The sequence below is a fragment of the Streptosporangium sp. NPDC020145 genome (genome assembly GCF_040631275.1).
Taxonomy (GTDB): Bacteria; Actinomycetota; Actinomycetes; order Streptosporangiales; family Streptosporangiaceae; genus Streptosporangium.
Map to the genome: position 1 here is coordinate 1 of NZ_JBEXZT010000003.1, position 56,652 is coordinate 56,652.

The following is a 56,652-nucleotide window of genomic DNA, read 5'->3' on the forward strand; positions in this document are numbered from 1 at the left end:
GTACCCCGAAGGGCCTTTCCGCTCGACTTGCATGTGTTAAGCACGCCGCCAGCGTTCGTCCTGAGCCAGGATCAAACTCTCCAAACAATGCTTTTCGAGTCAACCCCGGCTGAAAGCACACCACCTCAACGCCGAAACGGCGGGAGGCGGGTGTATCAACCAAAGGAATCCATCCCCGCACGGACCATGTCGCCATGTCGTGCGTTAGGACGGGTTTGTGCTTCATGCACTGGCTTTTAGCACACTGTTGAGTTCTCAAGAAACGGACGCGTTCACCGTCCGCCGCCACACCATCCGGTGCGACCACTTCAGGGGCACAAACTTCCGTGTTCCCATCCTATCATTTCCGGCCGGTCCGTGTCAACCCGCTGCCTTCGCAGCCACTCGACACCAACCCGCCAGACCCGCTAGGATCTCGCTCACCCCGTCTCCGGAGCAACCCTTCCAACTTACTCTGACATCCGGCTTCTGTCCAATCCCTCAGACAGGCTAGATCTTCAGTGATCTTTTGGAGGGGTGTGTGGGATCTCGTCCCACTTGAAGAACTCTAGCAGTCCATTCGGGCTCTCAGGACCAACTTGCCGGTAACAACTAAGTCTTCCCTGGGTCACCATGTCTCAAACGTGTGCCCGAAGCCGACACGCGAGAGCCCGGGACCACCAACCGATCCCGGGCTCTGTAATGCGATCGAGTGTTCAGCCGACAGGCAGCGCGTCGAGCTGGGCCGTCAGTCTCGCGATGTCCTGATCCGCCTGGGCGGCACGGGCACGCACCTTGGCCACCACGTCATCAGGCGCCTTCGACATGAACTGCTCATTGCCAAGCTTGGCGGCCACCTGGGCGGCTTCCTTGCGTGCCACCGCGAGATCCTTCTCCAGACGCTTGCGCTCAGCCGCCACATCAATCGTCCCCGCGGTGTCGATCTCCACCTGGATTCCGCCGACGTCGAGGCGCGCGGTCGCGGCGAAGGAGTCGGACGGCTGGTCGAGGCGGAGCAGCGACCTGATCGCCCCCTCGTGCGGGGCCAGGGCCGTACCGGTGAGGGAGAGTCGTGCCGCGACTCGCTGGCCTGGCTTGAGACCCTGGTCGGAACGGAACCTGCGGATCTCGGTGACCAGCCCCTGGAGGGCGACGATCTCCTTCTCCGCGTCACCGTCGCGCAGCGACTCCTGAACCACGGGCCACGGGGCGACCGCGATGGAGGGGGCCGCGGTCACTGCTCGCCACAGTTCCTCGGTGACGAACGGCACCAGCGGATGGAGCAGACGGAGCAGCGCGTCGAAGACGTGCCCGAGCACCAGCCGGGTGTGTTCCTGTCTCGCGGCCAGTTGGATCTTCGCCAGCTCCAGGTACCAGTCGCAGACCTCGTCCCAGGCGAAGTGGTACAGCACATCGGAGACCCTGGCGAACTCGAACTCCTCGAAGGCCGCGTCGACCGTACCGACGACCTCCTGCAGCCGAGAGAGGATCCAGCGGTCGGCCGCGGTCAGCTCCTCGACAGGAAGCTCACCGACCGTCGCGCCGTTCATGAGCGCGAAGCGGGTGGCGTTCCAGATCTTGTTGCAGAAGTTGCGGGAGCCGCCTGCCCATTCCTCGCTGATCGCCACGTCGGATCCGGGGTTGGCACCGCGCAGGAGCGTAAAACGGGTGGCGTCCGCGCCGAAGCGCTCGACCCAGTCGAGCGGGTCCACCACGTTGCCGAACGACTTGGACATCTTCTTGCCGTACTGGTCTCGGACCATCCCGTGCAACGCGACGGTGTGGAACGGAGGACGACCCTCCATCGCGTAGATGCCGAACATCATCATCCTGGCCACCCAGAAGAACAGGATGTCGTAACCGGTGACCAGGACGGAGGTCGGGTAGAACTTGGCCAGTTCGGGGGTCTTCTCCGGCCAGCCCAGGGTCGAGAACGGCCACAGTCCCGAAGAGAACCAGGTGTCGAGGACGTCGGAGTCCTGGACGTAGCCGGCGGGCGGCTCCTCGTCGGGGCCGACGCAGACGACCTCACCCTCGGGGCCGTACCAGACCGGAATCCGATGTCCCCACCACAGCTGCCGTGAGATACACCAGTCGTGCATGTCGTCGACCCAGTCGAAGTAGCGCTTGGCCAGCTCCGGCGGGTGAATCCGGGTGCGTCCCTCACGGACCGCGTCGCCGGCGGCCTTCGCCAGGGGCGAGACGTTGACGAACCACTGCAGCGACAGTCTCGGCTCGACCACTGTCTTGCAGCGTGAGCAGTGACCGACCGAGTGGAGGTAGGGCCGCTTCTCCGCGACGATCCGGCCCTGCTCACGCAGGGCGGCCACGACCGCGGGCCTGGCCTCGAAGCGGTCGAGCCCCTCGAACGGACCGTGTGCGGTGATCACTCCGCGTTCGTCCATGACGATGAGGGAGGGCAGCGAGTGACGGCGGCCGATCTCGAAGTCGTTGGGGTCGTGCGCCGGAGTGACCTTGACCGCTCCGGTGCCGAAGGCGGGGTCGACGTGCTCGTCGGCCACGACCGGAATGCTGCGGCCGGTCAGCGGGAGCTCGACCTGCCTGCCGACCAGGTGCGCGTAGCGCTCGTCCTCGGGGTGCACGGCGACCGCGGTGTCGCCCAGCATGGTCTCGGCGCGGGTCGTGGCGACGATGATCTCGTCCTCGCCGGAGCCGTACCGGATCGAGACGAGTTCGCCCTCGTCCTCGCTGTGCTCGACCTCGATGTCGGACAACGCCGTCAGGCAGCGCGGGCACCAGTTGATGATGCGCTCGGCGCGGTAGATGAGCCCGTCGTCGAAGAGCTTCTTGAAGATGGTCTGGACCGCGCGGGAGAGACCGGGGTCCATGGTGAAGCGCTCGCGGGACCAGTCGACGCCGTCGCCGAGCTTCCGCATCTGCCCGAGAATCCGGCCACCGGACTCTTCCTTCCACTGCCAGACGCGCTCGACGAAGGCCTCCCGGCCAAGGTCGTGGCGAGAGAGGCCCTCCTTGGCGATCTCACGCTCGACGACGTTCTGGGTGGCGATGCCCGCGTGGTCCATACCCGGCAGCCAGAGCGTCTCCTGCCCGCGCATGCGGGCGCGGCGGGTCAGCGCGTCCTGGATCGAGTGGTCGAGGGCGTGGCCGATGTGCAGGACACCGGTTACGTTCGGCGGGGGCAGGACGATGCTGTACGGCTCGCGCTCACTGCTGGGGTCGGCGGTGAAGTACCCCTCGGACACCCAGCGCTCGTAGCTCCGGGTCTCCACGTCGGCGGGGGTGTACTGGGTAGGCAGCTCTGGCGTCGTCACGGTGTCCAATTCTAGAGACGTCCGGACGGTCGATGTCCCCGACTCGCGGCCGTCGTCAGGTGTCCGCACACCTTCCGCCCTGTCCAGACATGTCTCTCTTCGGATGGCGGCCGGACTCCAGCCACCGGAAAGACCCGGAAAGACCGTGGACACGGCGACGCCCCCGCGTAGAGGAACGCGGGGGCGTCGCCGCTTCGGATCGTCCGGCGCTGAGGTCAGGCGGACTTCTCGCGCGGCGTGCGCTGCTGCTTGTTCAGCTGGTCACGGGGCACGAGGGTCGGGTTGACGTGCTCGAGCACCGACTCTCGGGTGATGACGACGCGGGCCACGTCCTGTCGGGAGGGCACCTCGTACATCACCGAAAGCAGGACCTCCTCCAGGATGGCGCGCAGGCCTCTGGCACCGGTGCCCCGCAGGATCGCCTGGTCGGCGATGGCCTCCAGGGCGTCGTCGCTGAACTCCAGCTCGACGTTGTCCAGCTCGAACAGGCGGCGGTACTGCTTGACCAGGGCGTTGCGCGGCTCGGTGAGGATCTGGATGAGCGCGTCGCGGTCAAGGTTGTGCACGCTGGTGATGACCGGGAGGCGGCCGACGAACTCGGGGATCATGCCGAACTTCAGCAGGTCCTCGGGCATGACGTCTCCGAAGATGTCGGAGGTGTCGATGTCGTCCTTGGAACGGATGATGGCGTTGAAGCCGATGCCCTTCCTGCCGACCCGGGACTCGATGATCTTCTCAAGACCCGCGAAGGCGCCACCACAGATGAACAGCACGTTGGTGGTGTCGATCTGGATGAACTCCTGGTGGGGGTGCTTGCGCCCGCCCTGGGGCGGCACGCTCGCGGTGGTGCCCTCCAGGATCTTCAGCAGGGCCTGCTGCACGCCCTCGCCGGAGACGTCCCTGGTGATCGAGGGGTTCTCGCTCTTGCGAGCGATCTTGTCCACCTCGTCGATGTAGATGATGCCGGTCTCGGCCTTCTTGACGTCGTAGTCAGCGGCCTGGATCAGCTTGAGCAATATGTTCTCGACGTCCTCGCCCACATAGCCCGCCTCTGTCAGGGCGGTGGCGTCGGCGATGGCGAACGGCACGTTCAGCATCTTCGCCAACGTCTGGGCGAGCAGTGTCTTGCCGGAACCGGTCGGGCCCAACAGCAGAATGTTGGACTTGGACAGCTCGATGCCGTCGTCACGCCCGCGCTCGCCGGACTGCACCCGCTTGTAGTGGTTGTAGACCGCCACCGAGAGCGCCTTCTTCGCCTGGTCCTGACCGATGACGTAGGCGTCGAGGAACTCGTAGATCTCCCTCGGCTTGGGCAGACTGTCCCACTTGAGCTCGGAGGACTCGCTGAGCTCCTCTTCGATGATCTCGTTGCAGAGATCGATGCACTCATCGCAGATGTATACGCCGGGTCCGGCGATGAGCTTCTTGACTTGCTTCTGGCTCTTCCCGCAGAAAGAGCACTTCAGCAGGTCTCCCCCGTCGCCGATGCGTGCCACCCCAGATACTCCTTTGCGTGGGACCGCCCTGGCTTCGCGGTCCGTTTCTTCCGACCGGACCGATACCCGGTGCGAAAAGTCATCCCGCTCAGGTTTCGACGTTACCGTCTTCTGAGCCCTCAGTGAGCCCCCTAGCGGCGAGTCGCACCGGAAGGTGCCCAATTGGGCACCGTTCCGGTGCGATAGACCTCATTAGGAGGCTATGGCCTTGGCGAGCTTCTTGCGCGACGGGATGATGTCGTCGATCAGCCCATACGCCTTGGCTTCCTCGGCATCGAGGATCTTGTCCCGCTCGATGTCCTTGCGGACCTCTTCGGCGCTCCTGCCCGAGTGCCTGGACAGGATCGACTCCATCTGCGTGCGCATCCGCAGGATCTCACGCGCCTGGATCTCGATGTCGCTTCCCTGGCCGCCACCCTCGGTTGAGGGCTGGTGGATCAGCATGCGGGCGTTGGGCAGGGCGAACCGCTTGCCGGGCGTGCCGCCGGCCAGCAGAATCGCCGCCGCCGAGGCGGCCTGACCGAGACAGACCGTCTGGATCTCCGGCCGGACGAACTGCATCGTGTCGTAGATCGCCATCATGGCGGTGAACGAGCCGCCCGGCGAGTTGATGTAGATGCTGATGTCGCGGTCGGGGTCGATCGACTCCAGCGTCAGCAACTGCGCCATGACGTCGTTGGCCGAGGTGTCGTCAACCTGCACGCCGAGGAAGATGATGCGGTCCTCGAAGAGCTTGTTGTACGGGCTCATCTCCTTGACGCCGTACGACGTGCGCTCGACGAAGGTAGGGATAACGTAACGGCCGTTGATGTCTCCCGGCCGGATCAACTCACTCACCTTTTGCCCCTTCAGGAGACGGCGCCCGTTGAGGGCACCTGCCGGGCGCTGCGCACGACATTGTCGATGAAGCCGTAGTCCTTGGCCTCCTCGGCCGTGAACCAGCGGTCACGGTCGGAGTCGGCCTCGATCTGGTCGAGCGGCTGACCGGTGTGGAAGGCGATGCGCTCGGCAAGGGTCTTCTTGACGTAGAGCATCTGCTCCGCCTGGATGGCGATGTCGGCGGCGGTGCCACCGATGCCCCCGGACGGCTGGTGCATCATGATGCGTGCGTGCGGGAGCGCGTAACGCTTGCCCTTCTCACCGGCGCAGAGCAGGAACTGCCCCATGGAGGCGGCCAGTCCCATCGCGACCGTGCACACATCATTGGGCACGTATTCCATCATGTCGTAAATCGCCATACCGGCGGTCACCGATCCGCCCGGCGAGTTGATGTAGAGCCAGATGTCCCTGTCGGGATCGTCCGCGGCGAGCAGCAGCAGCTCGGCGCAGATTCGGTTGGCGATCTCGTCGTTGACCTGGGTGCCCAGCACGATGATGCGCTCACGCAGCAGCCGCTGATAGAGCTGGTCTTCGAGCCTGAACGAGCCGTTCTGCTGGCTCATCGACTCGGGCCCGGAGCCGGTCGGCTGGTAGAAGGTCGGCGGGCTGGTCACAGCGTCACCTTCCGATGCGTCGTAATCGATTGGCTTTGCTTGTGACCTTAACGCGCGGCGCCTACCGGACATGCCCCCTCCACGTGCTGTTCGCTGACGGCGCATGCTCCCCGCACCGTCCCACACCTCTTCGCCTGGTCCGAGCCCCTACGGCCCCGCCGCCGAATCCGCCGTGTAGGACGGCGTCCACGGCGCAGGAAGGCCCCTGGAGGACATTCGGGGCGGTCCCCCGGACAAGGACGGCGCGACACGCCGGGACACCTGTGCGGGCGCTCAGCCGTACCTGACTGCCCGATGGGGGTTTCCCGCGTGTGGGAAAGCGTGACGCCTCCCCGGTGCCCGGCACCGGGGAGGCGTCACGTAGGTCGTGGAACCGCCTTGTGGCCTACTCGGCGGCCTTGTCGGCGTCGCCCTCGGCGGCCTCGGCGCCCTCAGCGGGCTCCTCGACCACTTCCTGGCCGTTGATCTCGCTGTAGATGGCCTTGAGGTCGACCGTCTCGCCGGCCTCGTCGACCACCTTGGCCGCGTCACCGACGACGCTCTTGGCCTTGTCGCGGACGATCTCGACCATGGCCAGCGTGAGCTGGTCGTTGTCGGCCAGGTGCTTGGCGAGGGCGTTGGGGGCGACGTTCATCTGCATGGCGCGGCGCACCACGAAGTCGGTCAGCTCCTGCTCGCTGACGCCGAGCTCCTCGTTCTTGACGATCTTGTCGAGCACGAAGCCGGTCTTGATCGCCTTGGCGGAGCTCGTGTCGAACTCGGCGAAACGCTCTTCCTCGGTGGTCTGGTAGAGGCGGAAGTAAGCCTCCTTGCTCAGGCCACTCTCGGCGATCTGGTGCTCAAGGTTGTGCTTGCGGCTGTCGACCTCGGCCTTGAGCGCGCTCTCCGGGATCGGAATGTCGAGCTTGTCGAGGAGCGCGTCGAGGGCGTTCTCGCGCGCCTGGACGACCTGCTCGATCAGCTTGGTGCGGCGCACCTGCTCGCGGACGCTCTCCTTGAGCTCGTCGAGAGTGTCGAACTCGCTGGCCAGCTGGGCGAACTCGTCGTCGAGCTCGGGGAGGACCTTCTCCTTGACGCTCTTGATGGTGATGGTCACCACGGCCTCCTCGCCGGCGTTCTGCCCGCCGACCAGGTTGGTGGTGAACTCCTTGACGTCACCGGCGGACATGCCGACCAGCGCGTCGTCGAGGCCCTGCAGCACGGAGCCCGCGCCGACCTCGTAGGAGACGTCGCCCGCCTGCTGCTCCTCGATGTTCACACCATCGATCGCGGCGGCCAGGTCCATCACGACGTAGTCGCCGTTGGCCGCGGCGCGCTCGACGCCGGTCAGCGTGGCGAAGCGCTGGCGCAGGCCGTCCAGCTGGGCCTCGACGTCCTCGTCCGTCACCTGGGCGACCGGGACGGTGACCTCGATGCCCTCGTAGTCGGGAACGTCGAAGTTCGGGCGGACGTCCACCTCGGCGGTGAACTCGACCTGCTCGCCGTCATCGATCTTGGTGACCTCGATGCTCGGCTGACTGACCGGGAAGATGTCGCTCTCGTCGACGGCCTGGCCGTACAGCTTCGGCACCGCGTCGTTGAGGGTCTCCTCCAGAACCACCGCGCGGCCGAAGCGCTGCTCGATGATCCGGGCCGGGACCTTGCCGGGGCGGAAGCCGGGGACGCGCACCTGCTGCGCGACCTTCTTGTACGCCGCCTGCATGCTCTCGCCGAGCTCCTCGAACGGCACCTCGACAGTGAGCTTGACCCGGGTCGGGCTGAGCTCCTCGACAGCGGTCTTCACGGGGTGGTCTCCTTGATCAAGCTTCGAGTGATCGCGGGCGCGTCAAGTCGTACGGCTACCGCGGCAAGCTCGCGCGCCGCGCCCACATGAGCGGCACCGGACACAGCCGTTCAGACATGCGATATTAGGGCATGATCAACTGTGGCGGGTGTCCAACGCCGCTGGCCAGTCTAGGGCAGAGCCGCGCCTGGGAGCGACCGGCGCTCGTTCAGTTCTCCTTGATGATTCTCCGCAGGATGTCGGTCGTCTCCCCCGGAGTGGTGCTGACCGCGCACAGCCGTTCCATGACCTCGCTGTAGCGGTCGACCTCCTCACGCTTGTCCAGGTAGAGGGCGCTGGCGAGCTGTTCGACGTAGACCACGTCGGGAAGCTCACTGTCCTGGAAACGCAGCACGCTGAAGGCGCCGCCCTCGGCGCTGTGACCGCCGAAGCTGAACGGCATGACCTGAATCGTGATATTGGGCTGGCGCATGAGGTCGAGCAGGTGCTCCAGCTGTGCGCGGGACACCTCGGCGCCACCGATGGGGCGACGCAGCGCGGCCTCGTCGATGACGGCCCAGAAGAACGGGCCGTCCGGGCGTTCGAGCACCCGCTGGCGCTGCATCCGCAGGTCGACGCGGCGCGCGATCTCCTCGGGGGAGATGCCCGCGCTGCCCGCGGTGATGACCGCCCGGGCGTACTCCTTGGTCTGGAGCAGGCCCGGCACGAACTGCACCTCGTAGGTGCGGATGCGGGAGGCCGCCTCCTCAAGGCCGACGTAGGTCTGGAACCACGAGGGGAGCAGGTCGTTGAAGCGGTGCCACCAGCCGGGCTCGTTGGCCTTGAGCAGCAGCTCCATGACGGCCGCCCTGGCTTCCTCCTCCTCGACACCGTAGAAGGTGAGCAGGTCGGCGACGTCGCGTTCCCGCAGGCCGACCCTGCCGAGCTCCATCCTGCTGATCTTGGACTCCGACCCCCTGATGAGGTGCCCGGCCTCCTCACGCGACAGGCCCTTGGCCTCGCGCAGCCGGCGCAACTGGGAGCCCAGGAGAATCCGCAGAGCCGTGGGACCCGAGCCCGGTTGAACCTGCGTCACTTCGCCTCCCTATTCAGTTGGGCCAGCGCACACAGTGTCACCACTTCCAGGCGCAATGACAAGGTCCCAACTCCGTGTCCGGTCCGACAACCTCTTCTACTGTTCGCCCATGCGCCTGCACGATGCAACTGCACGTGCATTTGGGTCTTGCAGCGGGCGTTCCGGTGACCCATGATGGCCTAGTGCATATTGGGCTTATGGTGCACAAGCTCTGAAAACTCACAACCAGCGCGGAGACTCACGATGAGAGCGGGAGATACCGGCAGGATGGTGGAGGAGCCGAAATCGGCTGCCGGCTACCTGCAGGCGACTCGCGAGGTGAGCTTCGACGACCTGCTCGCGGCCAGGCACTCCGACGCCACGGCGTGCCCGCTTCCCCACCAGGCGGACTCGGTGAAGACCGCCCGCGAGGTGACGAGGTCGAAGCTGCGAGAGTGGGGCCTGTCGGAGCTGAGCGACGACGCGGCCCTGGTGGTCTCCGAGCTCGTGACGAACGCGGTGCGCTACGCGCTGCGTCCACCGAGCACGATGGAGGCCAACCCGATCACCCTCGTGCTGCTGCACCTGTCTCCCCACGTGCTGCTGGCCGTCGCCGATCCCAGTGACGAGGTCCCCACCCCCAAGGAGCCGGACTTCATCTCGGAGAACGGCCGCGGCCTCTACATCGTGGAGACCTACAGCAAGTGCTGGGGCTGGGACCACCTCAACCGCGGCGGCAAGGCCGTCTGGGCGCTCTTCAGCGGGACGCACTGACCCACCCGACAGAGTCGGATGAGCCAGGCGAACCAGATGAAAAGGCCGACCCAGATCGAATCCGATCGGATCGGCCCCCACCAGCGTCGGGGTGACAGGATTTGAACCTGCGGCCCCCTGCTCCCAAAGCAGGTGCGCTACCAAACTGCGCCACACCCCGTACGTCGGTGCGCGCTCGCTCCGGATCTCCGGTACGATTACGCCCTGACGACCGGATGAAGTCTAGACCAGACTGACACCGGCTCGCGCGGACGTAGCTCAATGGTAGAGCCCCAGTCTTCCAAACTGGCTACGCGGGTTCGATTCCCGTCGTCCGCTCAGATGGCGAAGGGCCAGGTCACCTCCATGGTGTCCTGGCCCTTCCGCTATCGGGAACCGTCCGATCCTCTGTGGCCGTTCTCACGCTTCCGATCTTTCGTCCGGCCGTGTCGCGAAGGATGACCATCCGTCCGGCGGGGAACGGTCCGCACTACGGGGGACGGCCTCGTACGGCACGGACGTCGCGCGAGGCCCGGGACCGGCCGCACCGGATTGGGGACTCGACGGCCATCGGGTTTACGCTGCGGAGAAATATCGGGAAATCTGCGCCAAATGCGGATACGGGATATAGATCGTTCTTTACGATTCTCCATGAGCGGCAGTCAAGTCACCGGAGGGAACGTGGCGGGGTTCGAGGGCGTCATGATCGGCCGCGCGGGCGGTCACCCCGGCGGACCGGGTCCGGTGACCCCTCGCTGCGGCGCCCGCGGGGCCGCCGGAGTCCCGGCGCACAGCGGGAGGCGGGGCACGGAGCTGCGGTGGAACGGGTGAACCGCCGTTTCGTCGCCAAGGATCCGGCGTCGTCGACCCCCAGGATGAGCAGCCCGGCGACCATGCACGAGCAGCTCTCCCTGCTCAACGCGGCCAGCAAGCGGATCGGCAGCACGCTGGACATGTTCGAGACCGGCAGGGAGCTGATGAACGTCGCCGTGCCGCGCTTCGCGGACGCGGCGGGCATCCTGGTCCAGGACAGACTGCTGACCGAGGGAGAGTTCGCCCAGCGCAGCATCGACGGCTCGGCGCTCGTACGGCGGATCGCCGTCGGGGTCTCCAGCACGACCCCGGACGAGTACGCCGAGGCCTTCCCGGTGGACGAGGTCACCAGCTACGCGGCGTGGACGCCGTACGCCAGGTGCATGGCCACCGGAAACCCGATCCTCTACCCCCGCCTCGGGCGCAGGACCTCGGAGGAGATCGGGCGCTCCTCCAAGCGTGACTCGGTCGCCCGGGTCCTGGAGGAGAGCTCCTTCCTGGCGGTGCCGCTGAAGGCGCGGGGCCGGGTGCTCGGCTTCGTCATCTTCACCCGCAGGCCGGACAGCGAGCCCTTCGACGAGCAGGACGTCAACCTCGCCGAGGAACTGGCCGCCAGGACCGCGGTCTGTCTCGACAACGCCCGGCTCTACAACCGCGAACGCCGTACCGCGCTGACCCTGCAGAGCAGTCTGCTGCCCGCCGACCTCTACCAGCCGCTCGGTCTGACGATCGCCTCCCGCTACCTGCCCGCCAGCGACCTGGTCGGGGTCGGCGGCGACTGGTACGACGTGATCCCGCTGCCCGGCTGCCGGGTCGCCCTCGTCGTCGGCGACGTGATGGGGCACGGCATCAGGGCCGCCGCGACGATGGGCCAGCTGCGCACCGCCGCCCGTACGCTCGCCAGTCTCGACCTGTGCCCCTCCGAAGTGCTCTTCCGGCTCAACCGGATGAGCCAGGACCTGGACACCACCCAGATCGCGACCTGCCTCTACGCCACCTACGACCCGGTCACCCGGGCCTGCGCGATCTCCTGCGCCGGCCACGTCCCACCCGTCCTCGTACGGCCGGGCGGCGAGACCGAGCTGCTCGAACTGCCCGCCGGTCTGCCCCTGGGCATCGGCAACGAGCCCTTCGAACGGCGTGAGCTGGTGCTGCCGCACGACTCGATCCTCGCCTTCTACACCGACGGCCTGGTCGAGAGCCGTGACCGGGACATCGACGAGGGCATCGGCATGCTGCGCGACCTGCTCACCGGCGGGCGTCACGATCTTGAGGAGCTCTGCGACCTCACGATCGGCGCGCAGCGTCCCGGGCACGAGCGCGACGACATCGCGCTCCTGCTCGCCAGGGTGCGCGAGCTGGACGAGGACGACGTCGTCGACCTCCTGTTGCCCCCCGACCCCCGCTCCGCGGGGCAGGCCCGTGCCTTCGTGCGCGCCACCCTCGCCGAGTGGCGGCTTGAGGCGATCGTCGACAACGTCGAGCTCATGGTCAGCGAGCTGGTCGCCAACGCCGTCGAGCACGGTTCGGGAAGCGTCGGACTGCGCATGCTGCGCGGCCCGACGCTGGTGTGCGAGGTGAGCGACCGCTCCACCGTGCTGCCGTCGATGCGGGACGCGGGCAGTGACGACGACACCGGCCGCGGCCTCCACCTCGTCAACTGGCTCGCCCACCGCTGGGGCTCCCGGACGACCGCCAAGGGGAAGGTCGTCTGGGTCGAGCAGCGCCTGCCGTAGGTCAGGACAGGGCGTTTCTCCTGAGGGAGGGCATGCGCCCGGCCAGCCTGAGCGCGCCCCTGAAGGCCACCCTGGCCAGGCGGCTGTCGTCGACGAACTGCCTGGCGGCCCTGAGCGACCTGCGCACGGCGGCGAAGCCGTACTCGCGCATCTCGGTCTCGTAGCCGGCGATGGCCGTGACGGGGTCCGTTCCGTCGCGCAGGGCGCGGGTGAGCAGACAGGCGTCACGCAGGGCGGCGTTCGCCCCGATCCCCCGCATCGGGGTCATGCTGTGCACCGCGTCGCCGAGCAGGGTGATGTTCGTCGCGGGCCAGGGATCGACGGGGACCGCGGTGCGGATCGGCAGCAGGGAGACGCTCTCGGGTGCCGAGGCGGTGACCAGCCTTCGCAGGTCGGGGTGCCAGGTGGCGACCAGCCCGGCGACGGTGTCCCTGAGTTCCTGACCGTTCATGCCGGACAGTCCGGTGGGGAGGCGTCCCGCCGAGGCGCCGAAGACCCACATGACGTAGTCGCCCGCTCCGTCGCCTCCGGCGTCCCGCTGTCCGAACTCCTGCGGCGCGGTGAACATGCCGCACCCCCTCGGCGGGATGATCATGTTGGGGCCCCGCCACAGCCGGGGGGCGACCTGGGCGCGTGTCTCGCCGGTGAGCGGGAACCTGCCCGCGACCGTGAGGATGCCGGTGTCGATCCGCCGGGCGTGCGGGAGGTACTGCTTTCTGACCCGGGAGTTGCCCCCGTCCGCGGCGACCACGACGTCCGCGTTCTCGGTGGTCCCGTCGGCGAAGTGCAGGGTCACGGTCCCGTCCGGTTCCCGGGTGTAGCGCTCGTAGGTCCTGTCGAACCGTACGACGTCGGACAGGCCGGTCAGCAGCAGCTCCCTGAGCGTGACCCGGCTGATGGAGTGGTGGTTGTCCAGCGGGTCCGGCCCGCGCGGGGTCTCCATCACCATCAGGGGGTTCATCCTCTCGGTGAGGAAGCCGAAGTCCCGCCCGCTCCCTGAGGCCGACGCCAGGAACGTCTCCCATAACTCCGGAGGCAGACACTCGTTGAGCGCGCGGGCCCCCGTCGGGTCGATGTGGATGCGGTAACCCTGGAGCCGGTCGCCGGGAGTGCGGTCACGCTCGTAGACCGTCACCTCCACGCCCGCCCGGCGCAGCCCCTGCGCCAGGCACAGCCCCCCGAGGCCGCCACCGATGATCGCCACTCGCGAGTTCGTCATACCTCACTATCGGCCATCGTGAGGCTCGTCGAGCGAGTCCGTCACACCCCGGTGTCATGCCCGACAAGCGCGATGACTACTGGCCTCCCAGGAGTTACGGTCGAAATGAGGAGCTGGGAGGGCATGATGATCACCGACGTACGCGAGGCCTACCGCCGCGCGCTGGACGACTTCGGCGCTCTCGTTCACAGGATCACCCCGGAGCAGTGGCACAACCGGACACCCTGTGTCGACTGGGACGTGCGGGATCTGGTCGAACATGTGGTGGGCGAGAACCTGTGGGCTCCGGAACTGCTCGGCGGGCGGACCGCCGCCGAGGTCGGGGACGACTTCGACGGCGATCTGCTCGGCGACGACCCGTTGAAGGCGTTCGACACCTCCGCCACCGCCGCCGTGCAGGCCGCCTACGGGGAGGGGGCGCTGACCCGCCTGGCCAGACTCTCCTTCGGGGACGTGCCCGGCGGGGAGTACGTCACCGAGTTGTTCGCCGACGTCCTGATCCACACCTGGGACCTGGCCAGGGCGATCGGCGCCGACGAACGGCTCGATCCCGAGCTGGTCGAGGCCTGCGCGGCGTGGGTCGCGGGCGCCGAGGCCGGTTACCGGCAGGCGGGGGTCATCGGGGCGCAGCAGCCGATCGCCTCCGGCACCGACGCCCAGACCCGGCTGCTCGCCTCCTGGGGACGACGCGGCTAACGCGACGTCGGGCGTCTTCCGTGGTTGGCCTTGTTCCGTTTGCGGGCCCGGTTCTTACGCGCTCGTTTGCCCACGCGGCCTCCTTCCGTGAACCCCGCCGGGTGCGGGATCCGCCTCTTACGTTCCTCCCGGGGCACCCGCCGTACAAGAGGGCGGATCTAGGCTGCCTCGCATGAGCGAGAAGCTGATGGAGCGCTGGCGCCTCCTGGCCGGAACCGAGGCCGACCGGCTCGGCGCGGACCTGCTGTCCCGGTACGGCGAGCCACACCGCAAATACCACACGACCGCACATCTGACGGCCGTGCTCGACCACGTCGACGCGCTCGCCGGCAGTGCCGCCGACCCGGACCTGGTACGGCTCGCGGCCTGGTTCCACGACGCCGTCTACGACCCCCGGCGCAGCGACAACGAGGAGCGCAGCGCCAGGCTCGCCGAGCGGGCGCTACCCGAGCTCGGGATGTCACCGGAGGCTGTCGGGACGGTCGCGCGGCTGGTCAGGCTCACGATCACACACGCCCCCGAGCCAGGGGACGCCGACGGGGCCGTGCTGTGCGACGCCGACCTGGCGATCCTCGCCTCCTCTCCCCAGGAGTACGCCGTCTACGCGGCGGCGGTGCGGGAGGAGTACTTCTTCGTCCCCGACGAGCTCTTCAGGCAGGGCAGGGCCGCGGTGCTGCGCTCGCTGCTCGACCTTCCCGTGATCTTCCACGTCGCGGACCTTGAGACGCGGGCGCGGGCCAACATCCATGCCGAGCTTGAGCGACTGTGAGCACTTAACCCCCATAATCCAACATTCACTCCTGTGAGTCTGTGGTAATTTGCTGGAGTCTGGTGGATTAAGGAGGGGATCGATGCTCGCCCAGCAGCGGCAGCAGGTGATTCTCGAACGGGTGCGCGGCAGTGGCGGGGTCAGGGTCGCCGACCTGGTCCGCGAGTTCGGTGTCTCCGACATGACGATCCGCAGGGATCTTGAGGCGCTGGCGGAGCGCGGTCTCGTGGAGAAGGTCCATGGTGGGGCGACGGCCACGGGACCCGGCTCGACCGAGGAGCCCGGGTTCACCGCCAAGTCCGCGCGTCAGCAGTCGGAGAAGGAGGCGATCGCCAGGCACGCCGCCGGGCTCGTCAAGCCGGGCACGGCGATAGCGCTCTCCGCGGGCACCACCACCTGGACGCTCGCCCACTTCGTGACCGACGTGCCAGAGCTGACGGTGATCACCAACTCGATCCGGATCGCCGAGGTCTTCCACCGCGCGCCGCGCGCCGACCGCACCGTGGTGCTGACCGGCGGGGTGCGCACCCCCTCGGACGCGCTGGTCGGCCCCGTGGCCGTCGCGGCCATCAGAGGGCTGCACGTGGACACCCTGTTCCTCGGCGTGCACGGGATGAGCGCCCGCGCCGGGTTCACCACCCCCAACCTGCTCGAAGCGGAGACGGACCGGGCGCTCGTGGCCTCGGCGCACCGCCTGGTCGTGCCCGCCGACCACACCAAGTGGGGGACGGTCGGGATCAGCACGATCGCCGAGCTGTCCGAGGCCCACGTCCTGATCACGGACTCCGGGCTCGGGCGGGAGGCCCGCGAGGAACTCGCCGCCAGGGTCGGTGAGCTGGTCGTCGCCGGTGACGGGACCCGCGACCGATGAGGCGCACCGCGACCCACCTGGCCGACGGCCGCGAGCTGTTCTACTTCGACCTGCGGGACGACGCGGAGCGCGGCGCGGTCGACACGCGCGACCTGCCGCCCAGGCCCGCCGCCTCCGAGCTGCGCTACGACCCGCTCACCGAGGAGTGGGTCGCGGTCGCCGGGCACCGGCAGGGCCGTACGTTCCTGCCGCCCGCCGACGAGTGCCCGCTGTGCCCGTCGGCGCCCGGCCGTCCGACCGAGATCCCCTCCCCCACCTACGACGTGGCCGTCTTCGAGAACCGCTTCCCGTCCTTCTCCACCAACCTGGGCGCCTACCCGCAGGTCGGCGGCCTGAGTGAGGTACGGCCCGGCGTCGGCAGGTGCGAGGTCGTCTGCTTCACCTCCGAGCACGACTCCTCCTTCTCCATGCTTTCTCCCGAGCGGGTCGAGCTGGTGATGGAGGCGTGGATCGACCGCACCGTCGCGCTCTCCGCGATGCCCGGGGTCGAGCAGGTGTTCTGCTTCGAGAACCGCGGCCCGGAGATCGGCATCACCCTGCCCCATCCGCACGGCCAGATCTACGCCTATCCCTACGTGACCCCGCGTACCCGGACCCTGCTCGGCGCGGCGCGGCGGCACAGGGAGCGCACCGGTGGCGACCTCTTCGCCGACGTGCTCGCGGCCGAACGGGAGGCCGCCGAGCGTGTGGTCGCGGCCAACGAGCACTGGACGGCGTTCGTGCCCGCCGCGGCCCGCTGGCCGGTCGAGGTCCATCTCTACCCGCACCGCGGGGTTCCCGGCCTTGACGGACTCGACCCCGCCGAGCGTGCGGCGTTCGGACCGCTCTACACCGAGGTGCTGCGCCGCCTGGACGGGCTGTTCGGGGTGCCCATGCCGTACGTCTCGGCCTGGCACCAGGCACCGGTGCGGGTGGACAGGGACCTGGCGTACACGCATCTTGAGCTGTTCAGCATCCGCCGGGCGCCGGACAAGCTCAAGTATCTCGCCGGGTCCGAGTCGGCCATGGGGGCCTTCGTGAACGACATTCCGCCTGAGGAGACAGCTCGGCGCCTGCGCGCCGTTATCACGGAATGATCACCGATCGGTCTCGACTCGGGGTCGCGCGGTCACCTTTTTACCATTACTATCCTCACGCATCGGACAAACAGCACGATATGCCTAATCTCAGGTGCCTCACCTGAGAGCCGGGGACCCATGCATCTGGGGTGAACCACTTCGGTGGAAGGGCTTCCTCCAGCCCGAACCCGTCAGCTAACCCGGTCGGCGTGAGGAGAGGAGAGCTGTGACGGCTCTGTCCCCCGCTTTCCATCGACGTACGGCCGCCGCCTGCCTGGCCTCGGCCCTCACCTTCGCCTTCGCCCTCGGCGGCACGGGAACGGCGGGCGCCGCGCCGAAGCCCGACGAGTCCCGGCTCCGCGCCGAACTGACCCAGCTCAACAAGAAAGTCGACCGGCTCATCGAGGCGTACGCCGCCAAACGGGAGTCGTTGAAGAAGGCGCAGGAGGCGGAGAAGGTCGCGCAGGCCGACCTGCGCCAGGCGGAAGCGGCCTACGCCGAGGCGGGCAGGGAGGTCGCCTCCATCGTCCAGATCCGTTACCAGAACGGCCCCCTCGACCTTCCCTCGATCCTGTCGGCCCCCGAGGTGGGCGGCGCGGCCGTCATGGAACAGCTGACCGCCCAGCAGATCGCCCAGTTGCAGGGCTTCGCCCGGAGCCGGGACCTCATGAAACAGGCCGCGGACAGGACGGCCCAGCTCTCCAGGCAGATCGAGCAGGAGGCCAAGACGGTGCAGGTTCAGCGTGAGGACGCGGAGAAGGTCATCCGCGTGATCGAGGACAAGCTCGAACAGCTCGTTCCCACAGGCTCGGGGCGCCGCTCCGACGGCAGCTGGGCACCCCAGCTGCCCACCGGGTCCGACAACATCACCGACCGCACGCGGATCATGCGCGAGGCCGTCGGACAGGCCTTCCAGCTGCCCCACGAGGTGGGCTGCTACCGATCGGCGAACGACGGGGGCGAGCACCCCCTCGGCCGGGCCTGCGACTTCATGATGAGCACCGGCGGGTCCATGCCCACCGCGGCCAACGTCAAGCTCGGCGACGAGCTCGCCGCCTGGGCGCTGAAGAACAGGGACAGGCTCGGCGTCAAATACGTCATCTGGCGTCAGCGCATCAACACCGGTTCCGGCTGGCGTGCCATGTCCAACCGGGGCGGTGTGACCGCCAACCACTACGACCACGTGCACATCTCGATGTACTAGAGAAGATCGGACCCCGCGGCGGTGCGCTCGATCGAGCCGGCCGCCCTGGACCTGGTCGAGTGGATCCGAGCCACCGGCTGGACCGCGCCCACAAACGTGGCTGGTTCCTGAGCCTCCGGCCGCCATCGTGCCCACGGTCTCGGCGCTCTGGGCGCGGCAACGCATCCGCCAACGGTTGAAGTGGTCACGAAGCTCCCGAGGCGATCTGGGGCCGACACCGGCACACTGGTCGTCGAGAGGCCGCCGGTCGACGGCGAGGTAAAGATCCACGTCCAGGAGGCCCCGGGGCGGCCTCAGGTTCTGCCCGCGCTCGTCTTCCCAGCACAGCCGGGCGCCCAGGTCGAGCGCCGCCCTTTATCGCCGGCCACTCCTCGACGACCCACGAGGTGATCACCCCCTCGCCGCGCTCAACAGCCCGCTGCGCAGGGATCTGCGGACTCCAGCCCAGGCGGTGCAGAAGACACGACACCCCACGCAAGGTGTGGCGGACGTGAAACAACACCGCGATCAGGTCGGCGATTCGGACCGGCGTCCAGCGCTGGTCCTCCACATATCCGTGCGCGGCCGGACCACGCTCCAACCCGGCCCGCAGCCGCTGCAGGCGCCGCTCGTCCAGCCGGCACCTCTCCCCACCCGGCCCCTTGGAGGCCAACGCCTCCATGCCACCTCCCTGCCAGGTGTGATTTCACCGACCAGCATTCACACAGTCAGAAAAAGACTTTCCGCCACTACCGATCGCGCTGCTCATCCGGGCTTCGATGAAGGCGCCGGCCTCGTGCTTCCCGTACGCCGGCCGGGTCCCGAGACGGCGGTGGGCGCAAAACCGTTTGCCTCGCGTGGCGGGCTCAGGGAACGTGGTGTTCATGGCGCCATGTCCATGACGCTCTGACGGACAGCGCCCCGCCACTCCGAGACGCCACGGCGTCAACGCGCCCCGCGGCGCTGTCAGCCTGCCCCTTTAAGGGAAGAGAGCCTTTTGTCGCAACAACGCCCCCCGCTGCCGTCCACGGCCGCAGGCCCGGCCACCGTCGCCGTGTTCGCCTCCCCCGAGAGCTGGATCGAGTCCGACGCCCTCACGCAGTGCCACCAGGTGGCCGCCCTCGACGGCATGACGCACGTCGCCGCCATGCCGGACCTGCACCCCGGCAAGGGCGCCCCCATCGGCGCCGCCATGGCGTCGACCGTGCTGTACCCGTTCCTGGTGGGCTCCGACATCGGCTGCGGCATCGCCGTGTTCCCCATGAAGCTCAAGCGCGCCGTGCCCGAGAAGCTCGCCGCCCGCTTCCCCGACCTCGATCGCGCACTGGACCCCGAGCACGACGCCGACGATCCGGCCTGGGCCGTCGTGGAGGGCGACATCCCCGCCGGTCACGTCGAGGGCCTCGGGACGGTCGGCCGGGGCAACCATTTCGTCGAGCTGGCCCGGATCGGGACCGTCTTCGACCCCGGCCACGCGAGCCGTCTCGGGCTCGCCGCAGGCGACCTCGTCCTCGTCGTCCACAGCGGTTCCCGGGGGCTGGGCGAACGGATCCTGCGGGAGCACACCGCGGTCCACGGCGCGGGCCCCGCCCCCGATCCCGGCGCCTACCTGGCGATGCACGACGACGCCGTACGCTGGGGATCGCTCAACCGGCGGTTGCTGGCGGCCCGGGTCGCCCACGCTCTGGGGGCCGAGCCCGCCGAGCCGTTCCTCGACCAGTGCCACAACCTGGTCGAGGTCCGCGACGGGGTCTACCTGCACCGCAAGGGGGCGGCACCGGGTGACGGCCGTGACGTGCTCATCGCCGGTACCCGAGGCACCCCCTCCTATCTCGTGGCCGCCCACGCCGGGCCGGACGCCAACCATTCCGTCGCGCACGGCGCGGGCCGCAAGATGTCGCGTGCGGACGCCCTGCGCCGGGGCCGGGCCAAGCACACGGTCGAGGAGCTGCGCCGCACGCCGGTGGGCTCGCTGGTGGTGTGCGGAGACCGTCAGCTCCTCTTCGAGGAGGCGCCGACGGCTTACAAGCGCATCGAGCAGGTGATCGCCGACCTCGTCGGCCACGGCCTGGCCACGCCCGTGGCCACCACGGTCCCCCTGGTCACCTACAAGACACCCGACCTCGGGTCCGCGCCCCAGCGGGACCAGCGCCGCAGACGAGGCCGGCGGTGAGGCCGAGGTGAGCGTCCACCTGCTCCTGTCGGCCGGACGTGGCCCGCAGGAATGCGCCTGGGCCCTGGCCCGGCTGCTGCGCCGCCTGGAAGTCGACGCCGCCCGGCAGAACCTGGAGACCCGCCGGGTCCAGGTCGTTCCCGGCGACCGGCCCGACACCTACCGATCGGTCCTGATCCAGATGTCGGGAGCCGGTGCCGAGACGTTCGCCGCCTCATGGACCGGAACCCTGTGCTGGCAGGCCGCCAGCCCGTACCGCACCGGCACGGGCCGGAAGAACTGGTACGTCATCGCCCAGCCGTGCCAGGTCGACGCCCCGCGCACGACGTTCACCGAGGCGGACGTCGACGTCGTCGCCTGCCGTACCGGCGGCCCCGGCGGTCAGCATCGGAACAAGGCAAGCACGGCGGTACGGGCGACCCACCGGCCCTCGGGGATCGTCGTCGTGGTCGACACCGAACGGCAGTTCAGCCTCAACCGCCGCATCGCCATACGGCTGTTGCGGCAGCGCATCGAGGACGGAGACGAGACGGCGGAGCGTGCCGTCACCACCGCCCGCTGGCACGTCCACGACGAGCTCGTACGCGGCGACCCCGTCCGTGTCGAACGTCCGGAGACGCCGGAGCGGAAACCGGCCCGCCAACGGCCGTGACGGCCTGCCCGAGGTCAGCCCACGGCCGTCTCCGCGATGGCCTCCGCGATGAGCCGGTCGAGATGTGTCAGGTCCGGCGGGTGGGCCACGCTCTCCTCCGCGAAACGGGTGAGCAGCCTGGCGAAGACCTCCCGGTCTCCCTCGTCCCAGTCGGCGATCAGGCTGTCCACGTAGGCTCGCCTGGAGGCGACGACCACCTCAAGCACCCGTCGGCCTCGCGGGCTCAGCCGCAGCCTGGCCCGTCTGGCGTCCACCTCGGACTCCTCACGCTCGACGAACCCGGCACCGACCGCGTCGTTGACCAGCCTGCTCGCGGTGGAGGGGTCGACGTCGAGCTGTTCGGCGACGGCCCCCACCGTCACCTCGGGAACGCTCAGGTTCAGTTTGTGCACGGCGTGCACGACCATCACGTTCGACATCTGCACCGCCCGGTGCTGATCTGCGGCCCGGCGCGGACGCAGCGGCCGCGCCCAGATCCTGCGCAGCCTGAACAGCGCCACGTCGATCGCCGCTCCCGGCGTTACGTCCCTCACGACGCAACCTTACCGGTGCGCACGACCGGGTTCCCGGAAGGATTCAGCCGGCCAGACGGACCGGGTTGACCAGGTCGGCGTACATCAGCAGACCGGCCATGATGACCATCACGAAGGCGATCGCGTAGGTCAGCGGAAGCGCCTTGGCGATGTCCACGTGCCCGGGCGTGGGACGGCGGGTCACCCGCGCGAAGGCCCGCTTGAGGCCCTCCCACAGACCGCCCGCGATGTGCCCGCCGTCGAGCGGGAGCAGCGGGATGAGGTTGAACAGGCCGATCGCCAGGTTGAAGCCCGCCAGCAGGTTGATGAAGGTGGCGACCTTGTTCTCCAGCGGGGCGGAGGAGGCGGCGATCTCACCGCCGATACGGCCCGCCCCGATGATGCCGATCGGGCCGTTCTTGTCGCGCTCCTCACCGGAGAAGGCGGCGTTCCACACACCGACCATCTTCTCGGGGAAGCGCATCAGCGAGCCCGCTGTCGCCGCGGTGAGGTTCCACATCTGGGTGGTCACCGAGCCGATGCCCTGCCGTTCGATGACCGTCGTGGGGCTGACACCGAGGTAGCCGACCCCCTTCTCGATCTTCCCCGGCACGTCCAGCGACTCGCGGTCCTGGGCGATGAGGGTGGCGTTCAGCGTGACCGCCTGCCCGCCCCGCGTGATGCCGATCGCGACCGGTCCTGCGCCGTGCCCCCGGATGGCCCGGGTCGCCTCCTCCCAGGTCGGGGTCGACTTGCCCGCCACGGAGACGATGACGTCACCGGGCCGCAACCCGGCCGCCGCGGCGGGACTCGCCGGGTCGGCGGAGGTGCACTTGGGGTTCTTGGTGTACTCGGCGGTGGTCTTGACGCACTCGGGGACCGCGTCGACCCGGTTCGTCAGGACGCCGACGCCGAAGCCCATCAGCACGACCGCGAACAGCACGAAGGCCAGCACGAAGTTCATCGCGGGACCACCCGCCATGACGATGACCTTCTGCCACCACGGTTTGCGGTAGAAGACCCGGTTCTCGTCGCCCGGCTTGACCTCTTCGAGAGCCACGTCACGGGCGTTCTCGATCAGGGCGCGCCACGGGCCGGTCGAGACCGCGCGCAGCTTGTTCGGGTCGTCGGCGGGCCTCGGCGGAAGCATGCCGATCATCCGGATGTAGCCACCGAGAGGGATCCACTTGACGCCGTACTCGGTCTCGCCCCTGCGCCGTGACCACATCGTCGGGCCGAAGCCGACCATGTACTGGGTGACCTTGACCCCGAACAGCTTGGCCGGGACCAGGTGGCCCACCTCGTGCAGCGCGATCGACGCCATCAGTCCGAAGAAGAAGACAGCGATCCCGAAGAGCCAGCTCACAGGTTCCTACCCCCCGGTCGCGGAGCCGCGGACAACGCCCCCTAAGAGATTAGCCGAATTATCGCGGTTCCAGGCGTCACGGGCGAACGTCCCCACGTTCCGCCCCTTGCGCGGGCCTTGCCGAGCGGAGAGACTTCGTTGACAGTGAGCGACCGCTCGGTGACCCAGCGAGAGAGCTGTCGAGGGGGCGAACGTGATCGGGATCCTGGTTGCCGAGCACCGGCCGGTGGTCCTCCGGGGCCTGGTGGCCTCGCTGGAGGGCGAGGCGGGCATGAGGGTCGTCGCGGCGGTCGGCACGGGAGACGCCGTTCTGCCCGCGGTCCTCGAACACCGCCCCGAGACCGCCGTCGTCGATCTCGACCTGCCCGGCGCCGACGCCTTCGCCGTCACGCTCGATCTGCACGCGCGGGCCCCTGGCTGCGGGGTTCTGCTGGTCTCGCACCGCCCCAGGCCCGGTCAGGTCCGCCGGGCCTTCGCCGCGCACGCGCTCGGGCTCATGAGCCTGGGTGTCAGCCCGGAGCAACTCGCCTCGGGGGTTCGCAGGGTCGCGGCCGGGCAGCGGGTCGTCGATCCCGAACTGGCCGTCGCCGCCCTGGAGATCGCGGAGAACCCGCTGACCCGCAGGGAGATGGACGTGCTCAGGCTGGCCGCTCTCGGAGCGCGGTCCAACGAGATCGCCGACCAGCTCTTCCTCTCCGTTGGAACGGTCCGCAACCATCTGTCGCGGATCATGTGCAAGACCCGGGCCCGCAGCAGGCTCGACGCCGTACGCATCGCCAGCGACTCAGGGTGGCTGTGAGCCCTCGCTCAGGGACGCCAGATGAGGATCAGCGCGCAGTCGTCGTTGTGCCCTGCCGACATGGAGGAGACCAGGCTGCGGGCCCCGCTGCGGAAGCCTGAGGGAAGCAGTCGTTCCGCCTCCCCGAGCAGGCGGTCCAGCCCCGCGTCGATGTCGCGCCCCGGCTGCTCGATCAGCCCGTCGGTGTAGAGCATGAGGGCGTCACCCTTGCGGAGCATCCCCCGGTCGGGCTCGCAGTGCAGATCGGGGACGATGCCGAGGACCACGCCCTTGGCCGGGGAGACCCGCCAGGCGCCCGCCCCCGAGTCGAACTTGACCACCGGAGGGTGACCCGCCGAGGTGATGACGTACTCGCCGGTGGCGAGGTTGAGCCGTACGTGCACGGCCGTGACGAAGCCCTCGGCCTCGCGTTGACGGTGCAGGTAGGTGTTGCACGAGCCCAGGAAGTCGGAGACGGAGCCGAGCAGACCGCCGAAGGTCCCGGAGAGCATCAGCGCCCTGGTCCCGGCGTCGACCCCCTTGCCCGAGACGTCCACCAGGGCGAGTTCGACCGTGTCGCCCTCACGCATGGAGACCAGGAAGTCACCTCCGAAGGAGGAGCCACCCGCCTGGGTGAGCACGACCCGTGAGTCCCATCCCTTGGGCAGCCTGGGCAGCTCACTCTGGCGTTTGAGCCGGTCGCGTAGTTCGAGCAGCATCGCGTCACCGCGCAGCCCCTGCACGCCGAGCTTGCCCCTGGTGCGGGCCATCAGCGTGGCCAGCACACCGGTGAAGCCGAAGGTGGCCATCAGACCGGGGCCGATGTGCCTGAAGCCGAGGGCGATCCCCACGTAGAGCAGGCAGGCGGCGACCGCGCACAGCAGCTTGACCAGGCTGCGGAGCCTGAGCTGCAGGCCGCCGACGAGGGTGATCGGGATCATGAGCGCGGGTGAGAACCACTCCGCGGAGACCCTGGCCGCCAGGCCACCGAGCACCAGGGTGAGCACGGTCAGCGTGACGAGCAGGTTACGGTCACGGGCCAGCGGCCCGCGGCGCAGAAGCCGTACGAGAGGGACCAGAAAGGGCACCCTCACCAGGAACGCACGGAGCGCCGGAGGTATCAGCGGCACCGGACGGGAACTCATGATGCGCTCGACTGTATCGGCCCGCACCCCGTTTGGGCAGCCCACTTGACCAATGCCTTGATCATTAAGGACGGATATTGAATGGCCGGGAGGGTTTGTCCGCCATACCGTAGGACAAATGAGCCTTAACCTGCGTCCCCTGACCGAAAACGATTACCCGGCGTGGATCCGGACCGACGAAGAGGCCTTCGGCAATCCCATCCCTCCGCACCGGCGTGAGCTGTTCAAGGAACTGATCGACTTCGACCGGTCGCTCGGCGCCTTCGACGGCGAGGAGCTCGTCGGCGCCACCTGCATCTGCGGTTTCACGATGACGGTGCCCGGCGGGCCGGTCCCGGTCGCGGGTATCACCGCTGTCGCCGTACTGCCCTCGCACCGCCGCAGGGGCGTCCTGTCCGGCCTGATGACCCGCCAGCTCGGCGCGCTCCGCGAGCAGGGCGAGGCGATCGCCGCCCTGTACGCCTCCGAGGCCGCGATCTACGGACGTTTCGGGTACGGCCGGGCCTCGGACAACCTCGCCTTCGACATCCCCACCCACAGCTCGGCCTTCGTCAGGCACGCCCCGGTCGATCCCTCGCTGCGGCTGCGCGTCGTCGACCCCGTGGCGGCCAGGAGCGTCTTCGAGAAGGTCTTCGAGGCCCAGCTCGACAGCCGTCCCGGGCTCTACGCCCGCACACCGGCCCGCTGGGACACGTTCCTGTCGGACCAGGAGAGCGATCAGGGCGGCGCCGGCCCGCTGCGCGCCGTGGTCGTCGAGGACGACGAGGGTCCCCGTGGCTACGCGATCTTCCGGATCAAGCTGGCCTTCACCACCCATGACGTGCCGGACGGCGAGTTGCGGCTCAAGGAACTGGTCGGCCTCGACCCGGCCGCCTACGCCCTGCTCTGGCGGCACGTTCTCGACCGTGACCTGGTCTCCCGGGTCAGGACGGCCCAGCGTCCCCCGGACGACCCGCTGATCCACCTGCTGGCCGAGCCCCGCCACCTCAACGCGGCGTGGATGGACGAGCTGTGGGTCCGTCTCGTGGACGTCGAGCGGGCGCTCCCCCTGCGGCGTTACTCGGCGCCCGTGGACGTGGTGATCGAGGTCGAGGACACGGTCTGCCCGTGGAACGCGCGCCGCTGGCGGCTGTCGGCCGACACTCGGCAGGCCCGATGCGTTCCCGCTGACGACGCCGAGGCCGACGTGGTCCTGCCGGTCTCCGTACTGGGCGCGGCCTATCTGGGCGGGCGTCCGCTGGCGGCGGTGCAGGCCGCCGGGGTGGTGCGCGAGCTGCGGGAGGGAGCGGTCAGGCAGCTGTCGGCCGCGATGTCGTGGGACCCGGCTCCCTGGTGCGGACTGATCTTCTGAGCCTCCCCCTGCGTCGCGACGCGGGTTAGGGTGAGGCATGGCACTGCAGAGCTTGCAGATCAACGCGACCGTCGCCATGCGGGCCAGGGACGTCTCCCGGCCGACGCGTGAGCAGCAGGAGGCCGCCGACAGACGGCCCCTGCGGGATGAGACACAGCGCGGACAGGCTTCCGCACGCCGCCGGGCCTCCACGTCGAGGCCCGGGGAGGAACGTCAGGGCAGCGGCGGAAGCTGACCGATCGTCTCGTAGGACGTCAGCTGGGCGATCCTGCGGTTGTGCCGCTCCTGACCCGAGTAGGGGGTGGTGAGGAACAGCTCGACGAAGCCGACCGCCTCCTCCTGCGTGTGCATCCGGGCGCCGACGCTGATCACGTTGGCGTTGTTGTGCTCGCGGGCGAGCTTGGCCGTGTCCTCGCTCCAGGCCAGGGCCGCGCGGATGCCGCGCACCTTGTTCGCCGCGATCTGCTCGCCGTTGCCCGAGCCGCCGATGACGATTCCCAGGCTGCCCGAGTCGTCGGCGACGCCCTGCGCCGCGCGCAGCACGAACACGGGATAGTCGTCCTCGGCGTCGTAGACGAACGGCCCGCAGTCCGTCACGTCGTGGCCGTGCTCCTTGAGCCAGGAGACGAGATGGTTCTTGAGGTCATAGCCGGCATGGTCGGCACCGATGTAGACACGCACAGGCCCAGTTTCGCAGGTACGGCTGGCCGCCTCGACCCCCACCCCGGATAAGGTAACGGTCGGCATACCGCTTCAGCCCTTACAAGAGAGAGTCCTCATGCGTGACATCCGAGTGGTCGGCGACCCGGTCCTGCGTACGCCGGCCGAGCCGGTCACCGAGTTCGACCGTGATCTGCGCCGTCTGATCGACGAGATGTTCGACACGATGTACGCCGCGCAGGGCGTCGGGCTCGCCGGTCCTCAGATCGGCGTCTCGAAGCGGATCTTCGTCTACGACTGCAGCAAGCGCAAGGGGCACGTGATCAACCCCGTGCTGACCGTCGACGACGACGCCGAGGTCCTCGAAGAGGAGGGCTGCCTGTCGATCCCCGGCAAGGACAGCGGCACCCCGATCTACGCCGGGACCCCCCGCGCCGCCGGAGTCACGGTGCGCGGCCTCGACCGGCTCGGCCGCCCGGTCCAGATCAAGGCCAGGGGCATGCTCGCGCGCTGCTTCCAGCACGAGACCGACCACCTCGACGGCATGCTGTACGTCGACCGCCTCGCCAAGGACGCCGCCCGCAAGGTCCTTCTCCAGGCTCGCTGAGCGCGCCCGCCCCTCAGGGGGAAGGCTCAGCGGAGGGGCGGCGGCGAAGGCGAAGGAGGGGCCAGGACATCAGGCCGAGCCCCGCGGCCAGCAGCAGGACGACCACGATCCACTCGTTGGAGCCGCCTTCGCCGTACACGTGGCCCTGGCGGCCTGTGTCGAACGCCCTGACGGTCTGGCCGGGGGTGAAGGTGTCGCGGTCACCTCCGTAGAAACCGACCTCCGGCCGGACGACCCGGCCGCCTCTGAACTCCCCCGTCCAGGTGCACTGCTCGTGGCCGGGGTGGGAGACACACTCGACCCGCCTGGCGGTGAAGGTGCCCCAGGTGCCCACCCCGCGCAGCGCCGCCAGGGCGGGACCGAGGTTCTGCGCGGCCAGCACCACCAGCAGCAGTCCTCCGGCGACGATCACCAGGTCGAAGGCGGTCAGACGTGTGGTGCCCAGTCTCATGCGGCGCCCTCCGGCAGAGGCGATGCCTTACGTGCAGGTCCTTACGAATCCTTCCGGAGGGTTTTACCCAGGATGTCCCTTGCTGACCGTCCGATACCGGACATCGGCCTACAGTTGGATCGCCTTGGTCTCCAGGAACTCCTCAAGCCCGGACTGGCCCAGTTCCCTGCCGATACCTGACTGCTTGTATCCCCCGAAGGGTGCGAGCGGGTTGAACCTGCCCCCGTTGACCGTCACCTGGCCCGCGCGCAGCCTGCGCGCGACCGAGAGCGCGTGCTTCTCCTCCCCCGCCCACACCGCGCCCGCCAGGCCGTACGGCGTGCCGTTGGCGATGGCGACGGCCTCGTCCTCGCCCCGGCTGTAGGGGACGATCACCAGGACCGGGCCGAAGATCTCCTCCTGCTCGATGACCATCCCGGGCTCGACACCGGCGAAGACCGTCGGCTCGACGTAGAAGCCCTGCTCACAGGGGTTGTCGGTGCCGCCCGTGACCAGCCTGGCACCCTCCTCCTCACCCCGGTTGATGTAGCGCACGACCCGCTCACGCTGCGCGGCCGAGACCAGGGGACCGAGCCGGGTGCCCTCGTCGAAGGGGTCGCCCACGGTGTGGGCCTTGGCGATCTCGGCCGCCAGCCAGACGGCCTGGTCGTACTGGTCGCGGTGGACGATCATGCGGGTCCAGGCCGAGCAGGTCTGGCCGGAGTTGAGGAAGGCGTTGGCCACGGTCGCCTTGACCGCGGTCTCCAGGTCGGCGTCCGGCAGCACGACACTGGCCGACTTGCCGCCGAGTTCGAGGGTCACGCGCTTGACGGTCTCCGCGGCCAGGGCCGCGACCCTTCTGCCCGCCCTGGTCGAGCCGGTGAAGGAGACCATGTCCACGTCGGGATGGGTGACCAGTGCCTCACCGACGACCGGGCCCCGGCCGCTGAGCATGTTGAAGACCCCGCGCGGCAGCCCGACCTCGTCGAGGATCTCGGCCAGCGCGAACACGGCCAGCGGCGCGACCTCGCTGGGTTTGAGCACCACCGTGCATCCGGCGGCCAGGGCGGGGGCGACCTTGGCCACGGCCTGGTGCAGCGGGTAGTTCCACGGGGTGATGGCTCCGACGACCCCGGCGGGCTCTCTCAGGACAAGGGAGTTGCCGACCCTGCCGCCCTCGAAGTCGTAGCTCTCGGCCAGTCCGGCGTAGGAGGACAGCACCTCCGCGGGCAGGAGCGTCTGCACCCGCGTCGCGATGCCGTACGGGGTGCCCACGTCGGTGGCGATGACGCTCGCGATCCGGTCGGCGCGGTCCCGGATCAGGCCGGCCGCGGCGTTCAACAGGCGGGCCCGTTCCGCGGGAGCCGTGGCCGACCACGCGGGCAGGGCCTCACGGGCGGCGGCGACGGCGACCTCGACGTCGGCGGGGGAACCCGCGGGAACGCGGTCGATCGTCTCCTCGGTCGCGGGATTGACGACGTCGAACCCCTCGCCGGACGCCGACGGCCGCCATGCTCCGTTCAGGTACAGATGACGCATGTCTCTCATCCTCGCGCGAGTGGTGGCGGGACGAGGGCTCCACGGGCCGCGTCCGTCCGCCTTCGCGACGAGCGTACGGCCAGGCGCTCCCCCGAGTGGGGAATCCTTGAGATCCATGAGAACTCGTGACATCCGGGCGGCGCGCGTCCCGCCGGGCCGGGAGACGGCGGGACGCCGGACCGGCCGGGCTCAGTCGAAGATCGGAGGCCGGGTGCGGGAGCGCTTGAGCTCGAAGAAGCCGTCGATGCCCGCGACGAGCCTGACGCCGTCCCAGAGTTTGGCCGCCTCCTCGCCCTTCGGGGCCGGAGAGACGACCGGACCGAAGAAGGCGACGTCCCCGACGGCGATGACCGGGGTGCCGACCTCCTGGCCGACCCGGTTGATGCCGTCGTTGTGGGAGGCGCGCAGGATCTCGTCGAACTCCTCGGAGTCCATCGCGTCCGCGAAGGCCCGCTCAAGCCCGGCGGCCTCAAGGGCCTCCTCGACGGTCTCGCGGAGGCTGTCGAGTTCCTTGAGCCTGCCCTGGTTGTGCAGGCGTGTGCCGAGCTCGGTGTAGAGCCTGCCGACCGTCTCCGAGTCGTACTTGTCCTGCACGGCGGCGACCACGCGAACCGGGCCGATGGCCCTGGCGATCATCTCGCGGTAGGTCTCGGGGACGTCCTTGTCCTCGTTGAGGATGTTGAGGCTCATGATGTGCCAGCGCGGCTCGATGGGCCGCACCTTCTCCACCTCCAGCAGCCAGCGGGAGGTCATCCATGCGAAGGGGCAGAAGGGGTCGAACCAGAGGTCGACCGGAGTGCGCTCAGTCATCTCTCAGCTTTCTGATCGTGAGGGCTTCGCACAGCGACAACCCGCATCACCGAGTTTCCTATTCCTACGACGGGTTATCACCTTGACCGGCCCCTTTATCCCCGAACATGATCGACAGTCGACTCCCAGGCCGGCGGGGGCGACGATCCAGGGCCTCACGTGGCAGGATTCAGGCACCCCTTCGCAACGAAGCGGGGGAATTTGTTGACGAGGGAGCGGTAGTGGCAGGCAATCTGACCCGTGACGAGGCGCGGGAGCGCGCACGGCTGATCAGCGTGCAGTCGTATGTCGTGGAGCTCGATCTGACCGAGGGAGACGAACGCTTCGAAAGTATCACCACGGTTCGCTTCACCGGCACCCGTCCCGGCGCGGAAACCTTCATCGACCTGGCGGGGGCCAAGGTCAGGAAGGCCGTGCTGAACGGCGTCGAGCTCGACGTGGACACCTACGACCCGGAGACCGGACGGCTGCCGCTGCCGAACCTGGCCGAGAGCAACGAGCTGCGCGTCGACGCCGACTGCTCCTACATGCGCACCGGGGAGGGCCTGCACCGCTTCGTCGACCCGGTCGACGACAGCGTCTACCTGCACAGCCAGTTCGAGACGGCCGACGCACACCGGATGTACGCCTGTTTCGACCAGCCGGACCTCAAGGCCACCTTCGAGCTGACCGTGCTCGCCCCCTCCTCCTGGGAGGTGATCTCCAACGCGGCGCCCGAGTCGGCCGAGGAGCTCCAGGAGCACAGCGGCCGTCACGGCACACTCCAGGCCGCCAGGCGCTGGCACTTCCCGCCGACCCCGGCGATCTCCACCTACATCACCGCGCTGTGCGCCGGGCCGTACCACAAGGTGACCTCCGAGCACGACGGCATCCCGCTCGGCCTGTACTGCCGGGCCTCGCTCGCCGAGCACCTCGACGCCGACAACCTCTTCGAGGTCACCAGGCAGGGCTTCGACTTCTTCCACCGGGTCTTCGGCATCCGCTACCCCTTCGGCAAGTACGACCAGCTGTTCGTACCGGAGTTCAACGCGGGCGCGATGGAGAACGCGGGCTGCGTGACCTTCCTTGAGGACTACGTCTTCCGCTCGCGCGTCACCGACGCGATCATCGAGCGCCGTGCGGAGACGATCCTGCACGAGATGGCGCACATGTGGTTCGGCGACCTGGTGACCATGCGCTGGTGGGACGACCTGTGGCTGAACGAGTCGTTCGCCACCTACGCCTCGGTGCTGTGCCAGGCGGAGGCGACCCGCTGGGGCCAGGGCGCCTGGACGACGTTCGCCAACGTGGAGAAGGCCTGGGCCTACCGCCAGGACCAGCTGCCCTCGACGCACCCGATCGCCGCCGACATCGTCGACATGCACGCCGTCGAGGTCAACTTCGACGGCATCACCTACGCCAAGGGCGCCTCGGTGCTCAAGCAGCTCGTCGCCTACGTGGGCCTGGACAACTTCCTGGCCGGTGTCCGCGACTACTTCAACGAGCACGCCTGGGGCAACACGACGCTCGCCGACCTGCTCGGCGCGCTTGAGCGCACCTCGGGGCGCGACCTGTCCTCCTGGTCGAAGGAGTGGCTGGAGACCTCCTGGGTCAACACGCTGCGTCCGTCGTTCACCACCGACGCCGAGGGGCGTTTCCTGGAGTTCGACGTGCTGCAGGAGGCCCCGGCCGACTACCCGACGCTGCGTTCGCACCGCGTCGCCATCGGCCTGTACTCCCTGCGGGAGGGCGCCCTGGTCCGCACCCGGCGGGTCGAGCTCGACGTGGTCGGCGCCCGCACCGCGGTCGCCGAGCTGGTCGGTGAGCCCCAGCCGGACCTGGTCCTGATCAACGACGACGACCTGACCTACGCGAAGGTCAGGCTCGACGGGCGTTCGCTGCAGACCCTGGTCGACGGCGGCATCGCCAGGTTCACCGAGTCGCTGCCGCGCGCCCTGTGCTGGTCGGCGGCGTGGGACATGACCCGTGACGCCGAGATGTCCACCCGCGACTACGTCGCGCTGGTGAACTCGGGCATCGAGTCGGTCAAGGACATCACCGTCGCCCAGACGGTGCTGCGCCAGGCGCGCCTGGCCGTCCAGCAGTACGCCGACCCGTCCTGGCGTGAGGAGGGCCTGGCGTCGCTGGCCGCGCGCCTGCGCTCGCTCGTCGCCTCCGCCGAGCCCGGCTCCGACCACCAGCTCGCCTACGTCAACGCCCTGTCGGCCGTCGCCTCCAACGAGGAGGACCTGGCCTTCCTGAAGGGCCTGCTCGACGGCTCGGCCACCCTCGAAGGGCTGACCGTGGACGCCGACCTGCGCTGGACGCTGGTCCAGGCCCTGGTGTCCGCGGGCGTTCTCGGCGAGGAGGACATCGCGCGGGAGCTGCAGCGTGACGCGACCGCGACCGGTGAGCGCTCCGCGGCGCTGGCCAGGGCCGCGATCCCGACGCCCGAGGGCAAGGCCGCCGCGTGGGCCGCCATCACCGAGGGCGGGCTGAGCGGCGCCCTGCTGCGTTCGACGATCCTGGGCTTCGTGGACCCACGCCACCCGGACCTGCTCGACCCGTACGCGGAGCGCTACTTCGAGGAGATCGGCGGGATCTGGAAGTCCTGGACCTCCGACAGCGCCCAGAACTTCGCCAACGGCTGCTACCCCATCCTGGCGATCTCACCGGAGACGGTGGCCAGGACCCAGGACCTGATCTCGGAGAGCCAGCCTCCGCAGGCACTGCGACGGCTGCTGCTCGAGGGCGCCGACGGCATCAGTCGTGCCCTGCGCGCCCAGGCGAAGGACGCCTCCGCGGCCTGAGCGACCGGGTTCCGCGTGACGACCCGACGCCCCTCGTCCTCGTTCGATGAGGGGCGTCAGGTGTCAGGGCAGGATGTGGCTTCGCGTTTCGAGCAACGCCAGGTGCTCGGTCGTCACCAGGTCGTGCCGCAGCGCGAGGGACACCAGCGCGACGCGTCGCCAGTCGGGCCTCACCGGCCGCTCCGGCATCCTCACCTGGAGCTTCACCCTGGCGAGATAGTCGATGTGAAAGTTGACCGCGGAACGGCCCAGCCCGAGGTGGGCCAGCCGGATGATGATCTCCGGAATGGTCGGGACGACGCCGCAGAGCGGATCGCGCAGCCGTGGTTCACAGAGGGCGACCAGGATCAGGAAGTAGGTCGCGGTGGCGTCCAGCGGAACGGTCTGCGCCGTCTCCCGCTCGCGTCTGGGGGCGTCGGGGCGGAGAAGGACGTGTTCGGGGGCGAACACCAGGAACGACGCCATACCTCCTGACGGGTCCCCGGACAGCCGTACCCTGCCCAGCTCGAAGGGGATCGGGGCGCGCATCCGTCCCGCGGGCACCCTGACGAACTCACCGTCCCCCTCCGGGGTGTCCACCACGTAGGTGGAGCGGCGGCTCAGGTTGGAGATCGTCCAGTAGTCGTCAACCGCGTCGATCCGTCCGGCGAGCCGGGAGACGGAAAGGTCGGGCAGCACCAGGTCGACCGCTCCCCTGCCGAAGGTGACATGCTCGCCGGGAGCGAGCTCCAGCACCTGCTCCCCCCTCTGGACGAGGATTCCTGAAAGCTTACGGATACTCACGGTGACGATCCTCGCGTACCCGGTGACCCTCCGCAGAGGAAAGGGGAGGAAAACGGGACCGCGAGCCGCGCCGCGAGATGCGCTGACGCACGGTCATTGCATGGTAACGATGAGTGCATGGAAGTCCCCCCGACCATCGGCCGCTACCGCGTGGAGCGGTTCCTCGGCCAAGGCGCGTTCGCCACGGTGTGGCTCGCGCATGACGACGACCTGAGCGCTCCCGTCGCGGTGAAGGTGCTGGCCGCCCACTGGGCCGACCACCGGCGGATACGCAGGCGCTTCACCCAGGAGGCCCGGATGATCCGCAGGGCCGACTCCCCTCACGTGGTGCAGGTCCACGACGTCGGCGCGCTGCCCGACGGACGGCCGTTCTTCGTCATGGGCTACGCCGACCGCGGCACCCTGCGCGACCGCCTGGCCGTCGGCCCCGTGCCGTGGGCGGAGGCGGTCGAACAGGTGCTCCAGATCGCCGCGGGGGTGGCCGCGCTGCACGACAACGGCATCGTCCACCGTGACCTCAAGCCCGCCAACATCCTGGTCCGCTCCCTGCCCGCCGGCGGGGAGCGGCTGCTCGTCGCCGACCTCGGCATCGCGGGTGAGCTCGCCCAGACCTCCGGGCTCACGGTCGGCGGCGGCACCCCCGGCTACATGGCGCCCGAGCAGCTGCGGCCCGGCTCCCTCCCCGACGAACGCGCCGACGTGTACGGCCTGGCCGCGGTGGCCCACCACCTGTTCACCGGCGGGCCGCCCGGCGGGATGGCGGGCTCCTTCCCCGGCCCCGTCGGCGACGTCGTCGCCCGGGGACTCGCCGACGACCGCGCGCAGCGGTGGCCGAACGTCCGTTCCTTCGCCGCGGCGCTGGCCCGGGCCGCCCGTGAGGAGGCCTCCTCCCCGGGCGGCGAGACCGCGGACGGCACACGGGTGCGGGAACGCGCACGACGTGTCCCCTTCAGGCCGGGGTGGCGTCCACCGGTCGCGCTCGCCCTGGCCGCGGCCGCCGTGGCCGGAGGTGTCGCGCTGGCCCTGACCAGGGACGACCAGGACTACGGACGGTGGCTGCGGCCGGACGCCGACCTCCCGGGGCGTTACCGCGCGGCCATCGTCGAGGCGGGCACCTGGTGCACCGGTGTCCCCGGCCTCAGCCCCGCGCTCGTCGCCGCGATGCTCAAGGCGGAGAGCGGCTTCGACCGTGACCTCGCCGACGCCACCGCCGGCGAGTACGGCATCGCCCGCTGGACACCCGACGTCCTGGCCGCCTACCTGCCGCCGAACTACTCGCGATCGCCCCTGGCCGGGGCGATGGACCCGGAGATCGCCATCCCCGCGATCGGCAGGTTCCTGTGCACGCTCGGCCCCCGGATACGGGACGTGCCCGGCGACCCCGCGCTGAATCTGGCCGGTCTCTACCGCAGCTCGTCCGATGCCGTACGGCAGGCTGGAGGGGTGCCCGCGCGGTGGCGTGAGCACGTCGCCAGGGTCGGCCTCTATCTGAGGGCCTATCTGCCCCTGACGGGTTCCCGGTCACTGCCCCGTGGTCTGGTCGGCCGCCAAACGATGATAAGAATAGGCACTTCCTGGAAGGACGCCGAAAAGCCATATTTTGCGCAGTACGACATCGCCGTCGTTCACCGACCGTGAAAGGGTGATCAAGTGGAATCGGCCCGTGATCTGCTCGTGTCCCTGGCCCGGAGGTACGCCTTCGCCGACGTCGGGGCACTCGCGGCGGACGTCGTGGCCGGGGCGGACGAGATCGAGGCGGTGTGCGAGTTCGGGCAGCGGCTCATGTCGCTGGACGCGGAGGACTTCGCCGCCGAGGCGCGGTCCGTGCCCGCGGACCTGAGGCGGCGGGCACGGGCGTGCACCATGCCGCAGACACCGAAGGAGCAGCCGCGCGGAGCGCTTGAGTCACTGCGCCCGGCCTACGCGCTGCTGCTCGAAGTGATCGCGATCCGGTGGCACAGGCGTGAGCTGAGCCCGATGGTCGCCGCGCTGCACATCGCCAGCGAGTATCTCCCGCTGCTCGCCTTCGAACCGGTGCTCGGCAACGCCGGCGACCCGGCTCGCTGGCCGCCCGGGCTGGCCGCGCCGGGCAGTCGTTTCGGGGTCATCGGCGAACGCGAGTGCGACCACACCAAGGCCGAGCAGTCGGCGGCCAACCGGACCCTGCGGGTCGCCGGGGAGCCGGGGGAGGGCTGGCGGGCCTACTTCGACCGCCAGCACAGCCAGGTCGCGGGCGCGCTCGCCACCTGTGTCGCGACCTGCCGCACCCCGTGCTCCGCGATGGAATGGATCGAGCCCTCCCGCCGCGATGACCTGTCCACGCGGGCGAGGGTCGCGCTGACCTTCGCCGACACCCCCCTCGTACGGCTGCGCCACGCCGCCCCCGTCGGTCACGGGTTCGGCGTTCCCTCTCCCGAGGAGGTGCTCGACGCCTGGGAGCGCAGCCGTACGATCCTGGCCAAGAACGAGATCGGCAACACCGCGACGGAGGACGACGGCTTCCCGCTCGCGGGCCTGCCCAGCCTGTTCTCCGCGATCGCCACCGCTCCGACGACGCCCTCGACGCTCCTGTCGGACATCAGCACCCACCTGGTACGGCTCCTGCGCTCCTGAAGGCCCTCAGGCGCCCAGGATGGCCTGGCCGACGGCGACGGCGAACAGGCAGCAGGCCGCGGCCACGAGGAACAGGAGCATCCCTCTGCGGATGTAGCGGTCCTTGGCCTGCGCCACGGCGCCGAGCCTCCTGATCCGCAGCACCAGGTCGTCGGCGCCGGCCCGGGTGTCCTGGCCGCCCAGTCTCGCCCACAGCTCGGCGAGGGCCTCGTCGGAGAAGGCTCCGCGCGACCTGCCGCTCCGCGTCCGGTCCTCGTCCTCCTGCCGGACGGGCGGGCTCCAGGTGTGCAGACGGCCCGCGTACGAACGGCGGCGCTCGATGCTCCTGCCCGCGAGTCCCGAGCTGAGCGGATGCAACGCGCCGACGAGCATCACCGCGCCCATCGTGCAGAAGAACGCTCCCGTCCACCACAGCCACTCCACCTGGCCGGGCAGGACTCCCGGTTTCAGCATCCCCGCGACGACCGCGGCGAGGACGGCCGCGACCAGCAGCGCGACCGCCTTCCGGTTCTGCCCTCGGTTGTCCGCGCGCACCTCCGCCAGGACCTCGTCGAGATAGGAGAGCACCTCGTCCCTCTCCTGGGCCACCTCGCCCTCCCGTGGGACGCCTTGGGAATCACGCCCGATCTTCAGCACGCCCGCATTATCCGAGAACTCACCTGCGCCGGGAAGCCAGATCGGCGAGCATCCACATTCCTGTGACAAGTCCGCCGACGAGGTTGCCGCCACCGAAGGCCGTCGCCATCGAGACCGCGGCGACGCGGCACTCACCGTCGCCCAGTCTCAGCCTGGCGACGGGACCGGTGACCACCTCGACCGCCCTGGCGTCGGGATCGACGAACACGAGCACGGCCGTGTCCGCCTCCTCCCCCAGCGCGGCGTGCAGCCGTTCGGAGAAGTGGCGGCGCGGCCCGAGCGCGGGGCCGAGGTAGACGGCGAAGCGCAGGCCGCTGCGGCGCTCCGCCACGCGCATCGCCTGCCGGATGTCACGGGCCTGCGTCGAGGTGAGGCCACCGACCGTCAGCATGTCCTCACTGTTTCCTCACCATGCCGCGTCCTCACCATGCCGCAGAAGCCCCTCCGACCCGTCTGCCCGGCTCGGAGACCCGGGCCAGGGCCACCCAGTCGACTTCGGGGGCGAGATTCGCAGACGGCACGGGGTCGACCAGGACCTGGCCCGAGGAGAGCGCCTCCCGCTCGCTGCGGAACGGACCGCCGAACCACACCGCGGCCGCCGAGGTGCCCCTGATCGCGCTCGCGCGCATCCTGCCGGGAAGCAGGACAAAGGCACTGATGATCAGGAACAGGCCGCCGGAGGCACCGAACAGGAGCTCCATGACCTGGATCGTGTCCACAGGTCCACGGTAGATCCACGCCGCCGACCCGTCGAGTCCTGTCCGTGACCTCGCCGCTCACGGCCCTCACATGGCGTCCAGGTGACGACCTGCGGCTTCCGGCGTTCTCGGGGCCCGGGAACGCCGGGAACGGTAAGATCACGTAGCGGACGACGCCTTCTCGCGAACGACCTGGGTTCTCTAGAGAGAAACAACAGACATACCCGGTTCGGATAAACGTCATGCGAAAGGCGAAGGCCACAAAAGTATGAGAAACGCAATACTAGGCACCCACATAGGCGTCAGCTACGGTGAGTCACGTGGATTCCGGTCAGGCACCAGAAGACGGTAACACTACGTCACCCATTTGGGTCGGCGACCGCACGGCCGACGACAGGCCGCCGTCTCGACCCGCCACACCCGCGTCCGAGTACGCGCCCGTCGAGCGCACCTCGCTGCGCGTCCTGCTCGACGACCCCCGCTACGGCCATCTCAGACGACGTGTCCTGGTCGCGGTCGCCTCGGGCGTCGTCGGAGGCATCCTCTTCTCCGACATACGGCTGGGCGTCACCTGCGCGATCATCGGCGCGATCGTCGACACCGTACTGCGGGCCCGCACCCACTCGACCGTGCCCGCCTGGCGTCGCGGCTCGGTCGCGGAGCGTCAGACCGAGGCGCAGCTCAAGAGGATGGAGCGGGGCGGCTACCGAAGCCTGCACGCCCGCGCGATCCCCGAGAGCGAGGCCCAGATCGACCACCTGGTGGTCGGCCCGACGGGGGTCTACGCCGTCGACTCGGAGAAATGGGACAAGCGCCTTCCGGTCCGCGTCCAGTCGCACCGCAAGCTGTTCCACGGCCCCTTCAACCAGAAGCCCCGTCTCGACGAGGCGCGCTGGGAGGCCTCCAGAGCCTCCGAACTGATCGGTGAGGCGCTCGGCCACGAGGTGACGATCATTCCCTCCCTCGCGATCTACGGCCCGGCGATCCCGTGGAAGGTCCTCACGGTGCGTGATGTGGACGTCTTCGACGGCGGCCGTGTCCGTAAGTGGATCACCAAGCGCGAGCGGTCGCTCACCGACGCCGAGATCGACGAGATCTACGAGGCCGCCGAGCGGGTCCTGCCCGCCCGTTACCCCGAGCCCTGATCCCTTCTCACCGTTCCTCCACGCGCCCCGGGACTCCCCCCTGCCGAGGTCCCGGGGTTCGTGTCTCGCGCCGTGGACGCCCGTCTCACGCACCGGGCGATGGCCGTACCATTTGAGGACACGGTTTCGATGATGGGAGAAGCCTCATGCCCGCCCTCAGGTCTCGTACGGTCACGCACGGCAGGAACATGGCCGGTGCCCGGGCCCTGCTCCGGGCGACGGGCGTAGCCGGGGGCGACTTCGGCAAACCCATCATCGCGGTGGCCAACAGCTTCACCCAGTTCGTCCCGGGCCACGTCCACCTGCGCGAGGTCGGCGACGTGGTCGCGGGCGCGATCAGGGAGGCGGGCGCGATCCCGCGTGAGTTCAACACCATCGCGGTCGACGACGGCATCGCGATGGGGCACGGCGGCATGCTCTACTCGCTGCCCAGCCGCGAGCTGATCGCCGACGCCGTCGAGTACATGGTCAACGCGCACTGCGCCGACGCGCTGATCTGCGTCTCCAACTGCGACAAGATCACCCCGGGCATGCTCCTGGCCGCCTTCAGGCTCAACATCCCCACGGTCTTCGTCTCCGGCGGGCCGATGGAGGCCGGTAAGACCCCGGGCCGCAAGCTCGACCTGATCGACCCGATGATCGCCTCCGCCGACGACGCCGTCTCCGACGCCGAGCTGCTGGAGATGGAGGAGAACGCCTGCCCGACCTGCGGTTCGTGCAGCGGGATGTTCACCGCCAACTCGATGAACTGCCTCACCGAGGCCATCGGCCTGGCACTGCCCGGCAACGGCACGATTCTGGCCACCCACAAGGCGCGCAAGAAGCTCTACCAGGACGCCGGTCGGCAGCTGGTCGAGATCACCCGCCGTTACTACGAGCAGGACGACGAGTCGGTCCTGCCGCGCAGCATCGCCACCAAGGAGGCGTTCGAGAACGCCATGGCCCTCGACGTGGCCATGGGCGGCTCGACCAACACGATCCTGCACATCCTGGCCGCGGCCCGCGAGGCTCGCGTCGACTTCGGCCTCAAGGAGATCAACGAGATCTCGCTGCGGGTGCCATGCCTGTGCAAGGTCGCCCCCGCGACTGCGAAGTACCACGTCGAGGACGTCCACCGCGCGGGCGGCATCCCGGCCATCCTCGGCGAGCTCGACCGGGCGGGCCTGATCCACCGCGAAACGCACACCGTCAACGGCGGCACCATCGGCGACTACATCGACGCCTGGGACCCCTGCTCGGCGGGTGTGCTGCCCGAGGCGACCGAGCTGTGGCACGCGGCCCCCGGCAACGTCCGCACCGTCAAGCCCTACTCGCAGGAGGCCCGCTGGGACTCCCTCGACCTCGACCGGTCCGAGGGCTGTGTGCGCGACTCCGAGCACGCCTACACCCGTGACGGCGGTCTGGCCGTCCTGTACGGCAACATCGCCACCGAGGGCTGCATCGTCAAGACGGCCGGGGTCGACGAGGAGATCTGGCGCTTCTCCGGGCCCGCCGTGGTGTTCGAGTCCCAGGACGACGCGGTCGAGGGCATCCTGAACAACCGGGTCAAGCCCGGCGACGTCGTGGTCATCCGCTACGAGGGCCCCAAGGGCGGCCCCGGCATGCAGGAGATGCTCTACCCGACCTCCTTCCTCAAGGGAAAGGGCCTGGGCAAGGCCTGCGCGCTGATCACCGACGGCCGTTTCTCCGGCGGCACGAGCGGGCTGTCCATCGGGCACGCCTCCCCAGAGGCCGCGGAGGGCGGCACCATCGCCCTGGTCGAGGACGGCGACATCGTGGAGATCGACATCCCGGGCCGGTCGATCGAGCTGAAGGTCGCCGAGGAGGAGCTCGCGACCAGGCGTGAGCGGCTGCTGGCCGAGCTGGGCGGCTATCGCCCCCGTGACCGGCACCGTCCGGTCAGCGCGGCTCTGCAGGCCTACGCCGCGCTGACCACCTCGGCCTCGACCGGCGCCTCAAGGGACCTGTCCCAGCTGTCGCGATGACGACCGTCTCCTCGGGGGGTACGGCTGGGCCGTGTCCTCCGAGGGAAGGCCGCTGTATCCGACAGGCAGTTCGAAAATTGTCGGTGGCGGAGCATACCATGTGACCATGGCCAACGTCATGAAGCCCGCACGCAGCCCGTTGACGACCGCCGAGATCGCCGCCCTCGCCCTGTCCCTGGCCCATCTGGGCTCCGACCCGCAGGCAACCGCCGCCCGCAGCGGCCTGCGTCACGCGTTCGAGCACATGGAGATCGACGACGAGGTCGTCTCCACCACTCTGGCTACCCTGACCGAGCCGATGCCCGACCCTGTCGCCGACCGGGCCAGGACCATCGCCAACGCCATCACCTCCCACCTGGTCGTCCGGCTCCACTACCGTGACGTCTCCGGGCGGGTGACGGTGCGCGACGTCGATCCCGTGACGTGCATGGTGCACCGCGACTACTGGTATCTCGTGGGCATGTGCCGCATGCGCGGCGCGATCCGCGCCTTCAGGTTCGACCGGATCGTGGCCACCGAGCCGACCTTCATCCCCGCCCGCCCGCACAGGGCCGGTGACTTCCTGCCCTTCCAGGGCAGGCGCGCCGTCCAGCGGGGCCGCGAGGCCGCCTGACCCCACGGCCCCACGGCCCCACGGCGACACCGGCGTGGTGGGCGGCGAAGCGGCTAGCCGCCGCAGCAACCGCCCCCACAGCACCCGCCACCGCCGCCACCGGCCGGGCGGGGCGCCGTGACGCCTGAGCCACCCGTCACGGCGACCGTGGACAGCAGCTTGACGGTGTCGTCGTGGCCCTGAGGGCAGAGCGCGGGCTCGCCGGAACGGGCCATCGGGCGGGAGATCTCGAAGGTCGATCCGCAGGCGCGGCAGCGGAAGTCGTAACGCGGCATGGCACCAGGTTACTCAGCCGCAGACCGTACGGGCACGGCCGTACGGTCGTGAGGAGATCCCGGCACGAGCCCGTCCGGGAAGGGCGGGGCGTCACGAGCGCGTCTCGTCCCACCCCAGGACACGGCCGTCGGTCAGCCGAAGACGATGGAGGCGTAGTCGGCCACGGGCCGGTAGCCGATCGTCCGATAGATCGAGTTGGACACGGGGTTGGACAGGTCGGTGAACAGCAGCACCTCTGCCGCCCCCCACTCCCGTGCCCTGGCCGTGACGGCATGGGACACCGCGGTGCCGTACCCCCTGCCGCGCTCTCGGGGAGGGGTGTAGACCGGGCCGACCCGCGAGACGCCCCCGATCGGCACCGAGGCGCCCGCGTAGGCCACCGGCCGCCCCTCCACCTCCCACAGGAGGATCTCCCGCCTGCCGACCCGCCCGGCGAGCACGGCCGCGAGACCGCCGGACGAATGGCCGCCCGCCTCCCGCTGGAAGGCCTGTCCCCAGGCGACCAGCAGTTCGAGGTCCTGGGTGCCCGCCGTACGAGGGGCACCCCGAGGGTGGACAGGCGGCGGGGTGAGCGTGTCCAGGCGGTAGAGACGTTCGGAGCGCCGCGTCCTCTCCGGACGCCACCAGGCCGCGGCGAACGCCTCGGCGAGGGCGACGCCGCCCCGGACGCCGAGGACGGGACGTTCGGCCTCGATGAGCGCGGTGGCCAGTTCGCGGACGGCCTCGGCCGGCATGTCGGCGAGCATCAGGAGCTGGGGAGGGGCGTGCAGGGCCGCGGCCACGATCTCACCCCCGGGATCCGCCGCCCATCCCATGAGCGGGTCCTCACTCCACAACCCCTCACGCAGCGCGCGCAGCATCGTGAGCTGGATCGTGTTGCGCACCGGCTCACGCAACAACCACTGCTCCGCCGCCCCGGCGTACACCTCTGGATCGGAGGTGAAGGTCCATCTCATGCACCCGATTGTGCAGACACGGACTCCGCCGGGGCGAACGGGTATCGCGCCGTGGACCGTCAGGCGGCGCTTTCCTCCAGGTAGGGCGCCCACTGGGGGTCTCCGACGTTGTGCGCGCCGATCAGACGCCAGTGGACGCCCCGTGGGACCACGGGGGCGACGTCCAGCGTCCAGCCCAGCTCCTCCAGCATGCGATCCGCCTTACGGTGGTTGCACGGTGTGCAGGAGGCGACGCAGTTCTCCCAGGTGTGGGTTCCTCCCCTCGACCGCGGGATCACGTGGTCGATGGTCTCGGCCCGCTGTCCGCAGTAGGCGCACCGGTAGTCGTCCCGGCGCATCAGCGCGGTCCTGGTCAGCGGAATCCGCGACCGGTAGGGAATGCGCACGTAGCGGCGCAGCCTGATCACCGACGGCACGTCGAGCGTGCGGGTCGCCGAGCGGACGACCGCGCCCCGCCCGTCGCGGTGCACGACATCCGCCTTCTCCCTGAGCACCAGCACGACCGCGCGGTGCAGGGAGAGGGTGGTCAGGGGCTCGTAGGTTGCGTTCAGCAGCAGGACTTGGCGCATCAGCGTGCCTTCCCCGCCGCGCGACGCTTCGTCTGAGTCTGAGGGGGCACGCAGGCGCGTACCCCGATTGGCGGCCCCTCCTGGGGCCCGGATGCTTCCGTCACAGGGACCTCCGCCGGACGGCCCAGCGGATGGTCACCACGGCACCGTCCTCCACCAAGTTTGGCTTCTGCATCGTCATTTCCGCCACCCATAAATGACAGGAGAGACGCCTGGTACGTTTTATGCCCGCATTACCAGTTTTTACTCCTCGATCCGAAGATCGACGTCACGGCCCTTCCCAAGATCGAATACGCCCCTCGCGCAATGGCTTCGACCAGCCTTCCCGAGGTCGTAGGGTTCCTGCCATGACCCGACAGCCATATCCACCAGCAGGCCGTGACGACCTCGTCGAAGAGCTCCACGGCGTCCCCGTCGCCGACCCCTATCGATGGCTGGAGGACCCGGGCAGTCCGGCGACCGAGGAGTGGCTGGCCGCGCAGGAGAAGCTCTTCTCCGCCGAGCTCGGGGCGCTCACCGGCCGCGACCAGCTCAGGGCGCGGGTCGCCGAGCTGCTCAGGTCGGGCTCGATCGGCGCTCCGGCCTGGCGCGGCGAGCGACGTTTCTTCATGCGGCGTACCCCCGACCAGGAGCACGCCGTCCTCTACACCGTCGACCCCGGCGGAACCGAGCGCGCGCTGCTCGACCCGACGGCGCTCGACCCGAGTGGGCTCACCACGCTCGACTCATGGCAGCCCGACAAGGAGGGCAGGCTGCTCGCCTACCAGGTCTCGGTCGGCGGTGACGAGGAGTCCACCCTCTACCTGCTCGACGTCGCCTCGGGCGAGCGGGTCGAGGGGCCGATCGACCGGTGCCGTTACTCCCCGATCGCCTGGTTGCCCGGCGGCAAGGCGTTCTACTACGTGCGCAGGCTGCCCGCGACCGAGGTGCCCGAGGGGGAGGAGCAGTTCCACCGCCGCGTCTACCTGCACCGGGTCGGCACCTCGACCGAGGATGACGTGCTGATCTTCGGCAAGGACATGGAGAAGACCAACTACTACGGTGTCGCGGTCTCCCGCGACGGCCGCTGGTTGCAGATCTCCGCCTCCAGGGGTACGGCGCCGCGCAACGACCTGTGGATCGCCGACCTCGCCGCCTCCGCACCGGACTCTCCCGACCTGGTCGTCGTCCAGGAGGGGCTCGACGCCCAGACCGCGCTGCACTTCGGCCGCGACGGCAGGCTCTACGTCTTCACCGACCTGGACGCCCCCCGGGCGCGCATCTGCGTCGCCGACCCGGCCCTGCCCCAGCCCGAGCACTGGCGTGACCTGATCCCGCAGGACGACGAGGCCGTGCTGTCGGACTTCTCGATCCTCGACGACCTTGACCGCCCGGTCATGCTCGCGGGCTGGACCCGCCACGCGATCAGCGAGATCTCCGTGCACGACCTGGTGACGGGTGAGCGCGTCGGCCGGGTGCCGACGCCGGGGCTGGGCACGATCGGCGCCATCTCCGAGCGGCCGGAGGGGGGTCACGAGGCCTGGTTCGTCTACACCGACAACACCACCCCGCCGAGCATCCAGCGCTACGACGCACGCACCGGGGAGACCACCCTGTGGGCCGCCTCCCCCGGTGCCGTCGAGGTGCCCGCCGTCAACACCGAGCAGGTGGTCTACCGCTCGGTGGACGGCTCCGAGGTCCACATGCTGGTGATCACCAAGCCGGGCGTCGAGGGTCCGCGCCCCACCGTCCTGTACGGCTATGGCGGCTTCGGCATCTCGATGACCCCGGGCTACTCTGCGTCGATCCTGACCTGGGTCGAGGCGGGCGGCGCCTACGCCATCGCCCAGCTGCGCGGTGGTGGCGAGCAGGGCGAGGAGTGGCACAGGGCCGGCATGCTCGCCAACAAGCAGAACGTCTTCGACGACCTGCACTCGGCGGCCGAGCACCTGATCGCCACCGGGATCACCAGCCCGGAGCAGCTGGCCATCTCCGGGGGCTCGAACGGCGGCCTCCTGGTCGGCGCTGCCCTCACCCAGCGCCCCGAGCTGTACGCCGCGGTCGTCTGCTCGGCCCCGCTGCTGGACATGATCCGTTACGAGCTGTTCGGCCTGGGCGCGACGTGGAACGTCGAGTACGGCTCCGCCGCGAAGGCCGAGGAGTTCGCCTGGCTGAACGCCTACTCGCCCTACCACCACGTCCGTGAGGGCGTCTCCTACCCGGCGACGCTGTTCACGGTCTTCCAGTCCGACACCCGGGTCCACCCGCTGCACGCCTGGAAGATGTGTGCCGCCCTGCAGCACGCCCAGGCCTCGGACCGGCCGATTCTGCTGCGCAACGAGGCCGAGACGGGTCACGGGGCGCGGGCGGTCAGCAAGACCGTCGAGCTCGCGGCCGACCAGCTCACCTTCCTCGCCCACCACACGGGCCTGGCCGTCTGACGGCCCACCGCGCGGGGCCGCCGTCGGGAACGGCCCCGCGCGGGCACGTCAGCGGGGGAAGACGATGGTCTTGTGCCCGTCGAGCAGGACACGCTGCTCGGTGTGCCACCGTACGGCGCGGGCCAGGACCTGGCACTCGACGTCGCGGCCGATGGCGGCCAGGTCCTCCGGCGAGTGGGTGTGGTTGACCCGGGCGACCTCCTGCTCGATGATCGGGCCCTCGTCGAGGTCCGCGGTCACGTAGTGGGCGGTCGCACCGATCAGCTTCACCCCGCGCGAGTGCGCCTGGTGGTACGGCTTGGCGCCCTTGAACGACGGCAGGAACGAGTGGTGGATGTTGATCACGTTCCCGGCCAGCTTGACGCACAGGTCCTCGGACAGCACCTGCATGTAGCGCGCGAGCACCACCAGGTCGGCCTGGTAGTGCTCGACCAGGGCGAGGATCTCCGCCTCCTGCCTGGCCTTGGTGTCCGGGGTGACCGGCAGGTGGTGATAGTCGACGCCGTACGACTGGGTCAGCGGGCGCAGGTCCGGGTGGTTGGAGACCACGCCGACCATGTCGATGTCGAGCAGGCCTGAGCGCGTCCGATAGAGCAGGTCGTTGAGGCAGTGGCCGAACTTGCTCACCAGCACCAGCACCCGCTGCCTGACCGCGGTGTCGCGCAGTTTGAAGTCCATGCCGAAGTCGGGGGCCAGAGCGGCGAAGGCCTCGCGCAGGGCCGCGTCGGACAGCGGCGAGGAGAACTGCACCCGCATGAAGAACCGCTGGGAGACGGGGTCTCCGAACTGCTGGCTCTCGATGATGTTGCACTCCCGCCCGGCCAGGAGGCCGGAGACGGCGGCCACCACCCCGGGACGGTCCGGACACGACAGCGTCAGGACGAACTGGGCCTCGGAGCCCCCGTTCAGCCGATGGTGGCCCGCGCCGGGCCCTGTGACTCGCTCGCTCATGACTTCACTCTCGAAGGGGTCGGATCGTACGGTGCCACAACACCGACCTGGGCAGAGTACAGCGCGTCACCCACACCCGCCCGCGCGCGCCACCCGGTGCCGCGCGGTGCCACCGATGGGCCGTGCTGGTAGCGTCCGGAATCCATGAACGACCCTGAGGTGAGCGACCGCCCTGCGACCCGGGTGGTCTGCGTGGCGGGTGACGGGCGGGTGCTCCTGCTGCACTGGCACGACCCGGTCGCGGGCAGGACCCTGTGGGAGCCGCCCGGCGGCGGTATCGAGCCGGGGGAGACGCCGCTGGAGGCCGCCCGGCGGGAGCTGGCCGAGGAGACCGGCCTGCCGGGTACGGCGGTGCTCGACCGGTGGCTGCCGGTGCCCAGGAAGCTCGACTGGCTCGGTGTCCGCTATGTGCGGACCGAACGGTTCTATCTGGCGAGGTTCGACCACACGCCCCGGGTCGTCCCCGAGGCGTTCACCGCGGAGGAGAACGGCACCTATCTGGGCCACGGCTGGTTCTCACTTGAGGCGATGGCCGCGCTTCCCGACGCCCTCGAGCCCCCGGCGTTGCCCGAGATCGTCTCCCGGCTGGTGTGACCCACGTGCCCAGCGGCGATGAGCGACTTCTTGGAAACCGGGAAACGACGCCGAGCCCTCGGGGGATTTCACGGACGCCCCACTGGAACAGGCTTCAACAAAGTCCCCACGAGGGAGTAAACAGCAATTATCCCGACATTTCACCGAATAATAACTAAAAGCGGTAAACCGTGTTATTCAGTTGAGACGGCCGTGGAAGAAATCAGCGGGTCCTTCTCCATGTAGACCACGGTGTGCTCACCGCGTCCCTCGCGGCGGATCTCACGCCAGCCGTGTTTTCGATAGAGGTGGATCGCGGCGGGCTGGTTCAGTGTGGTGTCCCCGCGAAGCCGGGCGTATCCCAGCCCGATCGCGCGGCTTTCCAGTTCTGCGACCATCCGGTCGCCGAACCCGCGCCGCTGGAACTCGGGGTGGACCCGCAGACGGCACATCTCCCCCGAGGCGTCATCGACTCTGCGCAGAGCGCCCATCGCCATGACTCGCCCCTCGACGGCCTCTCCGACCAGGAACTCTCCCCCGTCGGCGAGGTAGATCTCCTCGATCCGTGGAAGGTCGTCGTCGTAGTAGACCCCGTCACCGGGGAAGAGGCCGACCTGGGCGAGGCAGACCTGGTGCAGTGCCCGGACGGAGTCGAGGTCGGACCGGCGATAACGCCGGATCCTCACACCTCCTCCTCGATCGGGTCCGGCAGGGCCGCCTCGCGCAGCATCTCCAGATAGAGCTTCAGCTCGGGGTTGTCCGGATTCTTGCCCTCGACGTCTCTGGCCACCTCGTGGGCCCGCTGCATGAGGATGTCGGGTTTGAACCCCTCCCCCAGGCCGGCGAGCGCGGCCTTGGCGATGTTCAGCGCCTCACCGACGTCTCCTTCGAGGAGCTTGCACTTGGCCCGGTCGAACTTGATGAGCGTCGGATCGAGCCAGTCGCCGGGGCCGTACTTGGTGAGGGCCTGTTCCAGGATGAGGTCGGCCTCCATGGGCTGCCCCAGTTTGACCAGGGCGTCTCCCTGGTGGAAGTAGAGCTGCCGCTCGGTGTATCCGAAGGCCGCGTCCTCCTGCTCGGCCGCCCCCATCTGGGAGAAGGCCGCTCTGGCCCGTGCCAGTGCCCGCTTGGCCTGGTCGACCACGTCCTTCTTGCCCGCGTTCGACATCATCGCCAGCGCGCGGGCCTCGACGACGGGTGCCATGGCCTGGGCCGCGCACGGTGTCTGCCCGGCCAGATCGCGGCTCTTCCTGGCGAGGTTGAGCGCCTCGCGCGGATCGCCGTAGTAGAGCGGCACCAGGGCCTCCCTGGCGATGACCCAGGCCCGCAGCGCGCGGTCACCGGTGTCGTCTGCGGCGATCCTGCCCGTCCTGAAGAAGGAGCGGGCCATTCTCTGGTCACCAAGGTTGATCATGATCATGCCGCTGAGGCCGGCGAGCTGGGCCGCCATCCGGCACAGCCGTTCCTGCAGGTCGACCGGTTGGCGGTGCTCCATGGCCTTGCGCACGGCGCTGAACTCCAGCAGAACGTCACACAGCAGACGTAACGGCGGGGTGTTCATGTACTGGCGGCCGAAGCCGACGGTGGACTCCTCCCACTGGTCCAGCATCGCGGGTGAGACGGTGCCCGAGACCAGGGTCTCGTCCATCCTCCGCCGGATGTTCTCCACCGCTCCGAGCACCTGCCCGTCGAGGCCGACGGCGGTGCCGCCCGCCAGAATCCTCAAGAGCGTTCTCCGCAACACGTTCTCGTCCTCCTCGCTCCCGTCCGCGGAGGGGCCGCCGCCGATCTGCCGGATCAACGACTCACGCGGACCAGGGGAAGTGTCGGGTCTTCCATCCTGGAGATCACTCCGGACGGCACCCGGCATCCTGTGGCCGTGGCCACAGATGCAGGGCCCCTCGTAGCCGAGGGAGGGGGGCTCGACCCGGTATGCGGAACACAGGTAGTGGAGGTATTCGGGCCCGGGACGCTTCAGACCGCTCTCGTAGGCGGACAGAAGCGTCTCCCCGATCCCCGGAGCGGCCTTGCCGTCGCGCTCGAACAGCGCCCGTATCTGTTCGATCACGTCGGCCAGAGCGACACCGTGTGCGAGACGATGAGCCTTGATGCGGGTGGTCCCGAACTGCTGACCACACTTGTCGTGGATCTCTTCGGCGATCTGGGCCGGGTTATGCCCCGTTGCGAGGCCCCTGGCGCGGATTCGCCGCGCTAACTCCGTCTCCCTGTGCTGCCTGCCGGACATACCGGCCCCTCTCTCGCGGCCAGCTGGGCTGGTTGGCACGCTTGTCCCGACCGGTCCTCTCCCCGTAGACCCAGTGTGATTCGGGTATCGCACTGCGCCTAGAGAGAATAATGGACCACCGTTGCCCCACCCGGAACGCGCGAATGAGGCCACCGGCTAAGGATCGTCCTCTGATGGACTGTTTCTTTCAACCTCCTTGGCAGAATGCGCATCCCGATCTTGGTTAACCCGGCATTGACCCATCGGACTCGGTGAGTCATCTTTGGCCAACCAGCGTCGATTCGCGTAACCGACCAAACACGGTTCGATGACGAATCGGCTGAATCCAAGAGGAGGAACGAGGTGGGGGAAGACGGCTTCGGGCACCTGGAGCGGTTGGTGTCAGAACTTGACGCTCGCGGGTTTCACGCCCGGGTGGTACGGACCCATACGGGCCGCGCCTTCGTCCGCGTGATCAACCCGAACGCGACCAGCCTGGCGGAGAACGTCACCTGCCGCGCGCAGACCGCCCACAGCCACCGCGACTGGTACTACTGGTGGTCCTGGGGGGAGCGGATGCACACGGCCCAGGACCCTGCCGGCGCGGCGACCAAGGTCGCCCGAGTGCTCGCCGCGGTGGGGGAGTGAACTAGGCGGCGAACCGGATGGGATCGCAGCCATCCGGTCCGTCGTACCCGTCGCGGCGCGGCGGAGCCGGTGGGGCGCCCGGTGCGGAGCGTCCTCGGGACGCTGGGTTCCCCACCGGCTTCGAGAACGAGGTCAATCTGTCGTGGGCGCCCCGCGGGGCGGCCGACACGACGACAAGCCGCCGTCCGGACGAAACTCCGGACGGGGATCGGAGGGATTCCTCCCGGAACGGCACGGGACACGCTTCCGGGTGCGTGCCCCGCGCCGGGCCGTTCGTCACCGGACTGTCCGGACCAGCCTCCAGGGCCTGGATCCGGTGTTCCCGTCCTCCCCGGCGTGATGTGACGACGGCCGGTTCGCTCGGCAATATAGGTAGGTCACGTGACTTGCCCCCATTTGCCAGACGAACCGATCCGGGAGGGATCTTCTCCGTGTTCCTGCTCGTCCCCTCACCCACCCCCACCGTGACACCGTCCCCCACACCGTCACCGTCGAGCCTGCCCGGCCTGGAGGACCTCACGAACATGGGAGCGGCCTTAGTGAACGGTGCGTGCGGACGTGACGGCGGGATAATCTGCGAACTCGCGCAGACCGTGCTGCCTCCGGCGTGGGCCCCCTTCGTCGCGAGCGTGCTCGCGACACTGATCGCCATCGTGCTGATCACCGCCGTCGCGCTGATCCTGCGCAAGGTGGCGGTCCGCCTGATCACCGGAATCGTGCAGCGGGCCTCCTCCGGCAGGCCGACCCTGGCGGGACGGCTACGGGGCAAGGATCCCGCCCCCCTCGAAGGTCTGGACGCCATCATGGCCGAGCGGCGCAGGCAACGGGCCGAGACCATGGGGTCCGTGCTCAACTCGACCGCCTCGGTCATCATCCTGGGCACCGCCGCCCTGACCATCCTCGAACGGCTCTCCGTCCCCATCGCCCCCGTGCTGACCAGCGTCGGCATCCTGGGCGTCGCGATCGGCTTCGGAGCCCAGGAACTGGTCAAGGACTTCATCGCCGGCATGTTCATGCTCCTTGAGGACCAGTACGGCGTCGGCGACGTGATCGACGCCGGTGCCGCGTCCGGGACCGTCGAGGCCGTCACCCTGCGCATCACCAGGCTGCGCGACGCCGACGGCCGGGTCTGGTACGTCCGCAACGGCACCATCACCCGCGTCGGCAACGAGTCCCAGGGGTGGTCCCGTGCCACGGTCGACGTGCCGGTCGCCTACACCGCCGACATCCCTGTGGTCCGCGACCTGCTCAGGAAGGTCGTCGAGGAGATCTGGAACGACCCCGACTACCGCGACTCCGTCGTCGTCGAGGAGCCGCAGGTCTGGGGGATCGAGCAGATCTCCGGCACGGCGGTCGTCTTCCGGGTCAACGCCAAGACCATCCCCTCACACCAGAGCGAGATCGCGCGGGAGCTGCGTATCCGCATCAAGTCGGCGCTCGACCAGGCTTCCATCCCCATAGCGAACGTCGCTTAGGCTTGGGGGCGTGTCCGCCAACCCCGAGGAACCCCAGTCCTTCTACGACGCCGTCGGTGGCGAGGAGACCTTCCGGCTCCTCGTCCACCGTTTCTACGAGGGCGTCGTCAAAGACCCCCTGCTCTGGCCGCTCTACCCCCAGGACGATCTCGCCGGGGCCGAGGAGCGGCTGCAGCTCTTCCTGATGCAGTACTGGGGCGGTCCGACCACCTACAGCCAGCAGCGTGGGCACCCGCGCCTACGCATGCGGCACAACCCGTTCGTCATCCGCTCCGCCGAGCGTGACGCGTGGCTGAAGCACATGCACGACGCGGTCATCTCCCTGGAGTTGCCCGAGGAGCTGGAGAAGCGCCTGTGGGACTACCTCGTCTACGCCGCGCACAGCATGGTCAACGCCCCTGACGCATAAACCCCGCCGGGCAGGGGCAGCCCATGCACATGAAAATCCCCTGGTGGCGTGACGCCGTCGTCTACGAGATCTACGTACGCAGCTTCGCCGACGCCTCGGGAGACGGCGTGGGCGACCTGCCCGGTATCAGGGGGCGCCTGCCGTACCTCGCCGATCTCGGTGTCGACGCGATCTGGCTGACGCCCTTCTACCGCTCCCCCATGGCCGACGGGGGCTACGACGTGGCCGACTACCGTGACGTCGATCCGCTCTTCGGCACGCTGGCCGACTTCGACGCCCTCGTCGCCGACGCCCACGCGCACGGCCTGCGGGTGATCGTGGACATCGTGCCCAACCACAGTTCCAGCGAGCACCCCTGGTTCAGGGCGGCGCTGCGCGGCGAGAACCGCGACCGGTACGTCTTCCGCGACAGCGGGGATCTGCCGCCCAACAACTGGCAGTCCACCTTCGGCGGCCCGGCCTGGACCAGGACTCCCGACGGGCAGTGGTACCTCCACCTGTTCGCCCCCGAGCAGCCGGACTTCAACTGGCGCGACCCGCGGGTGCACGCGGAGTTCCTCGACGTGCTGCGGTTCTGGCTGGACCGTGGGGTCGACGGGTTCAGGATCGATGTGGCGATGGGCCTGTACAAGGCGGAGGGGCTTCCCGACGCCCCCGCGACGGATCAGGCGTTCAAGGGCGAGTCGCCCATCTGGGGCAGACCCGAGGTCCACGAGGTCTACCGGCGCTGGCGTGAGGTGCTCGACTCCTACCCCGGCGAGCGGATGGCCATCGGCGAGGTGTGGACCGACTCCGCCGAGGATCTCGCCCGCTACGTCCGGCCCGACGAACTGCACCAGAGCTTCAACTTCGCCTGGCTTGAGGCTCCCTGGTCCGCGACCGCCTTCCGCAAGGTCATCGACGACACTCTCGCCGACATGACCGCCCCCACCTGGGTGCTGTCCAACCACGACGTGGTCAGGCACGTCACGAGGTACGGCGAGGGCCTGCCCAACTCCACGACGGGGCTGGCCCGGGCGCGGGCGGCGCTGCTGGCCATGCTCGCCCTGCCCGGCTCGGCCTACCTCTACCAGGGCGAGGAACTCGGCCTTCCCGAGGTCCGGGACCTGCCCGCCGAGGCCCGTCAGGACCCCATCTTCGCCCGTTCCGGTGGGACTCTGCCCGGACGGGACGGCTGCCGGGTGCCCCTCCCCTGGTCCGGACAGGAGCAGCCGTACGGCTTCGCGCCCGAGGGCACCGCGCCCTGGCTGCCCCAGCCGGTCGAGTGGACGGCGTTGAGCGCCGAACGGCAGGCGGACGATCCGGGATCGACCCTGAGCTTCTACCGGCAGGCCCTGCGCGCCCGCCGGGGACTGCGCGGCGCGCTGCCCGACGGCCTCACCTGGCTGGAGAGCGAGGAGGACGCGTTGTTCTTCCGCCGGGGTGCGCTGACGTGCGTCGTCAACTGCGGGGTCGAGGCGGTACCGCTGCCGCCGCACGACCACGTCGTGATCGGCAGCGCCCCGGTCGAGGGTCACCTGCTGCCCCCGGACACCGCGGCCTGGCTCCACACTCCCTGACGATCTCCTCCGGTCCCCGCGCCCGTCGTACGGCGGGCGCGCCGGCCGTTTCCGGCGACGGCTCAGCCGGCTATGAGGAAGCGCTCCAGGTAGTCGAGCTCGTGCTGCTCCAGCCTGCGCGGCCTGGCCTTCTCCACGTCGTAGGCGACGAGCACCGACCTGGCCCGGACGAAGAGCGTCTCATCGTCGACGATCTCGTAGTTGAGGACGAACTTCACCGGTTTGATCTCGGTCACCCAGGACTCGACCCTGACCGGGTCCGCGCGGAAGGTGAGAGGACGCCGGTAGTCGATCTCATGCCTGGCCACCACCAGGCCGCTGAAGATCTCCCCGCCCTCACGGTGCAGGTCGAGGTGGAACATCTCCAGGCGCGCGTCCTCGAGATAGTCGAGGAACCTGACGTTGTTGACGTGGCCCTGGGAGTCGATGTCGGCGAACCTGACCGCCCTGAGGAACACATGCCTGCGGGAATCGCTCACGGTCTCTGCCAAGCTCTGTTCAAGCACAAGCAAGAAGGTAGCGATTCCCCGGCTCCCGGCGCACGGCGGGGGCGCGCCGGGAGCTCGGAGGAGGACATCAGTCCCGGGTGAGCTTGCGGTAGGTGACCCGGTGCGGGCGAGCCGCGTCGATCCCGAGCCGCTCGATCTTGTTCTTCTCGTAGTCGGCGAAGTTGCCCTCGAACCAGAACCAGTTCGAGCCCTCCTCCCACGCGAGGATGTGGGTGGCGATGCGGTCGAGGAACCACCGGTCGTGCGAGGTGATGACCGCGCAGCCGGGGAACTCCAGCAGGGCGTTCTCCAGGCTGGAGAGCGTCTCGGTGTCGAGGTCGTTGGTCGGCTCGTCCAGCAGCAGCACGTTGCCGCCCTGCTTGAGGGTCAGCGCGAGGTTGAGCCGGTTGCGCTCGCCTCCGGACAGCACGCCCGCCTTCTTCTGCTGGTCCGGCCCCTTGAACCCGAACGCGGCGATGTAGGCCCGCGAGGGCATCTCGACCTGGCCGACCTTGATGTAGTCGAGCCCGTCGGAGACGACCTCCCAGACGTTCTTGGTCGGGTCGATGCCACCCCGGCTCTGGTCGGCGTAGGAGATCTTGACGGTGTCGCCAACGATGATCTTCCCGGCGTCGGGCGTCTCGCCACCGGTGATCATCCGGAACAGCGTGGTCTTGCCGACGCCGTTCGGACCGATGATGCCCACGATGCCGTTACGCGGCAGGTCGAACGACAGGTTGTCCATGAGCACCCGGTCCTCGAAACCCTTGGTGAGGTTCTCGGCCCGGATGACCGTGGTGCCCAGGCGGGGACCCGGCGGAATCTGGATCTCCTCGAAGTCCAGCTTGCGGTACTTGTCGGCCTCGGCGGCCATCTCCTCGTAGCGCTGCAGACGCGCGCGGCTCTTGGTCTGGCGGGCCCTGGCGTTGGAGCGGACCCACTCCAGCTCCTCCTCCAGGCGCTTCTTGCGCTTGGCGTCCTTCTGCCCCTCAAGCTTGAGGCGGGCGGCCTTGGCCTCCAGGTAGGTGGAGTAGTTGCCCTCGTAGGGGTGGCAGCGGCCCCGGTCGAGCTCCAGGATCCAGTTGGCCACGTTGTCCAGGAAGTAGCGGTCGTGGGTGACGGCCAGTACGGTCCCGGGATACTTCTCCAGGTGCGCCTCAAGCCACTGGACACTCTCGGCGTCGAGATGGTTGGTCGGCTCGTCGAGCAGCAGGAGGTCGGGCTGCTCCAGCAGCAGCTTGCACAGGGCGACCCGGCGCCGCTCACCACCGGACAGCAGGGTGACGTCGGCGTCGGGCGGCGGGCAGCGCAGGGCGTCCATCGCCTGCTCAAGCTGGCTGTCGAGGTCCCACCCGTTGCGGTGGTCGAGGGCGTCCTGAAGCTTGCCCATCTCCTCAAGCAGCTCGTCGCTGTAGTCGGTCGCCATCAGCTCGGCGATCTCGTTGAACCGGTCGAGCATGGCCTTGGTCTCGGCGACGCCCTCCTCGACGTTGCCGAGCACGGTCTTGGACTCGTTGAGGGGGGGCTCCTGCTGGAGCATGCCGACGGTGAAGCCGGGCATGAGCCGGGCATCGCCGTTGGACGGCTGCTCCAGGCCTGCCATCATCCTCAGCAGCGTCGACTTCCCGGTGCCGTTCGGCCCGAGAACGCCGATCTTCGCACCCGGCAGGAACGACAGCGTCACGTCGTCGAGGACGACCTTGTCACCATGCGCCTTGCGCACGCGCTGCAGTGTGTAGATGTACTCCGGCATGTCCCCTAGCTTAGAGCCTGACGGACTCAGCTAGGGGCGGCCTCCGGCCCCGGCCGCCTTGCCGGGGGGACGGGCGTCGCGGGCAGGCAGATCCGGTCTCGTCCGAGCTCCTTGGCACGGTAGAGGGCCAGGTCCGCCGCGGCGAGCAACTCGATCAGGTCGTCTCCGTGCATGCTCATGATCGCGACGCCTGCGGAGATCGTGACGGTGACCATGTTCTCGTCCGCGGGTACGGCCATGCGGCCGATGCGGGAGCGCAGCCGTTCCGCGACCCGGCGGGCCTCGGTCACGTCGGCCCTGGGCAGCAGGACGACGAACTCCTCGCCCCCGAAGCGTCCGACCACGTCGTAGTCACGCAGCTGGCTGCGGATGGTCGCCGCGACCCCGATCAGCACCTGGTCGCCGATCAGGTGCCCGTAGGTGTCGTTGACCCTCTTGAAGTGGTCGATGTCGACGATCAGCAGGGCGAGCGTCTCACCGGTACGGCGCGCCCTGACGATCTCGGTGTCGGCCTCCCGCTGCCAGGCGGCGGCGTTGAGCAGCCCGGTCTTGGGATCGGTGCGGGCCGCGGCCTGGAGCTGGGCGTGCAGCAGGCTGCGCTGGAGCAGCACGACCGGCGGCAGCGCCAGCGCCAGCAGGGCGAGGTTCACCCCGCACGCGATGGCGACGAGGACTCCCAGGCAGAGCTCGACCACGTCGAGCATCAGGCTCTCGCGGTCCCACAGCACCTCCCGCCAGCGGGTGTCAGGGACGGCGGTGTGGGCCGCGATGGCGATCAGCGCGGTGTTCAGGACCGTGAACAGGACGGCGCAGCCGATGGCGACGAGGATCGGCCCGCCCGTCCCCTGGGTGGGGATGTCCAGCTCACCG

Annotated in this window: 53 protein-coding genes, 2 tRNA genes, 1 rRNA gene and 1 riboswitch (1 of these 57 only partly in view); of the genes, 26 read left to right on the forward strand and 30 right to left on the reverse strand. The window is 69.1% G+C overall.

Going from position 1 to position 56,652, the window contains the following annotated elements:
* The 7 genes from ABZ463_RS05465 to ABZ463_RS05495 form a co-directional block, all read right to left on the reverse strand.
* Positions 1-87: ribosomal RNA gene (locus tag ABZ463_RS05465) — 16S ribosomal RNA — on the reverse strand; the annotation flags it as partial.
* A 608-nt stretch (positions 88-695) separates the two neighbouring features.
* Positions 696-3,272 (reverse strand): valine--tRNA ligase, encoded by a 2,577-nt coding sequence (locus ABZ463_RS05470; protein ID WP_362773312.1) that lies wholly within the window; start codon positions 3,270-3,272, stop codon positions 696-698.
* A 215-nt stretch (positions 3,273-3,487) separates the two neighbouring features.
* Positions 3,488-4,768, reverse strand: a complete 1,281-nt coding sequence (gene clpX, locus ABZ463_RS05475) for an ATP-dependent Clp protease ATP-binding subunit ClpX (RefSeq protein ID WP_184724068.1) — start codon at positions 4,766-4,768, stop codon at positions 3,488-3,490.
* A 192-nt stretch (positions 4,769-4,960) separates the two neighbouring features.
* Entirely contained in the window at positions 4,961-5,605 is a 645-nt protein-coding gene (locus tag ABZ463_RS05480) for an ATP-dependent Clp protease proteolytic subunit (protein WP_352010723.1), read from the reverse strand.
* A gap of 11 nt (positions 5,606-5,616) precedes the next feature.
* A complete protein-coding gene (locus ABZ463_RS05485) occupies positions 5,617-6,210 on the reverse strand; it encodes an ATP-dependent Clp protease proteolytic subunit (RefSeq protein WP_352010742.1) in 594 nt (197 codons plus the stop codon).
* 436 nt (positions 6,211-6,646) lie between these two features.
* Positions 6,647-8,044 carry a trigger factor gene (tig, locus tag ABZ463_RS05490; RefSeq protein ID WP_352010722.1) on the reverse strand — a complete coding sequence of 466 codons (1,398 nt, stop codon included), beginning with the start codon at positions 8,042-8,044 and terminating at the stop codon, positions 6,647-6,649.
* A 208-nt stretch (positions 8,045-8,252) separates the two neighbouring features.
* Positions 8,253-9,119 carry a helix-turn-helix transcriptional regulator gene (locus ABZ463_RS05495; RefSeq protein WP_352010721.1) on the reverse strand — a complete coding sequence of 289 codons (867 nt, stop codon included), beginning with the start codon at positions 9,117-9,119 and terminating at the stop codon, positions 8,253-8,255.
* A 243-nt stretch (positions 9,120-9,362) separates the two neighbouring features.
* Here ABZ463_RS05495 and ABZ463_RS05500 point away from each other — a divergent pair, with 243 nt between their 5' ends.
* Positions 9,363-9,872 carry an ATP-binding protein gene (locus tag ABZ463_RS05500; protein ID WP_352010720.1) on the forward strand — a complete coding sequence of 170 codons (510 nt, stop codon included), beginning with the start codon at positions 9,363-9,365 and terminating at the stop codon, positions 9,870-9,872.
* Between the two features lie 86 nt (positions 9,873-9,958).
* Here the strand turns inward: ABZ463_RS05500 and ABZ463_RS05505 are convergent.
* Positions 9,959-10,032 (reverse strand) — tRNA-Pro (locus ABZ463_RS05505).
* 87 nt (positions 10,033-10,119) lie between these two features.
* Between ABZ463_RS05505 and ABZ463_RS05510 the strand changes: the two genes are divergently transcribed.
* Positions 10,120-10,190, forward strand: a tRNA-Gly gene (locus ABZ463_RS05510).
* 479 nt (positions 10,191-10,669) lie between these two features.
* On the forward strand, positions 10,670-12,400 hold the full coding sequence (locus ABZ463_RS05515) for a SpoIIE family protein phosphatase (RefSeq protein WP_352010718.1): 1,731 nt from the start codon (positions 10,670-10,672) through the stop codon (positions 12,398-12,400).
* A gap of 1 nt (position 12,401) precedes the next feature.
* Here the strand turns inward: ABZ463_RS05515 and ABZ463_RS05520 are convergent, their stop codons facing one another.
* Positions 12,402-13,619 (reverse strand): NAD(P)/FAD-dependent oxidoreductase, encoded by a 1,218-nt coding sequence (locus tag ABZ463_RS05520; RefSeq protein ID WP_362773323.1) that lies wholly within the window; start codon positions 13,617-13,619, stop codon positions 12,402-12,404.
* Between the two features lie 105 nt (positions 13,620-13,724).
* Here ABZ463_RS05520 and ABZ463_RS05525 point away from each other — a divergent pair, with 105 nt between their 5' ends.
* From ABZ463_RS05525 to ABZ463_RS05545, 5 genes are all read left to right on the forward strand, one after another.
* Positions 13,725-14,315 (forward strand): TIGR03086 family metal-binding protein, encoded by a 591-nt coding sequence (locus ABZ463_RS05525; protein ID WP_352010716.1) that lies wholly within the window; start codon positions 13,725-13,727, stop codon positions 14,313-14,315.
* A 172-nt stretch (positions 14,316-14,487) separates the two neighbouring features.
* Complete coding sequence (locus ABZ463_RS05530; RefSeq protein ID WP_352010715.1) at positions 14,488-15,084, forward strand: metal-dependent phosphohydrolase; 597 nt, start codon at positions 14,488-14,490, stop codon at positions 15,082-15,084.
* 82 nt (positions 15,085-15,166) lie between these two features.
* A complete protein-coding gene (locus ABZ463_RS05535) occupies positions 15,167-15,955 on the forward strand; it encodes a DeoR/GlpR family DNA-binding transcription regulator (RefSeq protein ID WP_362773329.1) in 789 nt (262 codons plus the stop codon).
* On the forward strand, positions 15,952-17,031 hold the full coding sequence (galT, locus tag ABZ463_RS05540) for a galactose-1-phosphate uridylyltransferase (protein ID WP_352010713.1): 1,080 nt from the start codon (positions 15,952-15,954) through the stop codon (positions 17,029-17,031). Before ABZ463_RS05535 ends, galT begins: the two co-directional genes overlap by 4 nt.
* A gap of 71 nt (positions 17,032-17,102) precedes the next feature.
* A riboswitch (cyclic di-AMP (ydaO/yuaA leader) is annotated at positions 17,103-17,237 on the forward strand.
* Between the two features lie 2 nt (positions 17,238-17,239).
* The gene (locus ABZ463_RS05545; RefSeq protein WP_362773333.1) at positions 17,240-18,217 is read left to right on the forward strand and encodes a hypothetical protein; all 978 of its coding nucleotides are present in this window, start codon (positions 17,240-17,242) and stop codon (positions 18,215-18,217) included.
* 184 nt (positions 18,218-18,401) lie between these two features.
* Here the strand turns inward: ABZ463_RS05545 and ABZ463_RS05550 are convergent, their stop codons facing one another.
* Positions 18,402-18,878: a winged helix-turn-helix domain-containing protein gene (locus ABZ463_RS05550; protein WP_362773336.1), complete on the reverse strand. Its 477-nt coding sequence runs from the start codon at positions 18,876-18,878 to the stop codon at positions 18,402-18,404.
* Between the two features lie 315 nt (positions 18,879-19,193).
* Here ABZ463_RS05550 and ABZ463_RS05555 point away from each other — a divergent pair, with 315 nt between their 5' ends.
* Positions 19,194-20,369, forward strand: coding sequence for an RNA ligase RtcB family protein (locus ABZ463_RS05555; protein ID WP_362773339.1), 1,176 nt, complete (start codon positions 19,194-19,196; stop codon positions 20,367-20,369).
* 7 nt (positions 20,370-20,376) lie between these two features.
* Positions 20,377-21,021, forward strand: a complete 645-nt coding sequence (gene prfH, locus ABZ463_RS05560) for a peptide chain release factor H (RefSeq protein ID WP_362773343.1) — start codon at positions 20,377-20,379, stop codon at positions 21,019-21,021.
* Between the two features lie 14 nt (positions 21,022-21,035).
* On the opposite strand, the gene ABZ463_RS05565 is transcribed toward prfH, so the two are convergent.
* Together ABZ463_RS05565 and ABZ463_RS05570 are read right to left on the reverse strand one after the other, a co-directional pair.
* On the reverse strand, positions 21,036-21,554 hold the full coding sequence (locus ABZ463_RS05565) for a MarR family winged helix-turn-helix transcriptional regulator (RefSeq protein WP_352010708.1): 519 nt from the start codon (positions 21,552-21,554) through the stop codon (positions 21,036-21,038).
* Between the two features lie 43 nt (positions 21,555-21,597).
* Positions 21,598-22,899, reverse strand: a complete 1,302-nt coding sequence (locus ABZ463_RS05570) for a site-2 protease family protein (RefSeq protein WP_352010707.1) — start codon at positions 22,897-22,899, stop codon at positions 21,598-21,600.
* 193 nt (positions 22,900-23,092) lie between these two features.
* Here ABZ463_RS05570 and ABZ463_RS05575 point away from each other — a divergent pair, with 193 nt between their 5' ends.
* Positions 23,093-23,698 (forward strand): response regulator transcription factor, encoded by a 606-nt coding sequence (locus tag ABZ463_RS05575; RefSeq protein WP_352010706.1) that lies wholly within the window; start codon positions 23,093-23,095, stop codon positions 23,696-23,698.
* A gap of 8 nt (positions 23,699-23,706) precedes the next feature.
* On the opposite strand, the gene ABZ463_RS05580 is transcribed toward ABZ463_RS05575, so the two are convergent.
* On the reverse strand, positions 23,707-24,822 hold the full coding sequence (locus ABZ463_RS05580) for a PP2C family protein-serine/threonine phosphatase (RefSeq protein WP_352010705.1): 1,116 nt from the start codon (positions 24,820-24,822) through the stop codon (positions 23,707-23,709).
* Positions 24,823-24,940: 118 nt separating this feature from the next.
* Here ABZ463_RS05580 and ABZ463_RS05585 point away from each other — a divergent pair, with 118 nt between their 5' ends.
* Both ABZ463_RS05585 and ABZ463_RS05590 read left to right on the forward strand, forming a co-directional pair.
* Positions 24,941-26,173: a GNAT family N-acetyltransferase gene (locus ABZ463_RS05585; RefSeq protein ID WP_362773349.1), complete on the forward strand. Its 1,233-nt coding sequence runs from the start codon at positions 24,941-24,943 to the stop codon at positions 26,171-26,173.
* 37 nt (positions 26,174-26,210) lie between these two features.
* Positions 26,211-26,408, forward strand: a complete 198-nt coding sequence (locus ABZ463_RS05590) for a hypothetical protein (protein WP_352010703.1) — start codon at positions 26,211-26,213, stop codon at positions 26,406-26,408.
* On the opposite strand, the gene ABZ463_RS05595 is transcribed toward ABZ463_RS05590, so the two are convergent.
* Positions 26,387-26,854: a ribose-5-phosphate isomerase gene (locus tag ABZ463_RS05595; protein ID WP_352010702.1), complete on the reverse strand. Its 468-nt coding sequence runs from the start codon at positions 26,852-26,854 to the stop codon at positions 26,387-26,389. The genes ABZ463_RS05590 and ABZ463_RS05595 overlap by 22 nt on opposite strands.
* 97 nt (positions 26,855-26,951) lie before the next feature.
* Here ABZ463_RS05595 and def point away from each other — a divergent pair, with 97 nt between their 5' ends.
* Positions 26,952-27,440, forward strand: coding sequence for a peptide deformylase (gene def / locus ABZ463_RS05600; RefSeq protein WP_352010701.1), 489 nt, complete (start codon positions 26,952-26,954; stop codon positions 27,438-27,440).
* 13 nt (positions 27,441-27,453) lie between these two features.
* On the opposite strand, the gene ABZ463_RS05605 is transcribed toward def, so the two are convergent.
* The 3 genes from ABZ463_RS05605 to ABZ463_RS05615 form a co-directional block, all read right to left on the reverse strand.
* Positions 27,454-27,891 (reverse strand): hypothetical protein, encoded by a 438-nt coding sequence (locus tag ABZ463_RS05605; protein ID WP_362773354.1) that lies wholly within the window; start codon positions 27,889-27,891, stop codon positions 27,454-27,456.
* A 108-nt stretch (positions 27,892-27,999) separates the two neighbouring features.
* Complete coding sequence (locus tag ABZ463_RS05610) at positions 28,000-29,409, reverse strand: aldehyde dehydrogenase family protein (RefSeq protein ID WP_362773357.1); 1,410 nt, start codon at positions 29,407-29,409, stop codon at positions 28,000-28,002.
* Positions 29,410-29,598: 189 nt separating this feature from the next.
* Positions 29,599-30,219, reverse strand: a complete 621-nt coding sequence (locus ABZ463_RS05615; RefSeq protein WP_352010698.1) for a disulfide bond formation protein DsbA — start codon at positions 30,217-30,219, stop codon at positions 29,599-29,601.
* A gap of 221 nt (positions 30,220-30,440) precedes the next feature.
* Here ABZ463_RS05615 and pepN point away from each other — a divergent pair, with 221 nt between their 5' ends.
* Complete coding sequence (pepN, locus tag ABZ463_RS05620) at positions 30,441-33,008, forward strand: aminopeptidase N (protein WP_362773360.1); 2,568 nt, start codon at positions 30,441-30,443, stop codon at positions 33,006-33,008.
* A 63-nt stretch (positions 33,009-33,071) separates the two neighbouring features.
* Here the strand turns inward: pepN and ABZ463_RS05625 are convergent, their stop codons facing one another.
* The gene (locus ABZ463_RS05625; RefSeq protein ID WP_352010696.1) at positions 33,072-33,791 is read right to left on the reverse strand and encodes a winged helix-turn-helix domain-containing protein; all 720 of its coding nucleotides are present in this window, start codon (positions 33,789-33,791) and stop codon (positions 33,072-33,074) included.
* 117 nt (positions 33,792-33,908) lie between these two features.
* On the opposite strand from ABZ463_RS05625, the gene ABZ463_RS05630 reads away from it, so the two are divergent.
* Positions 33,909-35,429 carry a serine/threonine-protein kinase gene (locus ABZ463_RS05630; protein WP_362773364.1) on the forward strand — a complete coding sequence of 507 codons (1,521 nt, stop codon included), beginning with the start codon at positions 33,909-33,911 and terminating at the stop codon, positions 35,427-35,429.
* Positions 35,430-35,441: 12 nt separating this feature from the next.
* A complete protein-coding gene (locus ABZ463_RS05635; protein WP_362773367.1) occupies positions 35,442-36,404 on the forward strand; it encodes a hypothetical protein in 963 nt (320 codons plus the stop codon).
* 6 nt (positions 36,405-36,410) lie between these two features.
* Here the strand turns inward: ABZ463_RS05635 and ABZ463_RS05640 are convergent, their stop codons facing one another.
* Genes ABZ463_RS05640 through ABZ463_RS05650 form a run of 3 tightly spaced genes read right to left on the reverse strand, consistent with a single transcriptional unit; the run spans position 36,411 to position 37,759 of the window.
* On the reverse strand, positions 36,411-37,040 hold the full coding sequence (locus ABZ463_RS05640) for a hypothetical protein (protein WP_352010693.1): 630 nt from the start codon (positions 37,038-37,040) through the stop codon (positions 36,411-36,413).
* Between the two features lie 19 nt (positions 37,041-37,059).
* Positions 37,060-37,431 (reverse strand): DUF5130 family protein, encoded by a 372-nt coding sequence (locus ABZ463_RS05645; RefSeq protein WP_352010692.1) that lies wholly within the window; start codon positions 37,429-37,431, stop codon positions 37,060-37,062.
* Positions 37,432-37,462: 31 nt separating this feature from the next.
* Positions 37,463-37,759 (reverse strand): hypothetical protein, encoded by a 297-nt coding sequence (locus tag ABZ463_RS05650; protein ID WP_352010691.1) that lies wholly within the window; start codon positions 37,757-37,759, stop codon positions 37,463-37,465.
* 299 nt (positions 37,760-38,058) lie between these two features.
* Here ABZ463_RS05650 and ABZ463_RS05655 point away from each other — a divergent pair, with 299 nt between their 5' ends.
* The 3 genes from ABZ463_RS05655 (at position 38,059) to ABZ463_RS05665 (ending at position 41,481) form a co-directional block, all read left to right on the forward strand.
* A complete protein-coding gene (locus tag ABZ463_RS05655; protein WP_352010690.1) occupies positions 38,059-38,883 on the forward strand; it encodes a nuclease-related domain-containing protein in 825 nt (274 codons plus the stop codon).
* 146 nt (positions 38,884-39,029) lie between these two features.
* Positions 39,030-40,868, forward strand: coding sequence for a dihydroxy-acid dehydratase (gene ilvD / locus ABZ463_RS05660; protein ID WP_352010689.1), 1,839 nt, complete (start codon positions 39,030-39,032; stop codon positions 40,866-40,868).
* Between the two features lie 106 nt (positions 40,869-40,974).
* Positions 40,975-41,481, forward strand: a complete 507-nt coding sequence (locus ABZ463_RS05665) for a WYL domain-containing protein (RefSeq protein WP_352010688.1) — start codon at positions 40,975-40,977, stop codon at positions 41,479-41,481.
* Between the two features lie 53 nt (positions 41,482-41,534).
* On the opposite strand, the gene ABZ463_RS05670 is transcribed toward ABZ463_RS05665, so the two are convergent.
* The 3 genes from ABZ463_RS05670 to ABZ463_RS05680 form a co-directional block, all read right to left on the reverse strand.
* A complete protein-coding gene (locus ABZ463_RS05670) occupies positions 41,535-41,756 on the reverse strand; it encodes a zinc ribbon domain-containing protein (RefSeq protein ID WP_352010687.1) in 222 nt (73 codons plus the stop codon).
* 132 nt (positions 41,757-41,888) lie between these two features.
* Positions 41,889-42,713 (reverse strand): GNAT family N-acetyltransferase, encoded by an 825-nt coding sequence (locus ABZ463_RS05675; RefSeq protein ID WP_352010686.1) that lies wholly within the window; start codon positions 42,711-42,713, stop codon positions 41,889-41,891.
* A 59-nt stretch (positions 42,714-42,772) separates the two neighbouring features.
* A complete protein-coding gene (locus tag ABZ463_RS05680; RefSeq protein ID WP_352010685.1) occupies positions 42,773-43,282 on the reverse strand; it encodes an HNH endonuclease in 510 nt (169 codons plus the stop codon).
* Positions 43,283-43,629: 347 nt separating this feature from the next.
* On the opposite strand from ABZ463_RS05680, the gene ABZ463_RS05685 reads away from it, so the two are divergent.
* On the forward strand, positions 43,630-45,702 hold the full coding sequence (locus ABZ463_RS05685; protein ID WP_362773376.1) for a prolyl oligopeptidase family serine peptidase: 2,073 nt from the start codon (positions 43,630-43,632) through the stop codon (positions 45,700-45,702).
* Positions 45,703-45,750: 48 nt separating this feature from the next.
* Here ABZ463_RS05685 and purU read toward each other — a convergent pair whose 3' ends face one another.
* Complete coding sequence (gene purU / locus ABZ463_RS05690) at positions 45,751-46,653, reverse strand: formyltetrahydrofolate deformylase (RefSeq protein WP_352010683.1); 903 nt, start codon at positions 46,651-46,653, stop codon at positions 45,751-45,753.
* Between the two features lie 144 nt (positions 46,654-46,797).
* Between purU and ABZ463_RS05695 the strand changes: the two genes are divergently transcribed.
* Positions 46,798-47,247, forward strand: a complete 450-nt coding sequence (locus ABZ463_RS05695) for an NUDIX domain-containing protein (protein WP_362773379.1) — start codon at positions 46,798-46,800, stop codon at positions 47,245-47,247.
* A 173-nt stretch (positions 47,248-47,420) separates the two neighbouring features.
* Here the strand turns inward: ABZ463_RS05695 and ABZ463_RS05700 are convergent, their stop codons facing one another.
* Positions 47,421-47,912, reverse strand: a complete 492-nt coding sequence (locus tag ABZ463_RS05700; RefSeq protein ID WP_352010681.1) for a GNAT family N-acetyltransferase — start codon at positions 47,910-47,912, stop codon at positions 47,421-47,423.
* Positions 47,909-49,471 (reverse strand): XRE family transcriptional regulator, encoded by a 1,563-nt coding sequence (locus tag ABZ463_RS05705; protein WP_362773383.1) that lies wholly within the window; start codon positions 49,469-49,471, stop codon positions 47,909-47,911. Before ABZ463_RS05705 ends, ABZ463_RS05700 begins: the two co-directional genes overlap by 4 nt.
* A 450-nt stretch (positions 49,472-49,921) precedes the next feature.
* Between ABZ463_RS05705 and ABZ463_RS05710 the strand changes: the two genes are divergently transcribed.
* From ABZ463_RS05710 to ABZ463_RS05725, 4 genes are all read left to right on the forward strand, one after another.
* Entirely contained in the window at positions 49,922-50,098 is a 177-nt protein-coding gene (locus ABZ463_RS05710) for a hypothetical protein (RefSeq protein WP_352010679.1), read from the forward strand.
* Between the two features lie 431 nt (positions 50,099-50,529).
* Complete coding sequence (locus ABZ463_RS05715; RefSeq protein WP_352010678.1) at positions 50,530-51,573, forward strand: mechanosensitive ion channel family protein; 1,044 nt, start codon at positions 50,530-50,532, stop codon at positions 51,571-51,573.
* Between the two features lie 10 nt (positions 51,574-51,583).
* Complete coding sequence (locus tag ABZ463_RS05720; protein ID WP_362773388.1) at positions 51,584-51,982, forward strand: globin; 399 nt, start codon at positions 51,584-51,586, stop codon at positions 51,980-51,982.
* 29 nt (positions 51,983-52,011) lie between these two features.
* Positions 52,012-53,541 carry an alpha-amylase family glycosyl hydrolase gene (locus ABZ463_RS05725; RefSeq protein WP_352010740.1) on the forward strand — a complete coding sequence of 510 codons (1,530 nt, stop codon included), beginning with the start codon at positions 52,012-52,014 and terminating at the stop codon, positions 53,539-53,541.
* A gap of 62 nt (positions 53,542-53,603) precedes the next feature.
* Here ABZ463_RS05725 and ABZ463_RS05730 read toward each other — a convergent pair whose 3' ends face one another.
* From ABZ463_RS05730 to ABZ463_RS05740, 3 genes are all read right to left on the reverse strand, one after another.
* Positions 53,604-54,020: a thioesterase family protein gene (locus tag ABZ463_RS05730; protein ID WP_352010676.1), complete on the reverse strand. Its 417-nt coding sequence runs from the start codon at positions 54,018-54,020 to the stop codon at positions 53,604-53,606.
* Between the two features lie 97 nt (positions 54,021-54,117).
* Positions 54,118-55,782 (reverse strand): energy-dependent translational throttle protein EttA, encoded by a 1,665-nt coding sequence (gene ettA, locus ABZ463_RS05735; protein WP_362773392.1) that lies wholly within the window; start codon positions 55,780-55,782, stop codon positions 54,118-54,120.
* A gap of 26 nt (positions 55,783-55,808) precedes the next feature.
* A protein-coding gene (locus ABZ463_RS05740) for a GGDEF domain-containing protein (protein ID WP_362773395.1) crosses the window boundary here: on the reverse strand, positions 55,809-56,652 show its 3' portion. It continues 341 nt past the right edge of the window; only the last 844 of its 1,185 coding nucleotides appear in the window; the start codon falls outside the window, past its right edge; its stop codon occupies positions 55,809-55,811.

Excerpts from the sequence above, each read along its gene's own strand:
- ABZ463_RS05485 (WP_352010742.1), bottom strand. The coding sequence starts at position 6,210 with ATGAGCCAGCAGAACGGCTCGTTCAGGCTCGAAGACCAGCTCTATCAG.
- ABZ463_RS05500 (WP_352010720.1), top strand. The coding sequence starts at position 9,363 with ATGAGAGCGGGAGATACCGGCAGGATGGTGGAGGAGCCGAAATCGGCT.
- ABZ463_RS05520 (WP_362773323.1), bottom strand. The coding sequence starts at position 13,619 with ATGACGAACTCGCGAGTGGCGATCATCGGTGGCGGCCTCGGGGGGCTG.
- ABZ463_RS05525 (WP_352010716.1), top strand. The coding sequence starts at position 13,725 with ATGAGGAGCTGGGAGGGCATGATGATCACCGACGTACGCGAGGCCTAC.
- ABZ463_RS05530 (WP_352010715.1), top strand. The coding sequence starts at position 14,488 with ATGAGCGAGAAGCTGATGGAGCGCTGGCGCCTCCTGGCCGGAACCGAG.
- ABZ463_RS05535 (WP_362773329.1), top strand. The coding sequence starts at position 15,167 with ATGCTCGCCCAGCAGCGGCAGCAGGTGATTCTCGAACGGGTGCGCGGC.
- galT (WP_352010713.1), top strand. The coding sequence starts at position 15,952 with ATGAGGCGCACCGCGACCCACCTGGCCGACGGCCGCGAGCTGTTCTAC.
- ABZ463_RS05550 (WP_362773336.1), bottom strand. The coding sequence starts at position 18,878 with ATGGAGGCGTTGGCCTCCAAGGGGCCGGGTGGGGAGAGGTGCCGGCTG.
- ABZ463_RS05580 (WP_352010705.1), bottom strand. The coding sequence starts at position 24,822 with ATGAGTTCCCGTCCGGTGCCGCTGATACCTCCGGCGCTCCGTGCGTTC.
- ABZ463_RS05585 (WP_362773349.1), top strand. The coding sequence starts at position 24,941 with ATGAGCCTTAACCTGCGTCCCCTGACCGAAAACGATTACCCGGCGTGG.
- ABZ463_RS05590 (WP_352010703.1), top strand. The coding sequence starts at position 26,211 with ATGGCACTGCAGAGCTTGCAGATCAACGCGACCGTCGCCATGCGGGCC.
- def (WP_352010701.1), top strand. The coding sequence starts at position 26,952 with ATGCGTGACATCCGAGTGGTCGGCGACCCGGTCCTGCGTACGCCGGCC.
- ABZ463_RS05605 (WP_362773354.1), bottom strand. The coding sequence starts at position 27,891 with ATGAGACTGGGCACCACACGTCTGACCGCCTTCGACCTGGTGATCGTC.
- ABZ463_RS05610 (WP_362773357.1), bottom strand. The coding sequence starts at position 29,409 with ATGCGTCATCTGTACCTGAACGGAGCATGGCGGCCGTCGGCGTCCGGC.
- ABZ463_RS05615 (WP_352010698.1), bottom strand. The coding sequence starts at position 30,219 with ATGACTGAGCGCACTCCGGTCGACCTCTGGTTCGACCCCTTCTGCCCC.
- ABZ463_RS05630 (WP_362773364.1), top strand. The coding sequence starts at position 33,909 with ATGGAAGTCCCCCCGACCATCGGCCGCTACCGCGTGGAGCGGTTCCTC.
- ABZ463_RS05645 (WP_352010692.1), bottom strand. The coding sequence starts at position 37,431 with ATGCTGACGGTCGGTGGCCTCACCTCGACGCAGGCCCGTGACATCCGG.
- ilvD (WP_352010689.1), top strand. The coding sequence starts at position 39,030 with ATGCCCGCCCTCAGGTCTCGTACGGTCACGCACGGCAGGAACATGGCC.
- ABZ463_RS05665 (WP_352010688.1), top strand. The coding sequence starts at position 40,975 with ATGGCCAACGTCATGAAGCCCGCACGCAGCCCGTTGACGACCGCCGAG.
- ABZ463_RS05670 (WP_352010687.1), bottom strand. The coding sequence starts at position 41,756 with ATGCCGCGTTACGACTTCCGCTGCCGCGCCTGCGGATCGACCTTCGAG.
- ABZ463_RS05675 (WP_352010686.1), bottom strand. The coding sequence starts at position 42,713 with ATGAGATGGACCTTCACCTCCGATCCAGAGGTGTACGCCGGGGCGGCG.
- ABZ463_RS05680 (WP_352010685.1), bottom strand. The coding sequence starts at position 43,282 with ATGCGCCAAGTCCTGCTGCTGAACGCAACCTACGAGCCCCTGACCACC.
- ABZ463_RS05685 (WP_362773376.1), top strand. The coding sequence starts at position 43,630 with ATGACCCGACAGCCATATCCACCAGCAGGCCGTGACGACCTCGTCGAA.
- purU (WP_352010683.1), bottom strand. The coding sequence starts at position 46,653 with ATGAGCGAGCGAGTCACAGGGCCCGGCGCGGGCCACCATCGGCTGAAC.
- ABZ463_RS05695 (WP_362773379.1), top strand. The coding sequence starts at position 46,798 with ATGAACGACCCTGAGGTGAGCGACCGCCCTGCGACCCGGGTGGTCTGC.
- ABZ463_RS05705 (WP_362773383.1), bottom strand. The coding sequence starts at position 49,471 with ATGTCCGGCAGGCAGCACAGGGAGACGGAGTTAGCGCGGCGAATCCGC.
- ABZ463_RS05725 (WP_352010740.1), top strand. The coding sequence starts at position 52,012 with ATGAAAATCCCCTGGTGGCGTGACGCCGTCGTCTACGAGATCTACGTA.
- ettA (WP_362773392.1), bottom strand. The coding sequence starts at position 55,782 with ATGCCGGAGTACATCTACACACTGCAGCGCGTGCGCAAGGCGCATGGT.